Source organism: Mastigocoleus testarum BC008, assembly GCF_001456025.1.
Taxonomy (GTDB): domain Bacteria; phylum Cyanobacteriota; class Cyanobacteriia; order Cyanobacteriales; family Nostocaceae; genus Mastigocoleus; species Mastigocoleus testarum.
In genome coordinates this window covers 1-45,155 of record NZ_LMTZ01000169.1, presented here as the reverse complement: position 1 = coordinate 45,155, position 45,155 = coordinate 1, and the positions used below count along the sequence as shown (strand labels likewise).

Genomic DNA, 45,155 nt, shown 5'->3' with positions numbered 1-45,155 from the left:
TCTTCTTTGACAAGCTATGATTTTATCCTTGAAGCTCTATTTTATGAAGCATTATTATATGCATCTTCATAGAGAATTGGTATAAGTAGTTAGTAACAGATAAAGATTGCTCGTCAACCAATTATTGAAAAATGCATTGTCTATCTGTTTAATCCGTTATCAATACTTTTTTTCCCAACACTTTCTCAGTTTTCTCAGATAACTCTTAGAGAAGTCTCATTTACCAATCACTGACTCCTCAGTTTCATCCCCGATATTAGTAATTAAGCAAAGGGAAACCACACAAAACAAATTTAAAGGAAGTAACTGAGATGAAATTCAACAAAATCGCTGGTTTAGGAATCGCATCAATCGTATTATTCGGTAGCTTTGGACAATTAGCAGTTAACGCACAACCTGCTCAAGCCCTGAAAGCAAAACAAACTACTATAGTTGCAGCTAAATCTGAATCAGTAATTTCATCCGGTAATTTTGTTAAGTCCGAGAAAGCAACCACCGGTAAAGCCAAAATTGTCAATATGAACGGTAAGCGCTATCTCAAGTTTGACAAAGCATTTAGTACTGGTAATGGTCCCGACGTCAAAGTCATCTTACATAAAAGCAGCACCGTACCTGGAAATATCCAAGAAGGAAATTACATTACCCTTGCAAAAATTCAAAAATTCAAAGGCGCTCAAGCTTATGAAATTCCCGATAATGTAAATCTAGATGAGTTCAAATCTGTAGGAATCTGGTGCGAAGAATTCAACGCTACTTTTGGTTATGCTAGCCTGCAGAAAGCTTAGTTTAAAATTCTCTTCTATATCTTAAGACTTATCTTTATCTTTTTATTACCCTAATTCTCTAATTTCCTTACACCATATAGCAATTTATCATCAGTAGCCCCGGATATCGGATGCTGATGATTTTTCTTTGTTGCGGAAAGCCAAATTCTGAAACTCCAAATTTTGGAACACCAATTTTCTCTCATAAAACACCAAGTGGATGTGGGAACTATTGTCTATAGAAGTAATTGTGTAGGATTACACCAAAATACCACAGATATTTATCTTTGTTCGCACAAAATACAACGAATAAAATTTATTTAGATAACACCTGCAAATAGGCAAACTGTCAATGATATATCAACTTTGCTGTGAAGATAAAAAAGTTTTGATGAAAAAACGTAACTATAGATACCAAAAATTTATTCGCTGATAATTATACGGATAAATTAAAAAAATATACATCTGAGTAATACAATACAAATTTATTAATTCCACGATACAAACAGGAAAAACCAACCCTTGATAAATAAACCGATGTGTCTCCCGTCACTAGGTAGCAAAAGGCAACCCAAAATCATCAAAAATACTTCTATAAAAATTGGAAAAGGCATGGTAAGTTTCTATTCTTATTGTCACCTTTTCCGTTGTCCTCAATGCATCTGGATCATCTCAAGCCACAACACCTGGAAGAATTAGTCAACAGTAGTGGCATAGATTTACACATCGCAAAACTCAATTTTCAGTCCTTACAAGACACAACAGCCTATGATTATCTCCTGATTTCCGAGCAAGTTCCCCGTACAAATACGGGAATGCTCAAGAGTCAGTGGTTGCAACGTTACGCTCATATAACTGATGGTGGTTGGTGGTGTTCTGGGCTAGACCCTGTAAATAATTGGAAAGTAATGGAATGGGGCTGTTTTAAGCCAAATCAACCGCGACACAATGAAAAAGGTAAACCAATAAAATACGAACATCCTCCCTGTATGGGAACAAGGGTATTTTGTTTACGCGTACCTTTGTTGGTTTGGCAGCAGGTTCAAGAGCGTTACAATGTTCCTATGCCGGAAAATATTGCCATTGGCGAACATGGGGAAGCTATTGGTTTTTGGCAATGGGTTATGGAATGTAACATCCCTCTGATTATTTGTGAGGGAGTTAAGAAAGCTGCTACCCTATTAAGTCAAGGTTATGTTGCGATCGCAATTCCGGGAATTAATAGCGGTTATCGAGTTGTTAAGAATAATTTTGGTAAAGTTATTCGCCGTCAGTTGATTCCCGACCTGGCAGCTTTTACAATTGCAAAGCGTACAATTTACATTTGTTTTGATTTTGAAACGGAACCGAAGAAAGTTGCTGCTGTCAGTAATGCGATTTCCCAACTGGGATTTTTATTCCAAGAGAAAACTTGTCCGGTACGGGTAATTGAGCTTCCCGGTGAAGAAAAGGGTGTGGATGAGTTTATTGTTGGGAAGGGAGCAACTGCTTTTGAGAAAATTTATGCTCAAAGTATCGATTTAGAAGTTTATCTCGCTCAAGTTAAACCCCACAAAGCTTTAACTTTTACCCCTAATCTCACAATTAACCGACGCTATTTGGGAGAAATACCTTTTCCTCAATCGGGTTTAGTAGGAGTCAAGTCGGCTAAAGGTACGGGAAAAACTACCGCATTACAACCTGTTATCAAACGGGCAATTAGTACAAAAAAACCAGTTTTGTTGATTACCCACCGAATTCAGTTGGGACGGTTTTTATGCGAACAGGTTGGTTTAAATTGGGGATTGGGAACGAACGAATATAGAAACATTCAAGCTTATGCTCAAACTCAAACCCAAACTCAGACCCAAGCTGAAATATCTGATTCACCGTTTTCCATTCTCAATTTTTCAGCTTCCCTTTCCACAAATTTAGGAGCTAAAAATTTAGGATTATGTATAGATTCGATTTGGAAGCTAAATCCTGAAGATTGGCGAGGTGGGATTGTAATTTTAGATGAAGTAGAACAATCTTTATGGCATTTACTTAATAGTAGTACTTGTGTTTCCAAGCGAGTGAAAATTCTCACTGCATTTGGACAACTAATTTCCACTGTTTTGAGTACTGGGGGATTAGTGATTGCTCAGGATGCGGATTTATCGGATATTTCTTTAGAGTATTTACAGGGACTGTCAGGAATTAAAATTGCTCCTTGGATTTTGGAGAATCAATGGAAACCCACAGTTGGTTGGGATGTAACTTTTTACGATTCTCCCAATCCCACACCATTAATTCAACAACTAGAAGTAGATTTAATGGCTGGAAGGAAATGTTATGTTACTACAGATAGTCGTTCTGGACGTTATAGTTGTGAAACTATTGAAAGATATCTCAAAGAACGCTTAGAAAAATTACGATATCAATTTCCTCAAACTTTAGTGGTCAGCAGTCATACTACCAATACACCAGGTCACCCAGCGGTAGATATTGTCGAATCCATTAACGAAAAAATTATTGATTATCAAGCAGTTTTTGTAACTCCCAGTCTGGGAACGGGAATTAGTATTGATGTTCAACATTTCGACCGAGTTTATGGTATCTTTCAAGGTGTAATTCCTGATTCTGAAGCTCGACAAGCCTTAGCTAGAGTCCGCGATGATGTACCCAGAATCGTTTGGTGTGCGAAGCGAGGTATTGGTTTAATCGGTAGCGGTAGCACTAACTATCGTTTGTTATCCCATTGGTATCAAGAAAATCAAAAAGAAAATCTAGCTTTACTAAGTCCTTTATATAAAATTGATGTAGATTTACCTCTAGTTTACGATCCCATCCATTTGCGAACTTGGGCAAAATTATCCGCAAGAATCAATGCTTCGGTGAGTATTTACCGTCAAGCGATGAAGGATGGTTTAATCGCTGATGGAAATCAGCTTCAAGTTCGGAGTAATGACACTTACAAAAATATTATTCGCGATTTACGTCAAGCATTTTTAGCAACCGATCCTTCGGATGTCACAACCCGAAGGAGACTAATTTTAGAAATTGTCAAAACTCGTAAAGATTGGGAAAAGAGTCGGAATAGAAATACAAATATTAACCGCAATATCAAAAAAATAAAACGTCAAAAGCAATTGGAAACAGCAAATTCTGTCGCTAATGCGAGGGATATTGATTATATAGAATATGACAGACTAATTATTAAACCATCCTTAACTGAAAATGAGCGCTATCAAATTAATAAATATGTCCTCAGACATAGATATGGAATCGATGTCACCCCCCAACTCAAATTAAGAGATGATAAAGGGTATTATTATCAATTGTTAATCCATTACTATCTCACCCATGATTTAGAATACTTCCGTCTGCGAGATAAACAAGAATGGCTCCAACAATTGTCTTGGGGAGATGGAAAGGTCTTCTTACCTGACTTCAAAAACTACACTCTAAAAATAGAAGCTTTAAGAGCTTTAGGTCTAAACCAATTTCTAGACCCACAACGAATATTTACCGATCGCGACCCGGACTTGCTCTTAATGAAAAATACAGCTTTAGAATGCAGTAAGCATATCAAAAGAATTTTGGAAATTAATGTCGCAAGAGGTAAAGATTCAACCTCAGGGATTGTTATTTTGGGTCGATTACTGAATTTACTAGCTTTGAAATTAAAGAAAAGTACTCTTACTTATCAAATAGATTCTAAAATGCTCAATGATGGGAGAAAAGAAATATTTCAAATTTGGCAGCAAAGAGATGAATTGATGTTAGCAAAATTAAAGAGTGTTGGAGATGGTGGTATTATTTCTCCGAATGATTGGAATAATAAAGCAATCCAAAATCAACCCATTTATGTAAATTGAACTCATCTAGCCAGTTAAAAGTATAGTACTGGGTAATTAGCTCGAGACGCTGATTAATCTCAAAACCTATGATTACTAAACTTTTAATTCTTTACTCCCTACTTCTTACTCTTCTTGGTATCACAATTATCGGTAAATCTTAATTCGGGAGATAATTTAATTCGGGAAATATTGTTTTAAATAGAGAATCAACATTTTCTTTGTTTCAGCTAGAACCTGTTGCTGAAAATTACCCTCGCGGGTTAATGAAAAAATTTCTAGTGCACTTGCGGCTTCAACTGTAACTGCTGCTAATAAATCGGCTTGAGTTTTTGCTAGTGTAGGTTGACGTATAATAAAAAATGCTGACAATTGTCGAGCAATCTCTTGGTTAAATGCCGTATCCATTGCCATAACTTCCGTTGAGACTAAACGAGATTGTACAAATACGGTTTTATATGCCGGATTAGCTGTCACAAATTCATCAAATGCATCGATCGCATTACTGATATAAACTTCCAGAGGTAATTCAGTGGTTCCATCTGTGTGAAGGTTTGCAAATACCTCTCCAAGTTGCTTTAAATAGCGATCAACTAAAGCATGAAACACAGCCAACTTATCCGGGAAAAAACGGTATAAACCTCCGACGGATGTATCCGCACGCGCCGCAATTTCATCGGTTGTTACAGACTCATAGCCAACTTCAACAAATAATTCAGCTGCTGCATCCAAAATTCTATTAAATCTTTCCCGACTCCTTGCTTGTTTCGGTAAACGCCATCGCAATTGCTGTTGAGGTTCTTGTGTCATTACCTGCTGCTAACCCAAAAATTCTATTGACAAACACGAGGCATTCCTCGTATTTTAAAAGTGAGGTTAACCTCGTGTTTTTGTTTGTAGTTTTATTTATAGCATTTTAGGGTAGAAAACCATGCAAACTGCGAAATCAGGAATAAATACTGTAGGTCGCAACAAACAGATATCTTATGGATTCTTTTTGTTCATGAGTTTTATGATTTGGCTGGTTGCAACTTTAATTATTCGGTTTTGGGGAGAAATATTTTTTATCCCTGACAGTAATCTCAGTATGGTTGCGAGTTTTTTGTTCTCACTTCTTTTCCTCCCACCATTGGCTTATAGTCTGTTTGCTTGGCAAAATATAGAGCCTGTGCAAAGAAAGGATGCTGCTATTTGTTTGGCGATTCCAGGAATGCTACTCGATGCACTAACTACTTACTTCTTCCCATACTTTTTTCCAAATCTTCCTGATGGAGCAAATGGAGTATTTGGAGCTTGGTTATTGTGGGGATATGCAATCGTGCTGATTACAGGAATATTTACAAGTCAATGGAAAAAATAGGTAATTGGTAACTAAGAAGAGAGGAATTTACCCAATCCCCAATCCCCAATCCCTACTTTTACTATTAAAGGTTTATTTTTGCGATACTTTAGTATCTGTTAGGCTCTTGCGAAAGTGACTTGTAACCGCTTGTATTGCTTTGTCTACATAAGGTTCGCGATCGTAGAAATCAAATTGCTGTCCTTCCATCCAAATAACTTTCTTTTCTCCAGGCATAGTCTTGTAAAATTTACGTACTCCATCTGGTAATGCTGCATTTTCACTGTGAACAAAAAGGGTAGGAACATTAACTTTAGGTGCTGCAGAAATAGAATCAAACTGCAGCCATTCAGACCAAGACATTACTGCAAACCTATTCTTCCATTCTGGAATTGAACCGCGTTCGGGATTACCGTAATATAAAGGCTCACCAGACATAGCAGCGTTGGGATTATCTTGCTCGAAAGCAGCGACATAATCAACTTTCCCTGTTTTTTCATATTTTCTTCGTGCTGCTAATCCAGTTTCGATTTTCTTACGTACTGCTTGTTCCCCACCGTAAACAGTACGTACCGATTCCGCCTCTTGTAACCATGCAGCGACGGTTGCAAAGGACTTAATGCGAGAATCTTCAGCTACAGCATGCGCCATATAACCCGCACTTGCACATACGGCTAAACCACCGATGCGTTTAGAATCGACAATTGGTAAAGACTGCAAATAGGTTACAGCATTTTTGATATCTTGAATCTTTGCATTTGGCGATTCATACTGACGAGGTTCACCACCACTTTCGCCCCAGTAGCGAAAATCAAAAGCCAATGCAGCAAACCCTTGTTCGGCGATTTTTTTCGCATACAAACCTGCCATTTGTTCTTTTACCGAAGTCCAAGAACCGGTAACGATTACCACTGGGAGTTTTTTACCAGACTTGTAATTAGCCGGTAAATATAAGTCTCCCACCATTCTCACCCCTTCGCTAGTGAAATTAACTTTGTTTATACCAGGCTTGTAATTTGTAGCAGCCAAATATTCCGGGTTAGAAAATCTCGGAGTTTGGTTTTGTGTTGTTACCAAGTTCCTACCCTGTTTATTTTCAAGATTGATATTACTTGCAACAGCTAAATCGGCACCTAACATCAAAGGAATTGCAAAACAGAAAACTAGAGATTGTAAAGGTTTCATTTTCCTATTGACTTGATTCTTTAATTTTTTCTGGTCTTGTATCTTATTGAGATTTTGAGTTAAATATTTACTAGCAAATATTTGCTAGGTAAAACCGATTTTTAACCAAGTCCACCCCCATCAACACTAAACTGATTCCCAGAGACATAAGATGCTTCATCGGAAGCGAGCCACATGACTAGGTTTGCGACCTCTTCCGGTGTCCCAACTCTCTGCATTGGATACGATGCAACAAGTTCTTTTTCTGTGACTTTCCAGTCCCGTTTGACCCGATCCAACATAGGAGTATCAATCGCTCCTGGAGATATGGCATTAATACGAATGTTTTTACCATATTCTTGAGCCGCCATTTTAGTCATGTGAATCACAGCAGCCTTACTAGCTCCATAACCGATGATATTAGGAAAGGCGCGAGCGCCACCAATACTTGCAGTATTTATAATTACTCCACCTTTGGTTTTCAGCATGTGGGGAATTTCGTATTTCATACCCAGGAAAACACCACGAGCATTGGTATTCATCAAATCATCAAATTCTGCAATCGCAGTTTCAGCTATGGGTTTAGGTGGATAGTCAATTCCAGCATTATTAAAAGCAATATCTAAACGACCGTATTTAGCAACACAAGCATCGACAAAAGCTTTAACTTCTTCGGGTTTACGAATGTCAGCGCGCATATATGTTGCTTCTTTACCGAGGTCGCGGATTTCCCGCTCTACCTGCGCTCCCAAATTCTCACGTCGACCGCAGAAAAAAACTTTTGCACCTTCTCGAGCAAAAGCCTTAGCAGTAGTTTGACCAATTCCAGAAGTAGCTCCGGTAATTAAAACTGCTTTATTTGCAAATCTACTTTGAGAATTTGTAGTGTTTTGTGCTTGTGGTGAGTTTTTGGTATTGGCTTGTAACTCTTTACCAACAGCAAACGCACTTGCAACTCCTGTGGCTCCTACAACTCCTGTTGTTAGTATTTTACGACGCGTCACATTCGACATAACTCATGCTCGTATCGACTTTATTATATTAGTATTTTCTTTGTAGTTGATTTTCTTGTATAGTATGTTATTGCGCTTTTTTTCTACGTATTTGATTTGACACGTTGTATTTTGAGTGAAATATTCGCTAGCTAAATCTTGTACGAATTGCAGTTTAAGGCAGAGACTATATCATCTGACCGAAGTAACATCATGAGCGCCGCGCACCACATCAATTTTGAATCCAGTTCTCTCTAACCTCGGCTTATTCCCTCCTACAATATTCCAAAATTCTACTGCACCTGTTTTAGGGCTCTGTTCGGGGTAGTTGTAAATCACTACAGCCAAAGATTTACCATCAGCATCAAAGATTGCTTGTTCTGGTAATAAACCCTCAAAACCATACTCTTGTATAAAATCGAGTAATTCCAAAGGGTAAAAGTAAAGCTTTGAGTCTGAGAAAAACTTCATCTTTACGTAATCATGATTTGGATGAAAATTAAACCCAAGATAATAATTTCCGTGGTTTAATTAGTATTAAATGTAAATAATAATACCATTGATTGAGTGATTTATTGTACTTAAGTGTTAAGTAGTGATCCGGAAAAATTAGGCACTTCAATACGTAGTCACTGGGGAGTGGAAAATTCCTTGCACTGGGTGCTTGATGTTACTTTTCGAGAAGACGATTGTCGTTCCGCGCCTAGCGGCGAACGAAGAAAGATGAAAACCGAAAAAGTAACCACAATAATACTGTTAGACCGAAAATGCCCATAGATACGCAGGTTTGTGTTATCCCTATTGTATTTATTCCTAGCATTATTTCTAGTATTACTAGTCCTATCAAACTCAAAATACCTAACAGTCCCCCAGTCATGGGACCATTTTTATAAGCATCAGCATATGTATATATTAATGTTATGATAAAGGGTGGGATGCTTAAAAATAAGCCAATAGTTGGTATGAGTATTTCTCTAGGTTCGGCATTCCAGCCTATTGCAAAACTAAAACTACTCAATGAAAATGTTAAGACAGATGTTATACCAGCATACAAAAAAAAGACGAGTGCCGCCATACCGGCCGTCAATCTTTTAGCAATCGGGATATTAGAGAAGAGTAAAACAAGCAAAAATATCTCACAAATCCCACTAATACAAATTAATCCGTTCAAAAAATGTCGCATATATTTATTTTTATTTGGTAACTGCCTAGGTATTGGTCTTTAATTAGGGCTTGCTGAAAAAGTGATACCTTCTTTTGTTGTCGGTAAATTTCTTAGAATAATAGCAATAATTTATACTGGATTTTACTTAAACCCTCCAGATTTGCTCCTAACATGATTAGCTGCTCAATATGACATAGGTTTCTTTTAATGTATTGGGCATCACCTTTTTTTGTTTTTTCAGCAAGCCCTAATTAAACCAAGCTGCAAACTGGAAAAATTGTCCCCGAAAAACCTGCAATAATCTTCCCCAAACACTTGCATCTGTTTTGGAATGCAGATTTAAATTGATATAGGATAAACATCAGCCGGGAGCAAAAACTTATAACCTAAATATAAAGACCATACCTCTGCAGTAAAAATGACCCAATCGATCATGCCGTAACACTCTCGAAGGCTGAAGAAACAGATCGAAGGAAGTCGAAGAAAATCGAAGTTTTTGCGAAGAATTTGTTATGCTCGGTATCAAAGCAAGGTTATCTTCTTATTCTTATCCGTAGCCATCATGTCAGAATTATCTGCATTTAATTCTGAAAAGCTTGAGCAATGGCTCCCCACCTTACGGTGAACCGCCGACACCGCAGGCTCTAACTACGTTATATTACGCGCTCCAACGCGCCTTCCGGCGTTTGGACGCGGCTAGCCGTAGAGATGTGATATAGTCAGCTTGTGTTTGTGATTTAACCGTTAATTAACCCTTTGATTTACTCATAGCCTTTTGCATGTCAAGCTTCAGGTATCGATCCACTGCTTGGTATATCCAATAGAGTGGTAGTTTGGGGTCAGAACAAGTTTTCTGAAATCCTAATGCTTGACCGAGTTCCGCATAACTTGGGTGAATGATTAAGGTATACATATCCCATAGGTTGGGAAAATCTTGCTTCATCTTCTTGAGAGTTTGCTGCCCATCTTTTAAAAAAGGAACTTGAGCTTGCCTTTGGTAAGAACTATCAATCATCCAACTGCGAACAAAAACAGATCGGCACATTTCATCTCCTGGTAGAGCAATTTTAAACGGATCTACTTCAGTGACTTGACTTAAATGAAGTCCTTGACTGGGAGGAGCAAAAAACTTAACTTCTGATTCCTGCAGAGTAGGATTAAGATCGACCCCAAATGTTCGAGCAATAATTAGGGGATTAAAATATTCTCGTATCAAACTTAATTTATTACCTTTTGTTTGAAATACTGATATGTAAGTATTTCTGTAGGATCTACCATCTTCTGCTATGGTGAAATCGCCCTGACCTTCAATAATAACAACATTGGGATTTCTAGTTTGATAGAGGCGAATTCGTTCAAATCTAATTTCACTAAAAGGTTGGATGACTTCCTCTATATATCTCTGCGCGGCTTCTCTGTTGGGAAAACTTCTACCCTGGAGATCGTAGGGTACTTCAACCGCTGCATCTTGCGACCAAAGTAGAGCGATCGCGTTGGTATCTTTGGCTTCGAGAGATTGTAAAAATTCTTTGACTACTCGGGCTGCAGATGAACGGGGAACAATTTCATCAACTGAATTGAATGTAGGTATTTGACGTTGTGAATTAAAATTTTTCTTCTCGAAACCTTCGGCTAAAAGTGGATCGCGTTCAAGATTTCCACTTGCAATATATGTAGGAAAAACTGTTGCAATAGCAGTAAAGATAAAAGCGGTTAGAATGCGTTTCATGACCTATCCTCTGGAAACTTTTGAATATATACAAGATTTAGACTGTAAGACAATTAGTCCATTCAACTTAAATTGATAGATTAAAATTCAATACATTTGGCTTCTACAAAATAGGAACTCCAAATATGTATTGTAAAAATGAGACCTTTCACTAAATCTAAAGGTTATACTTGTAAAATTTACACATTTATTTAAATAGGCTATCTAGATAGGAAGTTTAGATTTTTTGCAATAATTTTATCTAGCATTCTTTTAGGAAGCATTCTAGGAATTATCCAGCCAGATAAATGATTTGGTACGACAGGATAACGAGCGCGAGGATTAGCTACTGTCAAAGCTTTCCAAATCACCTCACCTACACGTTCTGGGGGGTAACCTTTACGCCCTTGTTCAATAAAATAACTTTTGAAACTTTTCATTGCAGTTCCATAATCAGTATTCTCGTATTGAGAAATATCACTTGCTTGAGCTTTGTCCCAAATAGCTGTTGCTACAGCCCCTGGCGCAACAACGATAACATCAATGCCGTAGAGCATTAATTCGCGACGCAAAGACTCGGAAAAACCTTCTAAACCGAACTTGGAAGCATTGTAAGCACCAATAAAGGGAATAGCAATTTTGCCACCAACCGAGCTAATATTAATTATTCGTCCTGGTTTACCCTCTAAAGAACAATCTGTTCCTAATAAAGGCAAGAAAGCTTGTGTAACAATCAACGGAGCAATTAAATTTACTTCCATCTGAGTGCGGTAATCTGCAATATTCAGGTGCATCAGTGGTCCAAGTACTGCAATTCCAGAATTATTTACCAATCCACATAAGGTATGACCATTCATTTGCTCGCGTACTCTATTTGCAGCTTGATTTACAGCTTCTTCATCAGTAACATCAAATAATAATGGTGTAAATTTATTACCAAATTGAATAGATAATCGTTCCCCATCTTCCGGCTTGCGGACACTACCAAATACATGAAACCCTCGTTCAGTCAAAACTTTGATTGTACCCCAACCAATACCACTCGACGCCCCTGTAACAACAACGCTATTCATTTTTCCCTCTATCTTAAAATAGAAAATATTTTTTGACTTACCCAATCAAACTATAACAAAATTAATTCAACTTGTTGTACTCAACATGTTGAGTATAGTGACTAATGTATACTTAGGTAACAGTAATTGTCAATTACCTTATTAGAAATGAAAATGAAATGGCGCTGACGCAAGCAATATTGGCATTATTAATAAAGAAACCTGCAAGTGGTTATGAATTAGCAAAACAGTTTCATGCTGATTTCGTGCATTTGTGGAAGTCTTCTCAACAGCAGGTATATCGAGAATTAGCCAAGTTAGAGCAGCAAGGCTTCGTTAGTTGTGAAATAGTACCGCGAGATGCTTTTTTAGATAAAAAACTTTATTCGATTACAGATGCAGGCAAAAAATATCTGATTGAATGGATAAATAAACCTTCTCAACCAGCAATTTTACGCGAAGATTTGATATTAAAAATTTTGGCTGGAGAACTCGTTCAACCAAAAGTATTGCGTGAAGAATTAGAACGTCATCGTCAATTACACGTAGAAGCTTTAAAAAAATTCCAAGAAATGGAAACACATTATCTAGAAAATTGTAAAAACCTACCACCAGAAGCGAAATTAAGATATTTAGCCGTACGTCGCGGTATTTCCTACGAGCAAGATTGGTTAAATTGGTGCGATGAGGCTTTGGAAACAATTGAGGAATTAGAAAAATTATAGCGTTTGAAAAACTAAAGAACGAAGAATCCTCGCGCCTTTCAGGCTGAGGAGTGTCATGTCACAGCGAAGAGCCGTCCGAAGTTGATTTTATGTTTGGAAGAAGCTTGTACTGCTCCCTTAGCGGATCCGTAGGTAGCGCAGCTATAGCTAGAGGCTAACGCCGACGCCGCAGGCTCTAGCGTGACGTTAGTCATAACTTTAACCGTCGTAAACGACAGGGCTTTTATCCTACGAGAAGTTAGAAGATTTCTAACCGCTTGTTGAGTGTGGAAACCATAATTCTTTGCATTTCATCAACTTCTTTAATAACTCTAGAAAAAAGTTGAGATTCACTAGTGACTAAATACGAAATACCTACCGATGAGAGACCTCCAACCCCCCGATCGCAACATCAACTAATTCATTAGCAAAGGCTTCATTTAAAGGTGCATGTTTCAAAAGCAAGCGATAAAACAAGGGACTGTAAAGAGCATCTATCGCCACTTCCGGATCTACATCACTACGTAGTTCTCCCCGTTCTACACCACGTTTAAATACTCTTTTAGCATCGTCGCGTCGCGGTAATAACCAATTTTTTCGAAAAGCAGCTATCAATTCAGGATCCATCTGTCCGCTACCAATAACGGTTGCTAAAACTTCTCCTCTAGGACTATTCATCACCTTGACAATTTTCTGGGTTTGCTGGCGAAAGTCTTCTTTTACCGAACCCGTATCAGGAAAGGATATTTCCGGAGCCACCGCTGATAAAAAAGCATCCATAACCAATTTGGCTTTAGTACTCCAACGCCGATAAATAGTTGGTTTTCCCACTTCTGCTCGTGCTGCAACACCTTCAATTGTTAGCGCCATAAATCCTACTTCATTGAGTATTTCATAGGTCGCTTGCAAAATTCGTTGTTGAATCTCTTCCGAGCGAGGACGACCGCGTCCGCGAACGGTAGTTTGAGTTTTTTTAGTTTTGGCTATTGACACGATTTTTTATATGAATCAATAATATTAATGTTTACGCTACGAAGCGTTTTTATTATATACCATCACCGCAAAAGCAATTACTCTACCGTTAATGTGTAAACTTACGAGTCTGCAAAATGCGAACGTACACATTTTCTAATTGCTCGGACTTACACAAGATTTATCCAATTTCGCGATCGCGTTAGCCCTAAGTCCCAAGCTTAAACTAGGCTACGATCGCCATTGAAATGGCGCGTGCTGATCGCAATGACAAATTTCGCTTGCGTAAATGTTTATCCCAAAAAGTAACTCCCAGAAAAGATACTTTGGATAAATAGCAAGAATTTCAAACTTGACAAAGTATTTTCTTTATCTTAAATTAATTACGTTACGCAAAGTAAATTATGCGTTATGAATAGCAATGACTCCAAAGTATGGTTGATTACAGGTAGTTCTACAGGATTTGGACGCACCTTAGCTGAAACTGTCCTTAAGCAAGGTGATCGCCTTATTGCTACTGCACGTAAACCAGAATACCGCTCAATACCCTCAAGCAGCCATCGCATTGCGTCTCAACGTTACCGATAAAGACGAAATGAAAACTACCCTAGAAAAAGCGAACGCAAAATTTGGTCGAATCGACGTATTATTTGGTCGAATCGACGTATTAGTTAATAATGCTGGCTATGGTTTAATCGGTGCACTAGAGGAAGTTAGCAAGGTAGTAAATTCACCCAACCCACCTTTAAGATTGGTGTTAGGAAAGTACGCTTATTCCAAGTTTCGCAAAAAGATTCAATCTTTAACAGCAGAGTTGAATGCTTGGGAAGAAGTCGTAGCAAATACAGATTTTGAATAGAGGTAATTCACTGATGCAAGTAAAAAATAGACCAACTGTATTAGTTCTTGGTGCGACAGGAAAAGTTGGTTCTAAAGTAGCTAGGTTGTTAGTAGAGTCAGGAGATCTACAAGTTATTGCGGGGGTACGTTCTCCTGAAAAAGCTAAATCCCTACAAGAGCAGGGAATAGAAATTCGGCATCTTGACCTAGATAAACAAAATACTTTAGAACCAGTTCTAAAAGGAATAGATCGCGCTTTACTTTTAACAGGTTACACTGTCAATATGCTCAAACAGAGCAAAGCCTTTCTCGATATCGCAAAACAAACAGGAGTTAAACACATTGTTCACATCGGTGCATCTGGCGCACCCACTAACGAAGTTGCTCACTGGGGTTGGCATCAGTATATTGAAAAGTATATCGAGTCATTAGAATTTAGCTATACTCATCTGCGTCCTGAAGCTTTTATGAAAAACATAACCGATTTTGGTTGGTTAAATAAAGACGTTATAACTAACTATATCGGCGATGCTCGTTGGAGTTGGGTTGATAGCGATGATTTGGCTTTAGTTACTGCAGAAACTTTACGCCAGCCAGAAGTACATGCCGGTAAAATCTATCCTCTTGCTTACGATACCGCAACTATGTCAGAAGTGGCGGAAATTTTAACGGAAGTAATTGGAAAACCCTATCGAGTCGAAACGCGATCGCCCGAAGATTTTCTAGAAAATATGCTCAAATTAGGTGCAGAAGCAACTTACATTCACTGTGTCTACACTCAACTAAAACTCAATATCGCTAACGAAATCCCCAATGCTGATGCTACCTTTGACAACTTTGAAGCCATTACAGGATGCAAACCTACTAGCTGGTGGGAATTTGTAGAAAAGAACCGTGAAGAATTAATTTATTAGTTAGAGTTCAACAGAAGGTGGAAATTGAAAAACCAAAATGTCATAACAACAGATAAAAACAATGGAACTCAAACAAAGCAAAACAGCATTAGTCACAGGTGGTAATCGAGGAATTGGATTTGCGATCGCTCGAGGTTTAATGCAAAAAGGTTATGAGGTAATTATTACGTCACGTTCCCTGGATAAGGCGAAAGAAGCTGCTGAGAAACTACAAGAATTTGGTAAGGTAATACCGATAGAATTAGATGTGACAGATGATGATTCTATCGAACAAGCCCTAAACACCTTAAATCAAAATCACAAGATTCCTCGCTTAGATGTCTTGATTAATAATGCAGGTATTTATCCTGATGAAGGCGTAAATATTCTCACTATTTCTCGTGACTTGTTAGACTTAACCCTAAATGCTAATACCTTTGGTCCAGTTCAGATGGTACAGGTATTTTTACCACTTCTGGAAAAATCTGAAGATGCACGTATAATTAATGTTTCTAGTGGTTATGGGGAAATTAACGGACTCTCTGCGGATGTTCCCAGTTATTGTTTATCGAAACTAGCACTCAACGGCGCAACGATTATGCTGGCGCAAAGTTTACGATCAAAAGGGATAGTCGTGAATGCAATGTGTCCTGGTTGGGTGAAAACAGATATGGGTGGTGAATCTGCACCGCGATCGCCAGAACAGGGTGCAGATACTGCTATTTGGTTAGCAACTGAGGCTCCACGGAATGAGACCGGTAAATTTTGGCGGGATAGACAAGTAATCTCTTATTAGTTTGAATCTTATCAGTTTGAATCTTATCAGTTTGAAATTGTGTAATTAAATATTGTTCGGAAATAAGTCATGAATAACAGTTCTATATCAGTTACCACAAAATTTGCGATCGGCGATGACTTACTAGTAAATCGAATCGGTTACGGTGCAATGAGACTGACCGGACAACCCGGTAATTTTGGACCCTATGCAAACTGGGAGGAAGGAGAACAATTATTACGTCGTGCTGTTGAATTGGGTGTAAACTTCATCGATACTGCGGAAGCTTATGGTCCAGGTTTCAATGAAGAAATAATCGCTTCTGCTTTGCATCCATATCCAGAGGATTTAGTTATCGCTACCAAGGGTGGGATTAATAAACCCACACCCGATAATATTCAAGCTGATGGTCGACCTGAAAGTCTCAGACGCAGTGTAGAAGCTAGTTTAAAACGATTGAAATTGGAACAAATTGACTTATATCAACTACATCGTCCAGATCGCAAAGTTCCATTTGCTGAATCTATAGGAGCATTAGCAAAATTAAAACAAGAAGGCAAAATTCGTCACATTGGAATCTCTAATGTCACCTTAGAACAAATTGAAGAAGCAATAAGTATTGTGGAAATCGCTTCCGTGCAAAATCGTTTTAGCTTTAGCGAGCACACTAATCAAGATATCTTAGATTACTGTACCCAAAATAAGATTGCTTTTATTCCCTATGGTTCTTTAGGTGCACATCCCCTGAAACGTGGAGCACCTTTGGCTACATCTGAAGGAATACTCGCAGATATTGCAGTTCAAAAAGGTGTAAAACCTAATCAAATTGCTTTAGCATGGTTACTTCATTACGCACCAAATATTATCTTAATTCCTGGAACTACGACTATCTCTCACTTAGAAGAAAATATGGCTGCTGCTTCCATTGTTCTCACTTCTGAAGAACTGACCGCACTCAATCAGTTTTAAATTAGTAAAATTAAACTTGGTGAAATTAAAATGTCAATAAGTTCCTTTTTACCGGAAATAATGGGTCTAAAGCCCTGTCCTTTCAGGACAGCTTTATTTATGTTATGATATTTTGCGTAGAGTAGTCCCACGTAAATGATTATTCTCGAATTCAAAGCTAAAGGGAAGACAACTCAATATGCAGGTATTGATGAGGCAATCAGAACTGCTCAGTTTGTCCGCAATAAATGTATCCGCTATTGGATGGACAAACCCGGTGTTGGGCAGAAAGATTTGTATCGTCATAGTACCTCACTCAGGAAAGAGTTTGATTTCGTTAAAGCTTTGAATTCTAGTGCTTGTCAGGCTTCTGTGGAAAGAGCATATAGTTCAATCGCTAGATTCTACGATAACTGCAAGAAAAAGGTTTTGGGTAAAAAGGGCTATCCACGTTTTAAGAAAAACTGCCGTTCAGTAGAGTATAAAACTTCTGGGTGGTCGTTGTCAGAAAATAGAAAACAGATTAGCTTTACTGATAAAAAAGGTATTGGAACCTTAAAGCTAAAAGGTACTTGGGACTTATATTTCTATCAGTTAGAACAGATAAAGCGAGTAAGGTTAGTTAAAAGATCTGATGGTTATTACGTTCAGTTTTTGATTAGAACTGATACTAAAATAGAATCAAAACCCACAGGTAAGACCATAGGCTTAGATGTAGGATTAAAAGAATTCTACACTGATAGCAATGGGAATAGCGAATCTAACCCAAGATTTTATCGTACAGGAGAAAAGCGATTAAGATTTTATCAGCGTCGCGTTTCTCGCAAAAACAAAGGCAGTACCAACCGCAAGAAGGCAATTAATAAACTTGGTAGGGTACACCTCAATATAAGTAGGCAACGTCAAGAACATGCTAAGAGACTAGCGCGTTGCGTAATCCAATCTAACGATTTGGTCGCCTATGAAGATTTGAGGGTGAAGAATTTAGTAAAAAATCATTGTCTTGCCAAGTCTATTAATGATGCAGGTTGGTATCAGTTTCGGAAATTGTTGGAATATTTTGGAACTAAGTTTGGCAAGATAACAGTTGCTGTTAATCCTGCTTATACGTCCCAAAATTGTTCGACTTGTGGTGCAACGGTGAAGAAATCACTGTCCACTAGGACTCATATTTGCCAATGTGGATGTGAATTAGACCGCGATCACAATGCAGCCATTAATATTCTGAATATTGCTTTGAGTACCACAGGGCATGTGGGAACTTGGATCTCAGATCCGAACGCTTCGGGAGATTTAGCCCCTACTGTTTTAGGTGCAAACCTATCTCAGCAAGCCGAGTCTGTGAACGAAGAATCCTCAGCCTAAAGGCATGAGGAGTGTCAAATCTTTGACGTTAAATTCCTAGAAAGCTCAGTATTACCATAACCAAACAAGTTCATAAGAATATTTGAATATACTTTAACAAGTATAAACTTTGGTGTCTTCTCAGAATTTTCCATCGTTACAAGAGTGAAAATTTAGTCTGCAAGTATTCAAAAAAGAGACAAGGTATGATTCACGCTTATGCAGCCAAAACAGCTGGTGGAAAATTGGAACCTTTTGAATATGAACCAGATCCACTTAAAGATGAAGAGGTAGAAATTAATGTTGAGTATTGCGGTATTTGTCACAGCGACCTGAGTATGCTTAACAACGAGTGGGGTATTAGTCAATATCCACTCGTACCGGGTCATGAAGTTGTAGGAACTGTTGCAGCAATTGGTGATCGCGTCAAAACAGTTAAAGTTGGTCAGCGAGTTGGATTGGGTTGGTATTCCCATTCTTGTATGCATTGTGAATGGTGCATGTCCGGAAATCACAATTTATGTCTAAAGGCAGAGTCAACAATTGTCGCTCGTCATGGAGGTTTTGCTGATAAGGTTAGAGCCCATGAACAATGGGCTGTTCCTCTACCGCAGGATATAGATCCTGCAAAGGTTGGTCCGTTATTTTGTGGTGGTATTACCGTATTCAACCCTATTGTTCAGTTTGATATAAAACCAACTGATAGGGTTGGTGTAATCGGAATTGGTGGTCTTGGACATATTGCGCTACAATTTCTGCGAGCGTGGGGTTGTAACGTCACAGCATTTTCAACTAACCCTGATAAGGAAGCTGAAGCTCGTAAATTGGGAGCAAAGGATTTTGTTAATTCCCGCGATCCTCAAGCTTTAGAAAAACTTGCTAGCTCCTTCGATATGATTATCTCAACCGTTAATGCGGATTTAGATTGGGGTACCTACATTAATGCACTCCGTCCTAAAGGACGTTTGCACTTTGTTGGAGTGGTACCCAGTGCGATTCAAGCTCATGCTTTCTCCTTGATTGCTGGACAAAAAACCTTATCTGGTAGTCCTCTTGGAAGTCCTCAAACAATTGCGAGAATGCTCGATTTTGCAGTACGTCATAATATTGAACCTATCATTGAAACATTTCCTTTCAGTCAAGTTAATGAAGCAATCGCTCATTTAGAAGCAGGTAAAGCTCGATATCGGCTAGTATTGAAAAATTAGTTCAATATATAGTTATTAACTATGAAATGAATTTTTTTTCACCTCCCCATTGCGGAAGCAGTAGGGAGGAATTTTTTAAAATAAATGGGTAATCCCGAGCAAGACAGGGGAAACTGTCATAACGTCAATGTGGATTTATTACAACTATACCTGAAGTACACAGGTCTAAAGTCTTAAGCTAAATATACACCCAATTGAGTCAGGGAAATATGATTATTAATTACTGCACTTGTTGAAATCCTATTCTGCTAAAGTTTAAGATATATCCTTATGCCTTAAACAGTTCTTAATATTTCTCAATGCAAATAAAATTTTCAAATCGAAAAGTAATTTCGACAATAGTTTTTGTGGAAATTCTGGTAATAGGAAGTGCTCTACTACGAGCGATGTTATTGAACCTTAATCCCAGAAGATATTTTGCAGAACAAGGCTATGTAAGTTGGGTGTCTTTTCTTCAAATTCTAATTGTAGCTTATTTATCCTGGAAAACTTTCGAGTCTAGGAAATCTACTGCGACATCAATGAACTTGAAGGCTAGTTATAATTTATGGGCTATTTTAAGTTTGGGTTTTTTATTTCTAGGTTTAGATGAGATATTTGAGCTTCATGAAAGTCTAGACTATTTGATTCATGATTGGTTTCAAATTCAACAAACAGAAATAACTGACAGAATTGATAGTTTAATAGTTCTTATCTATGCCTTATTTGGTGTTGGAATTCTATATTGGGCAAAATCTGAGTTAAAAAAATTTAAGTCAGCTTTTACTTTATTTGGTATTGCTTTTGGCTTGATATTTATGATGATATTGTTTGATTTTTTAACAGACTCAAGAGATTTTTTTAGATTATTTTTTGTAAATAGCTCTACAGTTGATATGGCTTATCACTCTCTTATTATCATTGAGGAGTCCTGCAAAATTTTTGCCGGAGGAATGTTTATTGCTGCTTTTCATCATTGTTTGCAAATATCAAAAACTTTAAAAAAATCACTTTAGTGAATTCGTTAAATAATATGATTACCGCTTAATTAGTTATKAAAAAATATGTTTGTAGTAGCGCTTTAGCGCCAATATTTGTCTATTGCGCTAAAGCGCTACTACGAGCCTTATTACAAGTGTTTTACCGGACATGATATAAAACATAGATTTATCGGACTATTTAATTAGGCTCGCATATTCATGAATCCTCAAATCTATGATTTATAAATTTTTGAGGTTTGCAGAAAAGGGCAATGTTTTTGATATAAATTGATTATACAGCCCCTTCAATTTTCCAAGTTTGGTGGAGTTTGATAATTTTATATGATTCAGCTACTTTACTTACACTCCAGACTTTCACGGGTTGATATACCAGTAACTGGATTAACTCCATCAGCGTATTTGCACATTAACTTGACTTCATAACGGTCAATAATCGCATAGGAAAAGTCAGCACCAGTAATTATTGCATCCCGAAATTTACTTCCACTGAGCATTGCATCTGTAAAAATAGCGTTGCTTAGATCGGCTTCATTGTAGTTGACGCGATCGGAAAATGCTCCTGATAAGTTAGCATCTTTAAGATTTGCTCGCAAAAAAGAACCTTTGGTCAGAATTGTTCCACTGAGGTTCGCATCTTGAAAATTTGCTCCCAACATTTCCGCACCAGCAAAAGAGGTTCCTTCTAAATCCTGATGGGAAAAGTCCCGGTATTTTAGATCCGTAAGGGTATAGTTAACTTTACCTTCTTCTGCTAAGCTCGTTTGGGTATTTATCAAGCAAAAGCTGAGCATCAAAACAAATGAAAGAAAGATATTAAAAATACATTTTAATTTATTTTTTAATTTAAAGTCGATATAGTGTGTCATATAGTTTGCTCGCGGGGAATCTAAAACAGTTTTTTACTTTTTACATCCAAGTATTTTTATTGAACCTTAAATAAGATCGCTTTTGCAAGTAAGTGTTTTTCTAAGCGATGATACAAAATTTGATATTGCTGTCTTACTTTTAAACTGCTGCGAAAAATTTCTTCTCGCTCTGCAAGTAAGTCTAGATATTTAGGTGGAACTTGAAACTGACTAGCAGTGAAATCATAATTAACCCCATCTATCTGATTATAGAAGTGAGGTTGATTATCAATGAAAGTTTTGAGAATTTCCCCGCCGAAAAAATCATTGATAACTACTGCAGTAACGTCACTTCGCTAACGCTACGTGGTGCTACGCGGATCACATTGTCCCCGTGCTGGATTTTCTGGAGACCACAGACTGCTTGTCTCAGACGACCAGCATTCAAGAAGTAAGGTTTCTAGAATCTCTATAATTTTTTGATCCATTTTGTTTTAAGTCAGGACTTACGTAATTGTCACAATACACCAGTGGTGTGTGACACTAAAAGTCAAACCTTATTAATAGGTTCGAGTTAACTCTAAGTGTCACGCACCCTACAAGAAAAATCTGCTGGTTGCGTAAGTCATAAAATAATTAAGTAAAGTATTCACTTCATACTTATTGTTATTTTGTTGTGGTATATATTTATATTGTAAAAATAGTTTTACTTAGCTAAATTTTATCTAATTTTATTCAGTTTATGAGATGTTCTATTTAATATTTCACGGTAGATTACAAGATAAGTGAGGTATACCCAAAACTCTAGAAATTAGATGCAACCCTATGTTCTGTTAATTAACCCTTAATTACTTATCATAAAATGTACGATTGAATGGGAGTAGAGGGAGTGAAAGAAGTAGAGGAGCGGAGGTAGCGGAGAAAACACAGGAAGGATTATAATTGATCTGATATATAGTTACTGCTATAAATACCTGTGACAATGGTCTAAATAAAACTGAGAAACTTAATTCTCATCTAAATTTTTCCACTCTTTTGGAAGCATATTAGCAATCAGTTCAAAACTACCTTTACCATCGGGCTTAATAATGTAAGCCATACCCTGTGGATCTGGATAAATTCCTGTTGCTGCTTCAAATAAATCATCATGACCGACAATCGCAGTATTTTTACCTTGCTGGGGTACAGCAGTTAACATTGGGGCTAAGCGAGCTTTCATTTGAGCGACTTGTTCGGGAGTATAGTCTTCAGCTTTGGGGAAGTTAAGATCGCCATTTTTCTCGTATCTACCAAAAGCCAAATCTGCTGTTTGCCAAGCACGACAATATTGACTTGATATTACTTTATTAACAGGAATATCATACTTACGGAATGCTTCTCCAATGCTTTTGGCTTGTTTCCAGCCCACTTCGCTAAGTACGCGTTGAGTTGAACAATTACCCATAACAGCTTTTACTTGATCGGCATAATCTTTTTCTGTTTGGGTGTGGCGAATATAAATAACATAACCCCCTTTTTTCAAAGCATTAAGAAGTTCCTTACCAGTAAGTTTATCTTTGAAGTTCGCATTTGCTTGCTCTCCTTTAGTCATATCTTTCATATTTGCTATGGTCTGAGCATTGGCTACACCTATATCTGTTATGTTACTTACTTTTGCCCCAGAAGTGAAATTATGTCCGATCAAGGTGAGCATCGTAGTCAATGCGGCTGCACTTGCAAAGGAAACATATTTCTCTGGTAAAATTTCTATCATGATACTTTTGATGACTATTGATGATATGTATCATATTAGAATATGATACAAATTAAAAAAATTCTCAATATATGGCTTAGTAATTATGATTTAATAATTTTATAAGTGATGTCTGATTTGAATCAAATAATAGCAAACTAAACCTGAAAATAAAGATGTCTTAAATCGAATATAAATAAGCTAAATGGATGTTTTATTGTCGGACCCTCGCACTTTAGTAGTGTTGTTTCCCATATTTCTAGGATGGTTTTTTGTGTATCTTCTACTTGAAGAAATAGATCGAGGCATCTATTGATAATTTATCTCATTTGATGTTTTTAGTTTAATGATGTCAATATCTCGCAGAGATTATTGGAGGTGTTGAAAATACTGTAATTACATAGTAATTTTAGTTACTCTGTTCGCCAATACATCAAGTTCTTCCTTCCTTCTCCTTTCTCCATCTTCCTCTAATTTTTTTCCTGAAGTAGGATGAAAACGCTTAATATTATCCTCCAAAAATCCCGATGGGAGTTAACGATTGAGCATGCAGAAGAAGATTTTATTAGAACTATTATTCCGATAAATAAAAAAAATAGCCGTCATTCGACCTTAAATTAATAAGTTCGCCAAAATATCGCGTATTTGTCTGTAATATTCACAGTTTTCAGCAAGAGGTTCAAAATAACAACAAGAAAACCTGGTCAAAATTTATAGTTTAGTTTGTCTAGAACGATATTCCCTCGTTACTAAATTCAAACTTTGATAAACCAAGGTGACACAAAATGTGCCAAAAATCCTGCAAATATTGGTAATACAAAGGATACAGTTAATCGTAAACTTGTTAGTTGCCAACCACAAAAACCAAGTTCTAAGGGAATTCTCATAAGTGACATTGTGGTCATTGAAGTCATGTAGGTTACTAGTACGCTAGGACCTACACCTGCTTTATATAATGTTCCTACTAAAGGTAATCCAATTAAGCCTGCACCAGGAGTTAATACACCTGCTAAATAGCCTAAACCAATACCACGCCAACCCGAACCATCCGAAAGCCAACGCTCTACAAGTGCTTTTGGTAACAAGACATCGGTAAAGCCGGCGATTAACATTGCAACAACCATGACAGGTAAAAAGCGTATCAGTCGCAGCCAAGATATACGCAAACCTGAGTTAAAGGTATCCAAACCCTGGGACAAAGCAAGAATCATTAACCCAATAACAGCGCTGATTAGGATAATAAAAGTGGTTTTCATGGCTTATGTTTTGAGTCCGTCAAGAAATATCTGCACAATCAAATTACCAATCCGCTCTGGATCTTTAAGATTCATACCGTAATTAACTGGAGCAATGACGGTAAAAGAAAAAATCATACCCAGAAATATCAGGCTGAGTTCTTGTGGTTTTGCTAAGCTTCGCAACTTACCAGTCTTAACCTGGGTTTTAAAATAATTTGCTAAGCGGTCGAATACTCTATCTGAACCCTTGCGTAAGTACTCTATGTAGGCTTTTTCGGACTCATTGTTAGCAAGAATGAGACGCATAATATCTCGGTTTTCATAAAATGAGGGAATAACTGCGATCGCAAAATTTTTCAAGTCAGAGGTAATATCGTCGCTAGTTTCAAGTAATAGGTTGTGAGCGATCGCCCGTGGAGACATTTCATCGATAAAAGTCCATACAAGGTTATCTTTATCCCCAAAGTGACGGTAGACAGTTGCAACTCCAACCCCAGCTCCATTAGCAATTTGTTCCATGGTGCTACTAGAAAGACCATGCTTACCAAAGACTTCTCGTGCTGCTTGCAAAATGCGCGTTCGCACATCTGTCAGTTCCTCAAAAGCTATACCTCGGGTTTGAGCTAAGCGTTTTAAGAGCATTTCTTTATTACCTACACGTCGATAAATTGTTGCACGGGAAATGTTGGTTTTACTGGCTAATTCCTCCATGGTGAAGGCTTCACCAACTTCGTGCAACAAAGTTTCGGCTGCTTGGAGAACCTGATCGATGATTGAATCTATTTTTTGATATGACATGATAAATATATCAATCTATTGTCTCATCTCTTGACAAGTGGAAGGTAGTATTTCAATTTGTGGTGTTTAAATTTAGATATTTCATTAAACCTCCCCACGATAGCGATTAGTTAAAATCAATTTATTACTCTATATTTGTCATTAGGAAAAATTTCTGTATTAACAGAAAAATATAAATTTAAATTAGATCTTTAGCAACTAACTTTACATCATATTCCTACTCATTAACTTGACTGTGTCTTGTTACAGGTTAATAAAAATACTATTGATGCTCTAGATATTAAACTTGCTAGTTGGAATATTAATTCTCTTCGAGCAAAAGCGATGGGAATTAATTTTTTGCAACATCCTGAAGAAAACTCGATGAAAATTTCTATCAGTCATGATGGCATAACTGGGATATATCAAGACAGATAACTAATTCAATACGTGAATAAAACTGCTTTGGGTTCTACTGGTGCATTTGTCATTTGGGTTTTTGCTTTGGGATAACTGTTTTCTTCATTAAATTTTTACCGTCCAGTTTATAGTTCACTATTGTTGATTATTTATACTTTAATTATTACTTTAATTAATTTTTTTGAAGGAAAATAAGTTAGTAGGATATGAGTATAAATTTAAACGGAAATGAACTTAAACAAATACGAGAAGCGATTATGCACGCTTATCCAAGTGTAGAATATTTAGAGATCATGGTTTATGAGGAATTAAACGAGAATTTAAATGTGATTGGAGGAAAAGGAAATCTGAAAGGAGTTGTTTTTAGGTTAATTAAATGGGCTGATTCTAGTGGAAAGTTGAAGCCTTTAATTGAAGGCGCATATCAAGGTAATCTCCATAATCCAGAATTACAAAATATAAGGAAAAAATTATTTAATTACGAGAATAAAGAAAAAAATAAATATAGAGGGAATGAAACAACAACAATTAATTCCCAGCAACAACCAAACCAGAATTTTATAGAAAATATCAATGGTGTAGAAGTTGAGATGTTACATATCCCTGATGGTGCTTTTATGATGGGTGCATCAGAAATAGAGAGAGGTAGTAGAAATAGTGAACGTCCACAACACCGAGTCACAGTTCCAGCTTTCTTTATGGGTAAATATCCTGTAACCCAAACACAATGGCGAGCAATTACATCTCTTCCTGAAGTAAGCCGGGAACTCAAATCTGACCCATCTAGATTTAAAGGTAAAAACCGACCAGTTGAGGGTATTTCTTGGTTTGATGCTGTGGAATTTTGTCAACGTCTTTCGCTATACACGAATAAAAATTACCGTCTACCCAGCGAAGCCGAATGGGAATATGCTTGTCGTGCCGGAACCACTACTCCGTTTCACTTCGGCATGACCATGATAACCAGTACTGCAAATTATCGAAGTACAGATAGGCAAAAATTTAAATTGTCAGGTTTATCTTCTGATCGGGAACCCGAAAAAGCTTATCACAAAGGAACAACGAATGTAGGGAGTTTTGGTGTTGCCAATTCTTTTGGTTTGTATGATATGCATGGAAATGTGTGGGAATGGTGTGAAGATAGATGGCACGAAAATTATTATGGAGCGCCAACAGATGGAGGCGCGTGGAGCGATTATAAAAATAAGAAGAATCGCCGTCGGTTATTACGCGGTGGTTCGTGGCTCAACTACTCTGAGCACTGCCGTTGTGCCTACCGGAACTTTTACGACCCAGAGGTCAACTTTATCAATATTGGGTTACGTTTAGCGTGTAATCTGTAATCTGTTAATATACTTAGCTTCCCAAACAATCATCAAGTAGTAGTATTTCACACTAAATCTACTGGATTTCTATCTTATTATTTTTCAGTTTGAGAGTAGAGATATAATCTTTTCAGAAACCCTAAAAGCTAAAGTTTTTTCAACCCTGGGTTGATATGATTAATTCAACAATTAATATCTCTAAAGTTATTAATAATACAATTCAAAAAAATAACGTCTAACTTACTATTTAATATAGAAAAACATAGAAAGAAATTAGTGTTGCTGAATAGAGAATGCTAATCAAGAAATTTAATTATTGAAACATTGATTTTTCGTAGATACTTGCATTAAAAGCATTACGCACTCACCAACGTTACGAAATTTATACATAAAATTTCTAAAAATAATCTGAATTTAGGTGAAAAGTTTTATTTGTTTCTATCCCAACCCTAAATAATTCATGAGAATAAATCAAATATGACTACTATATTTAATTGAGCAAGCATCGAAAAGTCATCTATCCGACGCCTGCTCAACACTTGTTAAGCAAAAATAGTATCTACGGTAATAGCACCTGTTAAGTCTGCTCCAGTCAAGTCAGCACCAATAAAATTAGCCTTGGTCAAGTTAGAATCAACTAGAAAAGTATTAACAAAACTAGCATTAACGGCTATCCCATCGACAAACGTTACTTCGGTCAGATCGGCATTATTCAGGATCGCATTAGTCAAATTAGCTCCATTCAGGTTCGCATCAGAAAGATTTGGATCGAAGAAATCGGTGTTTGTAAAGTTAGTACCAATAAAACTTGCTACTTCCAGGTTAGCTCCGCTCAGATTTGCACCTGCAAAGTTCGTAAGGTTATCCCCAGTGGCTTCTTTGAGGTTAGTCCCTACAAGGCTAGCATTATCAAATTCAGCCCCAGTCAGAATTGCCCCGTTGAGGTTTGCTCCATCCAGATTAGCTCCACTGAGATCGGCTCCACTGAGATCGACTCCTGTGAGAATAGCACCACTGAGGTCAGCTCCAGTTAAATTGATTCCACTTAGGTCCGCACTGTTCAAGTTAGCTCCACTCAAATTAGCCTCTACCAAAGTGGCATTTGTCAGATCTATCTGCTCTAGAAAAGCATTAATTGCAGTGATTCCAGTTAGGTTAGCCCCGGTAAGATTAGAATCAGCAAAATTTGCATTTGTCAAATTAGTTTCAGTTGTAATACCGGTAGTAGAGTCAACAAATGCTGAGAAGTCAGCTCCGGATAGATTAAGGTCTTCTGCAATGAAGCCCGTCAAGTTAGCACCACGAAAGCTAGTATTACTCAAATTGAGAGGGTCTAATGGAGTTGTATCAGTGACTGTCACTCCGCTCAGATTCGCTAGGTCAAAAGTAGTGCCACTCAGAATAACATCTGTGAAGTTACTATTCCGGAAATCGGCACCGGTAGCGTCAACATCTACCATTACCGTACCTTCAAGATTTGCTGTTTGTAGATTAGCGTCTTTAAAAATAGCGTCAGTTAAGTTGGCAGCTTTCAAATTAGCCTGTGAAAGATTAGCACGAGTGAAATTGGCTCCAGCTAGATTGGGACGTTCAGATTGTTCCCCACTGAGGTTAGATGAAGTGAGAATCGCATCGGTAAAATTAGCATTTTGAGCACTGAATACATTACCAGGAGCAGATGAAGTGGAAATAGAAGAAAGATCCGCACGGGTGAAATTAGCCCCGTCAAAAATACCACCTTGAAATGTAGCCAGGTTTAGTCGAGCATCAGTTAGATCTGCACCAGATGCACTTGCATTAATTAAGATAGCTTCGCCAAAGTTAGTTCTTTGCAAAAGAGTATTTGTAAATAAAACATTCTCTAACCTTGTCTTAAAAAAACTAGAATCATTCAGGTCTTGAAAGCTGAAGTCGTTACCTACTAAATTTTGTGAATCAAAATTTTGGGCTGGCATAAGTTATAGTCTCTTCTAGTGTTTTGATATTTATGTTTGCAAGACACAAATTAAAACATCCACTTCGTTAGGTAGATGTCAAATGTGATGCAAAACTGTATATTAATGAATACTTTACATACATATTAACCTGATATTAAACCACACATGTTGTAAAAAGCGGTTTCCAGACCTCATAAGCATCGATCTTTCTTTACCAATAAACACCTTGCTTGTCAGGATATAGAAAACCCTCAAATCCCTGTATTACAAGAATTTACAGCACAGATACCCAAAAATAACACGTTTTAAAATAGAGTATAGAAACATACTGTTATTTACAAACTTGCACCAAAAAAAGTTGATAGATATTTGATGCTATGACCAGTAAATGACTGGCTTGTAGGTGAAGAAAATATCAAATAATTGTCAATGGATGATGGTGGATTAGTCGCTTCAGGGGAACGAGTAGAATTAGGTGGGTTAGTAAATAGGGGAACCGTTGGGCTAAATGTGGGTGGGGATACAGTTTAGATTTTTCCTCGGGAGTAGAAAGAAGTCATATCAGTTTGAGTAATGGTGCGGGTGTTAAAGTTTCTGCTGATAATGGTGGAAGGATTGCTGTTAATGCTCAGAACTTAGATACATCATGAAAAAGTTTCCTGTTTGCAGGGATAAGCGAAGCGTTTTTTGTTAATTCTTCTTCACACATCATTTTTCTTGCCAAAACTAGAAACAGCTTTATTGTTAGCTGATGAAAGTTCGAGAACTTTTTGTGCCTCTTCTCTAGAAGAATGTGGAGAAATCTTTAAGGCAATCGCTCCTGATAATGGGTGAACAAAGCGTTCAATAACGTAAAATTTTGTAGACATAAATTTAGAGATAAGATTTTAGATGCAGGCGTACAATATTATGTTAATTCCTAGCTAACTAAAATATTTAAGAGTTGTATTGATTGTTTAGGATATTTTGGGTTTGGAGCGAGATTTATAGCAGCAGAATTTGGGGCTGAAGCGCAGTAGAAGTAAAAGCCCCACATTCTGCTAATTCGAAATACGGCCACACATCAATTATCGGAACTTAAAAAATTAATGTTAGCACAATCGTTGCCAATAGATGATTTCACTGAAATTACAATAAATTTAGAAAAACCTAAAATTTAGAAAAACCTAGAAATTACTGGTGGATTAAGACAGCGTCGGGAAAATAACCAAATACCTATTTTGAGTAAACTGATTGTAAATTCAACAACAGAACTAGTTGAGTTATTCCAAGATGCTCGTTGTTTTAAGTCATTTTTGAATGATATGCATAAGTAAAAACCAACTGACTATATGAGCACAAGTGTGTCAAGGATTGTGTGACTGTAGTAATTGAGTTTAGATATTTTGGTCGCAATACAAACAGATCAATATCACAGTCGCAACTAAATGTTAGTAGTACCTTGGTAGAAGGTTGTTAAACTCACATTAAGGCCTTTAAGTAATATTCGTGTGAGTTAACGAGTACTCCTAATGACTTTGGCACTCAGAGCAACGTGCCTACGTGTGTGTTATATCAATAAATTATCTCCCCAAGATGCAAATCTTGGGTATTTTTATTTAAGGTTGTGTTGCAAAAATAAGATCGAAGTATTTAAAAGTGTAGATTTATACTCAACAAAAGTCTAAAATTCCTTATGATAATGATTACAATATCAAAGTTTTAGTTGTGAAATGGCGTAATGCAAAACTTCACTGGAATGTTTCAGTTGTTGTAACTCTGTTTCTATGAGAGTAAAATTCACCTTTCGACCAATACCATAACGGTTAATAATTGTTGGGAGACTCAAACAAACATCTTTAATGCCGTAAAAATCTTCCACTAAACTACTCACAGTTAATACGCGATTTTGGTCGCGCAAAATAGCTTTGACAATATCATTTACTCCCAAACCAATTGCATAGGACGTCGCACCTTTACGTTTGATGATTTCATGACCTGCATTTTTGACCTGTTTAAAGATTTGATGTAAAAACTCTTGTTCTGCAGTTGTACACTCTTCTAAACCTCCCTCACACAAATGCATCCCAGAAATATTAACTTTACTCCATACAGGAACTTCACTATCACCATGTTCGCCAATAATGTATGCATGTAAACTGCGGGGGTCTATTTGTAGTTTTTCTGCTAACAGGTAGCGAAAACGAGCAGTATCTAGGATTGTTCCCGAACCAATGACTGAAGTACTAGGTAAATTAGATAACTTTAATGAAATATAAGTCATTATATCTACTGGATTGGTAACAATTAGTAGAATTGCATCAGGACAATGTCGTACCACCTCTGGAATTAATTTTTTGAATAATTCTGTATTACGCTGCATGAGGTTGAGACGATTTTCGCCAGGAAGTCTTTTTGAACCAGCAGTAATAATTACAACGTCTGCATTATCTCCAATACCGTCTGCCAATGAACCTGCTTTGATTACAGTTGGTTCTATGAAGGGCGAACCATGCAATAAATCCATAACTTCCCCTTCCAGTTTTTCTTGGTTGATATCAACCAGTACTAATTCGTCTAAAGTATTTTGAATTAGTAGGGAATAGGAACAGGCTAATCCAACTTGACCAGCACCAATAATTACACCCTTGCGGGGAGGACGTTTTACTAGGGTATTTTTTTTGGCATTTGATGGAAGTGTAAAAATTCGTTGCAACATATAAAGGTATCCTGGAGGATGAATCTTTCAACAATCATATTGACATGAGGATGATGCTGTATTACCAAAAAGTATTAATAACAGATCCCCTATTCCCCGTTCGCGATAAAATAGAGAAAGATTATGATTAGAAAAATACGGCATATTAATTTCCTTTTTGAGATTTGAAACGCCTAAATTCGCGATGGTTACTCAAATTGGCAATCTCCAATATGGATATCAGCGATTTCAGAAAAGAATATACGCTAGCAGGTCTGAGACGCGAACACCTCGCTAGAGATCCTTTTGAACAATTTGAACTATGGTTTCAACAAGCTTGTAATGCCAATATACCAGAACCAAATACCATGTGTTTAGCAACAGCCTCTGCTACTGCTGAACCTTCACAACGCATAGTGCTTTTGAAATATTTTGATCGTCAGGGATTTGTTTTTTTTACTAGTTACGAAAGCAAAAAAGCCCGTCAGATTGAAGCCAATCCCCAAGTATCACTGTTATTTTTTTGGATCGCCTTAGAACGTCAGGTCCAAATATCCGGGAATGCTGCCAAAATTCCTACTGCTGAATCTCTAAAATATTTTGCCACTCGTCCCCGAGGTAGTCAAATCGGAGCATGGTGTTCGCAACAAAGTACGGCGATTTCTTCCCGTAAAATACTAGAACTGAAATTTGATGAGATGAAGCATAAGTTTCAAAGGCAAGAAATCCCTTTACCTTCAGTATGGGGTGGTTATCGAGTTTTGCCTCATAGTTTTGAATTTTGGCAAGGGAGACCTAATCGATTACACGATCGATTTTTATATTCTCGCTCAGATGGCGAATCTGGTTGGGATATTCAAAGGTTAGCTCCTTGAGCGATGGTGGGGAGTTCAATGCTTGAAATATAAACAGCAAGAATTAGGTGCAAATATTATTTTGCATGTTATTGAGTTAGTGCAGCAGTACTTTAAATATAGAAAATTAAATATAGTTTTTTGAAAATTTAACTCTGCGAAGAGGAAATACATGTTAAAACAACACCCAGGAAGCTGCAGACTTAGGAATCTCCTCTTTTTCATATTAAGACCTGGGATTACAATGAGTGATAAAAGTGACGGATAAGTCAAATTAAAAGTCAGTGCAATTGCCCTCAATTTACCAATATGAGGAAATATAAGTTTGCTTGTTTGGGTGTTGTTGTCAGTTGATAAGACAGACGATGAAACAGCGTTTTGACCTCTGAAACTAAATAACAGGAAACAATATTGGCTGTAATATCTGCCAAAAAAGCTATTTAAGCTATAGTATTTAATTTATCACTACAAGCGAATGAAGAATTGGTATTGCAACTAATCTTTACCTGATTGCATACACTTGCTCAAGAATGGAGTAGGAAGGATTGGTTCCAAAACGAGAAGTTTGAAAACTATCGTCCACAAGGTGTCGGTGCTTCCTGATTTGACACTCTGCCGTCCTATGACATCTTTCTCTATCTTCTTATCCTCACCACTATTGAAGGGATTTTGTTCTCATCGGTACAAAACGGACCGGAATGGTTTTTTCACTAAGCATACCATTGTGGGTTTTGGTCAAGACAAATATTTCTTGATCCCGCTTACCTACTGGAATCACCATCTTTCCATTAATTGCTAGTTGTTCGATTAAGGGTTTGGGTATACTTTCTGGGGCTGCAGTAACAATAATTGCATCGTAAGGAGCATTTTCTGCCCAACCTTGGTATCCGTCACCAGTTTTAACTTGGATATTCTGGTAACTTAGCCTAGTCAGGGTTCGACGCGCTTTAATCGCTAGCTGCGGAATAATCTCCATGGAATAGACTTCTTTAGCCATCTCACCTAGTACCGCTGCTTGATATCCACAACCAGTCCCAATTTCTAACACCTTATCACTGGGAGAAATTTCTCCAGCTTCAGTCATATAAGCAACAATATAAGGTTGAGAAATCGTCTGATTGTGACCGATAGGTAAAGGACTATCACTGTAGGCTAAATCCCTCAGAGATGAATCAACGAATTCATGGCGGGGCACTTTGGACATCGCTGCCAAGACTCGTTTATCCTTTATGCCGCGATTGCGAAGTTGATATTTCACCATTTGCTTGCGCTTCCAGTCAAATTTATCCATCGCAGCATAGAACCTATTTGTCTGAAGTTGGTGGGAATTGGAAGACAATTCTACTGTATAGTCAGACATGTAGGTCAGTAACAAACAAAAACACAATAAAAAACCAGCCATAAATTTCTTGGAACTGTAAATAAAAACAACAACCTACGCCACTAATATTACTTTTCCTAAAAAACTTAAATATTTTAAGAACTAAAAACGGAAAATCAAGCTTCTCAGGCAGGTTTTAGGAAAAACTTATAAGCTCTATCGCAGTTGCAGTATTAGCGCTCTTCTAATTTTTAGCAAAAGCAATCTCAAAAACCACCTGCATGGATTTTATAAAATCCGGCAGTTGCATCTTTATATGTTTTGTCGGAATATGTCAGATGACCTTAGATATCTAAACTATCATGCACAAAGAATATATGGAGATTGTAGAAGGATTAATTGATAAATTGACATTATCCGCAATCTTAGAAATGTTAGAGCGAATATGCCACAAAAAAGCAGAAAATATGAGAACTCATTGGCAAGATGAGGCTTCGGCAAAGCTTTGGGAGAAAGCCGCTAGACAGATAGAACAGATAAATGTTGATGTTTGAGCACTTTTGATACTTCTATACATTTGTTCAGACTAGTTCCATATCTTAATCTGCAGACTGAAACCGCTTAATAGAAAATGGTTCAATTGGCAGAGAACTCTTGCGATCCAAAATCAACTCCGACATAATTCGCCCAACTACAGGTGAAAGTTGGAAACCATGAGCAGAAAAACCGAAAGCGTGATAAACGTTAGATTTTTTAGCACTAGGACCAATAACTGGGATGCGATCGGGCATAAATGCCTCCAATCCAGCCCAAGTTCTGACGATGCGCACCTTAGCCATTATGGGGAATAAATCTAGGACAGTGCGGCTACTTTCACTGAGTTTTACAAAGTCAATCTCTGTAGTCTCCTTGACTATGTCATATTCAGCAAGATGAGCCCCACCAATCAGTACCGTGCCATTCTGCATCTGTTTAAAAGACAACTTGCGGGACTCAACACCTACAACCGGCTCGAGAAAATGGGGTAAACGCTCAGTTACCATCATCATTGGTGCACCTACTTTTAGGGGCACTGATTCATCTAAATAAGAACAGATTTTTCCTGCCCAAGCACCTGCACAATTAACTAGGATTAGTGCATCAAATTTAGCTTTTTCTGTTACTATCCGCCAATAATCTCCTAACTGTTCTAAGCCATTCACCCGGCAACCAGTCCGATACTCCACTCCCATAGACTCAGCTTTGCGACGAAAGGCAGTCAATGCATGATAGGGACGGGCAAAACCATCGCCTGCAGTATAAAGTCCACCAACACAATGAGGTGCAAGAGCCGGTAGCAGTTGGTAAAGGCGATCGCGATCGATGATCTGCTCGTGCTCAAAGCCAAGGGAACGAACTAGGGCAGCCCGTTTTTCTAACTTTTGTAAATCGGCTGCATTTTCTGCTACCCGCACCTGACCACTGAGTTTAACATCACAGTCACTGCCAACTAGGGAATGAATATCTTGCCACATTTGTGCAGCGACTACCGCTAGGGGAATCTCCACTGGATGGCGATTAAGCCGACGCAAACCACCAGCATTAACCCCAGAGGCATGACGACCTGGGCTATTTTTTTCTATGATAATTACCTTTTTCCCAGCCATGGCTAGATGGAGAGCCGTGGAAGATCCCATTAAACCACCACCAATTATGGCTATATCAAACTTCAATCTTCTGCCCTCCCCAAATTAGCTAATTGAGCAATACTCAGGGGTCGTATCGGTGGGCGCACCCGAAATGGAGTATACTTTGAGACTGGATATTTGTTTTCTGCAGCAACAATATGGGCAACTGCTAGAGCGCATTGCCGTCCTTGGCAAGGTCCCATACCACAACGGAGATAAAATTTAACTTGATTGGGGCCGGTGTGTCCTTCCTTTACTGCTTGGCGAATTTGCCCCGCCGAGATTTCTTCGCATCGGCATACCAAAGTATTGTTATCCTGGGGGACGAGTAGTGAATCCGGTAGGCGGTATAAGGCTTCTAAGAAGGGACGCACCTCCCGGTCTTTCTGCATCCAGTTAAGGTCATCCTTACATTGGCGATCGCGTTGTTGAGTGCTGATGATACCCAAACTCCGAACTGCTTCCAGGGCTGCTAAACGTCCGCTATGTTCGGCACTGCGAGCACCACCAATACCGGCATTATCACCGACAATTCCAATCCCAGGTACATTGGTGTTGCCCCAGATATCTACTTGAGGTCGCCAACACTGTTGACCCCGATCCCAGATATGATTGCAACCAGCGGCTTTGGTGAGATTTGTTCTGGGAATGACGCCAAAATGTACTAAAAGACTGTCTGCATTAATGGTCTCGGACCTACTGAATCCCAGAATATCCCAACCATATTCTACTGTTTCAATATGGTTTTTGCCCTGAGCCTGCAACTTGGAAATTCCATAATAGATTGGTACTCCACCTTTGTGTAAATCCAAGGTGTATTTCAAACCACGCCTAATGTAATCACCAGCTACTAACGCCCTTGGTAAGCGTGGAGCGGCACGCCATAAGTTGCTGCCGGGGGAAAGTTCCAGTACTGCTTTCACCGATACCCCAGCCCGGAGATATTGCCAAGCAACTAGTAACGGTAAAGGACCTGTTCCGGCAATTACTGTCCCATTAGCGGGGACAACCCCAGCTGTTTTTAGCAATATTTGGGCAGCTCCGACATTCATTACCCCTGGTAGTGTCCAACCGGGAAAAGGAACTGGACGCTCCATTGCCCCACTGGCAACTATCACTCGCTCAGCTTCAATTATAGATGCCTGACCATCACGCAGAATACCAATCTGACGATGGGAATTCAAAGACCAAACAGTTGTATGAGGTAAATACTTAGCTCCACTAGCACCAAATACTTCTACCAAATTCTTACCGCGCTGGTAATCTGCACCCAGCAACGCCGACCTGTGTGCTGGAGTATTAGCGATCGCCCGGTAAATTTGCCCACCAGGGGATGGCTGCTCATCCAGTACTACCACATCTATCCCCAAATTCGCAGCGGTGGTTGCTGCAGAAATTCCTGCAGGTCCAGCACCAATCACCACAAGTTGATATGACTGTCGATCTAACTTATTCATCCCCAGCTACTCCTTGCTGGCGACGAATTTTCATACCTTCTGCAACCTGTACCTGACAAGCTTGACGGTTGGGTAAGCCGTCAATTTCCATCAGGCACTCAAAACACACACCCATCATACATAGAGGTGCCCGAGTTGCCCCTGATATAGGAGTGGTGCGAGTATAGCCCAAATTATGGACTAAAACTGCGGCTGCTACTGTCTCACCTACAGCCACTTGAATGTCCTCGCCTTCAATATTTACTGTGACTGTATTGCCGTTTAATTTACTCAGGCGTTTAAACATTGTAGTTTTGCTCCCCCTTATATTGCCTCAGCATCAGAGCTTAACTTTCGATTTCAGACCAAGATGCTCGAATACCATACTCTGTTGTAGGTCTAATTGTGTACCTTTTTGCTTTTCCCTAGCTCGATTGAACATAGCCATGGCGATCGCTATATCAATATATGCTAAACCAACGGCATTAAAATAGATCCGTTCTGTTTGGGATTCACGACCTGCCTTTTTCCCAGAAACTAATTCGTGTAAATCAGCATGGATATTGTTAGCATTAATCAGCCCTTCTTGATACATTCTGCTTAAAGTTTGGGTGCGGTGAGTGACTGTTTCCCAATCGTCGCAGACTATTTTATCTGCTTGTAATGCTACCTCAAATTCATCCTCCCAGCCGCCGATGTGGCTATAGAAAGTACCTGGCTTCACCCACGTAGCCTTGAGTAGGGGAGCTTGGGCGCTGGTGGCGGTCACCAAAATATCGGCATCTTCTATTGCCTTTTGGAGATTAGTGTTAGTTGATACAAACTCCATTTCTGGATACAGGCGTGACAGTTCGGCAATGAACTGCTCTTCATGTTTTACAACATGTGCTGCCACCCGACATTGCTTAAGGCTAGGACAGACTGCTTTCATGGCTATTAGATGCATCTTTGCCTGTTCCCCTGCACCAATAAAACCAATGACTTCAGAGTCCTGGCGGGCTAAGTATTTGGCAGCAAGACCACCTATGGCTGCTACCCGCATATTCGATGCGAGAGTACCTTCCATGACGCAAATGGGGAAACCAGTCTCAATTTCCGACAGGATAAAAATAGCAGATAAATTTTGCTGATCGTGCTCAATGGGATTCATTGGAAATACCGAAACCCATTTCACTCCACACACCTTTTCATCTAAAAGGGTTGCAGGCAGACAGTTAATCCGCTCTTGGGTTGCCTGATTGAAAATCTGCACGATTTTCTCGGGAAAAATTACATGATGTCTCTCAAATTCGAGCATGGCTTTTTCTGCAATATCCATAACCATGCGAATATCAAAACAGCCTGCATCAAGCAGATCTTCCTGAGACAAATAAGTAAAGCTAAGATGATGCTTATTACTCATAGCTTGAATTTATTTATTTAAAATTTTTTGTCAAATAAATTTGATTATTATTATCAACATCAAATACAGAATAGAATCTGTTTAATTATTCGCTCCGCCGCTATTACTAGATTTTAGCAATATTACTAATTATTTGTTTAAATTATATTATACATGTTTCACAAAAGCAGATAAGGTTATTGTCAATATTTTTAAACAAAAATTATCATATCAAAACTGAAAATTTAGCTAACAAAATTTACTCAATAGATTTTGCATTTTAATTATTCACGCATTTAAATTATTTTATAAATCATAGATTTTTCACAATTCTTCTTCCAGCTTTAAGATTAAATTAGGAAGATAATCAGTGAACAATTATTATGTTTAAATAATTTTGGTATAGATTTCAGCTAGAACAATAACAAACAGAGCTAATATTTTCCCACCTAAATGGAAAGTTTATAGTTGAAATATTGATTATATTTTCTGTAAAAAAATTATATTAAATGATTTTTTAGTAGCTACAAATAATGTTTTAAGTATCTCATAATATATTTAGCTTTTATTCTGAATAGGTATATAAATAAAGAAATTTTCCGTATATTTTCAGATCTACGGTAGTTATGATACTGAGTATATTAGCATTGGGGAAATTAAGCACAAAATTAGATCCCTATATCAAAGGATATTTAGGAGAAAATCAATTGATGTTCTGTAAAGTTAGTCTATTTCAGCTTGCGCTTGCAGCTACTATTAGTAGTCCCGTAAGTCTTTTAGTCATTGCACCTGCACAGGCGCAAAATTACTACGGAGCAATTGCTTACTCGGAAGCTTCTGGTAGTCATGGTTTTTCGTATGACTACTCCAATCGCTCAGCAGCTGGAGTACGAGCAATGAGAGAATGTGAAAATGGTTCTGGTTACGGAGATTGTAAAGTCCTAATATGGTTTCGTAATGCTTGTGGAGCACTAGCAAAAGCCCCGAGTGGAGCATATGGTTCTGGTTGGGGTGCTGATAGATCTACTGCAGAACGTTATGCAATAGAAACATGTAATCAACATGGGCAAAAATGTCGGGTTGTTCGCTGGGTATGTACAACAAGATAGCTTTTGAAGTTAATCTTGTTTCTGTAATAACAGTAATGAGAAGTAGTTGTTTGGGATAATATTTTAATAATCCGATAGTGTCAGTTTTAGAAGTAAATATACTCTGGTATCCCCATGTACAACCTAATTAATCCCATTGGTACAAGAGCAACATCTACTTAGCAATGAAAAAGTTAAAAATTAAAATTATCCTAATAGCGAGGATAAAAAATTATGACTATAACTAAAGGAGTCTGTTTATTAGGTTCTAAAAACGCTATCTTAGAATTTGAGTTAGGAAAAGAACAAAAGCCGAACTTAAGTATAGTTGCAAAATGCAAAATAAATCCTGGACATGTTACTTTTCACGGCACACTCGAATATGCAACCGATGAAAATAATTACCTTTGCAAGAAAGACAGTGATGGTTTCTTGGAGTCGGTCGAGTTAGATTTAATAACTTGGATAGATACTTTAGGATTTACAAATGAGTTTTTGGCAGGTCATTATACCGGTTATAGAATACTCCTGAGTTCGGCTATCAGAGAAGATAATCAAGAAGCTTTTGAATTTATGGTTAGAGCTATCTTACCGGGTTTCTATGAATAGAAAATAGACATGATTTGAATTAGTAACGATTATTTTCTCCCTCGGGGTGCGTAACACTTCTCCCGCGTGCAGATTCCAAAGTCTCATTTTTGTCTTTAGTACCACTAACAAGAATTGCAAGGTTTTGTTGTGGGATGGGTACGCTTGTCCCTTTTTGAGGGAAAATAATTGAATACTTAACCTGTTCTCACAATTTCTTCATATTTATTTTTTAGCATAAAGTAAAAAGGGATATGTGCAATAACTTGTAATAGATATCTATCGTTCAAAATATTTGCAGGTCAAGCTTCATTTATCGCAAGGAGGTAGGTCATGTTTCAAACAGATGTAACTAATATATATGATATTGATGCGATAAAAGACGAAGCAAGAGAATTAGTTCAAAAAGGAAGAGTTAACCGCAATCAACCAATCTGCATGTTATGCAAGTTTATCCCACCAAGGGAATGGATCTGCTTTGAATGCGAATTAGAAAGAAATGATTATCTACCCAGAGATAAAATTATCGATCTTTTAGCAAATGAAACATGGGACGAAGATTAATATTTTTAACTCGAAAAAGTGTTATGTAATTAATTCTGTCAGCAACTAAAGTTAAATAGTGGTGGTATTTTTCTTTATTCAGCAAATGCATGCAAAATAGCTAGCATTAATTGTCACTATTTTATTAAGCTAGCTCGAATTATCTGGTCATTTAGATACTAAATCAATGCTTTGGCATTTCTACATGCTGCCAAATACTACCGTCAGGTAGAACAGTTCTGTGTAATCTTGCTTCCTTAATACTCTCTGGATTCAAGTTAGCTTCTCTGAGGTTGGCAAATCTCAAATCTGCTCCATTTAAACTGGTTCCATTCAAATTTGCTCCAGCTAGAATTGCTTCGTAAAAATTAGTTTTGGATAAGTTAGCTCCCGCCAAGTTAGCACCATTTAAATCAGCACCACTCAAGTTTGCCTCTACTAAACTAGCGCTACTCAAGTTTGCTCCCTGCAAAGATGCCTCTTTCAGAGTAGCAGTTAAGACTGCACCACTAAAATTAGTTCGCTGCAAAGATGCCTCATTCAAGTTAGCCCCATTCAGATTTGCTCCACTCAAGTTACCTCCAGTTAAAGTGATTTTGGTCAAGTTTGCGTTACCCAACTTAGCTCCGCCTAAGTTTGCTCCAATCAAATCAGCGCCACTGAAGTTGACACCAATCAAGTTCGCTGCGCTGAGGTTAGCACCAATCAAGTTCGCGCCACTCAAATCTGCTCCTGCTAAGTCTGCACCACTGAAGTTGGTACCAATTAAACTTCCACCTTTGAAGTTAATTTCCCGCAAGTCGGCACGATATAGACATACTCCATTCAGTTTGATTTTAGGAAAATTTCGCTTCCCTAACCCATATTGCTCCAGTACTTCATCTACACTCATCATTGCTTTTATCTCCCAACAAAATTTGAAATTTAAGCATGGAGGATATCAACGGGCATAATAGTTTTTTCGAGCTTAGCTCCCCGTAGATTCGCACGGTTTAAATTAGCACTGCTGAGGTTAGCTTTGCGCAAGTCAGCACCATAAAGATTAGCTCCGCGCAAATCCGCACCTTGTAAGTCGGCTTCGTTCAGATTTGCCCCTGCTAAAATAGCTCCCTGGAGGCAAGCTCCTGATAAATTAGCTTTTTGTAGCAAAGTACCTGTAAGAACAGCTTCACTGAGGTTAGCAATGCTGAGATTAGCATCTTTAAGATCTGCACCGCTAAGGTTGGCAATAATCAGAGTAGCTCCCTGTAAATCTACTCCATTCATTTTGGCGACAATGAGGAATGCGCCACTTAAGTTAGCTCCCCGAAGTATAGCTTGGGAGAGATTAGCACGGATTAGATTTATACCGCTTAGCTTTGCTCCCGTCAAGTTGACTTTACTTAGTTCTGCTCTGCTGAAATCCCTTTCTCCAGCAGTATATTGTTGCCACAGAGCATCCACATCCATACTTCCTTACCTTGTTTACATTAATTGTTTTAGTTGGAACCAGGTCAATACTGAATCTTAATCAAGCTTTCAGTATTCATCTCACTTGAAAGTAGAGTGTAAACAGCTAAATTCAGTAGGTATAGAGTAATTCATGTAGACCTAGGTTTTACCCTGGTAAACAGAAAATAATTCTAGTGTTACCCCTATTACTTTGCCTCTCCTGTGAAGAAAGGTAGCAAATCAGAAGTTTAACTACTAATTACTCCACACTACTTGTAAATGATTTAACCTTCCTCACAAGTTGCTCAACCTTTATCCTTACAATTGTGAACGTTGGGGGAAGATAAAGAACTCTAATATCACTATACTATCTATAATTAATGATGAATGTGATTAGATACAAAAAGTCAACCAAGCCACCATCTTCAGATCCTACTCCAGCTACTAAAAAATCAAAGCTTAGGCGAAAGTTTGTTCCTTGGGTCGTTGGCATCATTATTTTTGCTGCCATCGGTTTTGGTAGTGGGATCTATTTAGTACTTTCCCAAGCTAAATCACAACACTCTGCACCAAAACAGATTGCAAGCGTTACTGAAGCAAAAAAAGTCACTGCTTTGGGGCGATTAGAACCGGAGGGTGAAGTTATTAAGCTTTCAGTGTCTAATGCTCAGGATAGTCGCGTGAATAAATTACTGGTTAAAGAAGGCGATCGCGTGAAAGCAGAACAAGTGATTGCTATTTTGCAAGGTTTGGATAAAAAAAAGGCAGAGTTAGCAGAAGCAAAACAAAATGTGGTTGTTTATCAGGCGAAACTGATACAAATCCAAGCTGGAGAAGCGAAAAATGCTGAGATTACTGCACAAAAAGCCAATATTGCCCGCTTAGAAGCTCAACTACGTACACAAAAACTTGAACGAGAAGCAGAAATATTTGATGCTAAAGCAGAGTTAAGAAATGCTGAAATTAACTATCAGCGCTATCAAACTTTACATCAACAAGGAGCAGAAACTGCGCAAAAGCGGGATAACGCACAAGAAGCATTTGAAAGGGCTCAAGCCAAGCTCAATCAGACACAAGCTCACCTGCAAAATACTGTTTCTACTTTGCAAGAACAGATTGCTCAAGAAAGGGCTATGTTAGAGAAACTCAAAGAGGTGCGTCCGGTAGATCTGAAAGTTGCTCAAGCCGAACTCCAACAAGCTAATACTCAAGTGAAGCGAATAAAAGCTGAACTAGAAGACCTTTATGTACGTGTCCCTGTTGCTGGTCGGATTCTGAAAATTAACACCCGTGTGGGCGAGCAAGTCAATACCAGTCAAGGTATTGTGGAATTGGGACGGATTCACCAGATGTATGCGATCGCAGAGGTCTATGAAACTGATGTCGGTCTTGTAAAGCCAGGACAACGGGCAAGTATTATCAGCGAACATGGCGGCTTTGATAGAAAAATTCACGGTACCGTTGACCACATTGGGATGCAAATTAAGAAGCAAGATGTTCTAAGTGCCGACCCCGCCGCTGATAAAGATGCTCGGGTGGTCGAAGTTAAAATCCGGATTGACCCGAAAGATAATAATCGAGTCGCTGGTCTAACCAATCTGCAAGTCCGCATCACGATTGATTTAGAACGTAGAGTATAAGTCATGAAACTCTTTTCTTTACAGGCTTTGTTCAAGCGGTTTTGCCAAGAGCCTCCTTTAGGATGGGCACAGTTGAGTCATCAAAAAGTGCGATTGCTCGTAGCCTTAACAGGTGTTGCCTTTGCCGACATTTTAATCTTCACGATGCTAGGTTTCAAGGAAATGTTTTTTGAGGGATCTACCTTTACCCACAAGCATCTGCAAGCCGATCTGGTGTTAATTAGCCAGCGAACGGAGGCATTGTATTACGGACGACCTTTTTCTCGGAGACATTTATATCAGGCTAATGCAGTTGAAGGGGTTATCTCTGCTGACCCACTCTATGTTTCAGAAGCTGGTTGGGTCAATCCCTGGGATCGGAAAATCACTAGTGTTATTGTTCTAGCCTTCGATCCCGCCCGACCTATTCTGGATTTACCCGAAGTCAACGAACAACTCGACCAGATTAAACTGCCTAATGTTGTTTTGCTAGATCGTAAATCTCAGCCAAAGCTTGGTCCTGTAGCCAAGACCCTTGAACGGGGAGAAACGGTTACCACTGAGATTTCAGGACGTCGCATTAAAGTCGGAGGATTATTTACTTTGGGGAGTAGTATTTTTACTGACGGTCATATGATTACCAGCGATTGGAACTATTTGCGTTTATACGGTAAAGATAGTCTTGATAACGTCGATCTAGGAGCACTAACTCTGGAACCTAATGCTGATATCGAAACCGTTCGCCAGACCCTTCAAAATCGCCTTCCTAAGGATGTTAAGGTGCTCACTCCTAAAGAGTTTATTCAAACTGAGATTGTTTTCTGGACAAAAAGACCAGCCGGAGTAATTTTTAACTTTGGTGCCATCATGGGTGCAGTGGTCGGTATAGTAATTGTCAATCAAGTGTTATATTCCGATGTCAACGATCATCTCCCTGAATATGCGACCCTCAAAGCCATGGGGTATTCAGATCGAAAACTGCTAAGTGTAGTATTTCAAGAAGCTATCATCCTAGCTCTGTTGGGGTTTTTGCCAGGCTATGGTATCTCACTAGGAATGTATGATTTGCTGGCATTTTTGACTAAAATTCCTCTTGGGATGCGGCTTGGGGTGACATTACAAGTATTTATCGCAACAGTTACGATGTGTATGATTTCAGCAGCTATTTCGATGCGAAAACTGAACTCTGCCGATCCGGCAGATGTGTTTTAGATTTCAATCTATTCTAATTCGATCTATTTTAGGTTTTAATGATGTCTCAAACACCTGTTGTTACTGTTCGTCATCTGAACCACGCCTTTGGTAGGGGCGAGTTACGTAAGCCGGTTTTGTTTGATGTTGATTTAGATATCAGTACAGGGGAAATTGTTCTGTTAACAGGACCTTCTGGTAGTGGGAAAACCACCCTACTAACTCTGATCGCAGGATTGCGATCGGTGCAGGATGGTAGTGTAAAAATTCTGGGACAAGAACTCTTCGGGGCAAATAAGCAGCAACTGGTACAGGTTCGCAACCAGATTGGCTTTATAGCAACCGCCAGGTTAGCTAGGACGCTAAAGTCAAGACATGCTCCATGGCTTCTCGCAGTGTTCCAAAATTCTCGAGTTGTT

At 38.2% G+C, this 45,155-nt stretch carries 44 protein-coding genes and 1 pseudogene; 23 read left to right on the top strand and 22 right to left on the bottom strand.

The annotated features are described in order from the left end of the window. Positions 1 to 311: 311 nt before the first annotated feature. Positions 312 to 785: a DM13 domain-containing protein gene (locus BC008_RS45200; RefSeq protein ID WP_027842460.1), complete on the top strand. Its 474-nt coding sequence runs from the start codon at positions 312 to 314 to the stop codon at positions 783 to 785. A 635-nt stretch (positions 786 to 1,420) separates the two neighbouring features. Next, entirely contained in the window at positions 1,421 to 4,603 is a 3,183-nt protein-coding gene (locus BC008_RS45195) for a plasmid replication protein, CyRepA1 family (RefSeq protein WP_027842459.1), read from the top strand. 156 nt (positions 4,604 to 4,759) lie between these two features. Here BC008_RS45195 and BC008_RS45190 read toward each other — a convergent pair whose 3' ends face one another. Beyond that, entirely contained in the window at positions 4,760 to 5,392 is a 633-nt protein-coding gene (locus BC008_RS45190) for a TetR/AcrR family transcriptional regulator (protein WP_027842458.1), read from the bottom strand. 121 nt (positions 5,393 to 5,513) lie between these two features. On the opposite strand from BC008_RS45190, the gene BC008_RS45185 reads away from it, so the two are divergent. Next, on the top strand, positions 5,514 to 5,942 hold the full coding sequence (locus BC008_RS45185) for a DUF5367 domain-containing protein (RefSeq protein WP_058184882.1): 429 nt from the start codon (positions 5,514 to 5,516) through the stop codon (positions 5,940 to 5,942). Between the two features lie 72 nt (positions 5,943 to 6,014). Here BC008_RS45185 and BC008_RS45180 read toward each other — a convergent pair whose 3' ends face one another. From BC008_RS45180 to BC008_RS45170, 3 genes are all read right to left on the bottom strand, one after another. Then, positions 6,015 to 7,106: an alpha/beta hydrolase gene (locus BC008_RS45180; protein ID WP_027842456.1), complete on the bottom strand. Its 1,092-nt coding sequence runs from the start codon at positions 7,104 to 7,106 to the stop codon at positions 6,015 to 6,017. 101 nt (positions 7,107 to 7,207) lie between these two features. Next, positions 7,208 to 8,098, bottom strand: a complete 891-nt coding sequence (locus tag BC008_RS45175; RefSeq protein WP_027842455.1) for an SDR family NAD(P)-dependent oxidoreductase — start codon at positions 8,096 to 8,098, stop codon at positions 7,208 to 7,210. Positions 8,099 to 8,269: 171 nt separating this feature from the next. After that, a complete protein-coding gene (locus BC008_RS45170; RefSeq protein ID WP_027842454.1) occupies positions 8,270 to 8,548 on the bottom strand; it encodes a hypothetical protein in 279 nt (92 codons plus the stop codon). A gap of 449 nt (positions 8,549 to 8,997) precedes the next feature. Here BC008_RS45170 and BC008_RS45165 point away from each other — a divergent pair, with 449 nt between their 5' ends. After that, positions 8,998 to 9,303, top strand: a complete 306-nt coding sequence (locus BC008_RS45165) for a hypothetical protein (protein ID WP_027842453.1) — start codon at positions 8,998 to 9,000, stop codon at positions 9,301 to 9,303. Positions 9,304 to 9,990: 687 nt separating this feature from the next. On the opposite strand, the gene BC008_RS47295 is transcribed toward BC008_RS45165, so the two are convergent. Continuing rightward, on the bottom strand, positions 9,991 to 10,971 hold the full coding sequence (locus BC008_RS47295; protein WP_082650759.1) for a nuclear transport factor 2 family protein: 981 nt from the start codon (positions 10,969 to 10,971) through the stop codon (positions 9,991 to 9,993). Between the two features lie 200 nt (positions 10,972 to 11,171). Beyond that, positions 11,172 to 12,023, bottom strand: coding sequence for an SDR family oxidoreductase (locus tag BC008_RS45155; RefSeq protein WP_027842452.1), 852 nt, complete (start codon positions 12,021 to 12,023; stop codon positions 11,172 to 11,174). Between the two features lie 158 nt (positions 12,024 to 12,181). Between BC008_RS45155 and BC008_RS45150 the strand changes: the two genes are divergently transcribed. After that, positions 12,182 to 12,727, top strand: a complete 546-nt coding sequence (locus BC008_RS45150) for a PadR family transcriptional regulator (protein ID WP_027842451.1) — start codon at positions 12,182 to 12,184, stop codon at positions 12,725 to 12,727. A gap of 354 nt (positions 12,728 to 13,081) precedes the next feature. Here BC008_RS45150 and BC008_RS45145 read toward each other — a convergent pair whose 3' ends face one another. Beyond that, positions 13,082 to 13,699 (bottom strand): TetR/AcrR family transcriptional regulator C-terminal ligand-binding domain-containing protein, encoded by a 618-nt coding sequence (locus tag BC008_RS45145; protein WP_027842450.1) that lies wholly within the window; start codon positions 13,697 to 13,699, stop codon positions 13,082 to 13,084. A 390-nt stretch (positions 13,700 to 14,089) separates the two neighbouring features. On the opposite strand from BC008_RS45145, the gene BC008_RS51990 reads away from it, so the two are divergent. From BC008_RS51990 to BC008_RS45110, 8 genes are all read left to right on the top strand, one after another. Beyond that, a complete protein-coding gene (locus BC008_RS51990) occupies positions 14,090 to 14,266 on the top strand; it encodes a hypothetical protein (RefSeq protein WP_235596037.1) in 177 nt (58 codons plus the stop codon). Beyond that, entirely contained in the window at positions 14,190 to 14,537 is a 348-nt protein-coding gene (locus BC008_RS45140; protein WP_036265060.1) for an SDR family NAD(P)-dependent oxidoreductase, read from the top strand. The genes BC008_RS51990 and BC008_RS45140 overlap by 77 nt, the downstream gene beginning before the upstream one ends. Positions 14,538 to 14,550: 13 nt before the next feature. Beyond that, positions 14,551 to 15,432 carry an SDR family oxidoreductase gene (locus tag BC008_RS45135; protein ID WP_027842448.1) on the top strand — a complete coding sequence of 294 codons (882 nt, stop codon included), beginning with the start codon at positions 14,551 to 14,553 and terminating at the stop codon, positions 15,430 to 15,432. A 61-nt stretch (positions 15,433 to 15,493) separates the two neighbouring features. Beyond that, complete coding sequence (locus BC008_RS45130) at positions 15,494 to 16,207, top strand: SDR family oxidoreductase (protein ID WP_027842447.1); 714 nt, start codon at positions 15,494 to 15,496, stop codon at positions 16,205 to 16,207. Between the two features lie 69 nt (positions 16,208 to 16,276). Beyond that, positions 16,277 to 17,155 (top strand): aldo/keto reductase, encoded by an 879-nt coding sequence (locus BC008_RS45125; protein ID WP_027842446.1) that lies wholly within the window; start codon positions 16,277 to 16,279, stop codon positions 17,153 to 17,155. A 135-nt stretch (positions 17,156 to 17,290) separates the two neighbouring features. After that, positions 17,291 to 18,499 carry an RNA-guided endonuclease InsQ/TnpB family protein gene (locus tag BC008_RS45120; RefSeq protein ID WP_027842445.1) on the top strand — a complete coding sequence of 403 codons (1,209 nt, stop codon included), beginning with the start codon at positions 17,291 to 17,293 and terminating at the stop codon, positions 18,497 to 18,499. Positions 18,500 to 18,684: 185 nt separating this feature from the next. Next, positions 18,685 to 19,686 (top strand): NADPH-dependent aldehyde reductase Ahr, encoded by a 1,002-nt coding sequence (gene ahr, locus BC008_RS45115; RefSeq protein ID WP_027842444.1) that lies wholly within the window; start codon positions 18,685 to 18,687, stop codon positions 19,684 to 19,686. A gap of 347 nt (positions 19,687 to 20,033) precedes the next feature. Then, the gene (locus BC008_RS45110; protein WP_153009768.1) at positions 20,034 to 20,681 is read left to right on the top strand and encodes a hypothetical protein; all 648 of its coding nucleotides are present in this window, start codon (positions 20,034 to 20,036) and stop codon (positions 20,679 to 20,681) included. Between the two features lie 320 nt (positions 20,682 to 21,001). Here the strand turns inward: BC008_RS45110 and BC008_RS45105 are convergent, their stop codons facing one another. The 5 genes and pseudogenes from BC008_RS45105 to BC008_RS45090 all read right to left on the bottom strand — a co-directional run bounded on the left by BC008_RS45105 (position 21,002) and on the right by BC008_RS45090 (position 25,279). Beyond that, a complete protein-coding gene (locus tag BC008_RS45105) occupies positions 21,002 to 21,457 on the bottom strand; it encodes a pentapeptide repeat-containing protein (protein WP_235596036.1) in 456 nt (151 codons plus the stop codon). A 131-nt stretch (positions 21,458 to 21,588) separates the two neighbouring features. After that, positions 21,589 to 21,999, bottom strand: a pseudogene (locus tag BC008_RS52965) (YunG family protein). Positions 22,000 to 22,517: 518 nt separating this feature from the next. Then, the gene (locus tag BC008_RS45100; RefSeq protein ID WP_201026246.1) at positions 22,518 to 23,264 is read right to left on the bottom strand and encodes a histidine phosphatase family protein; all 747 of its coding nucleotides are present in this window, start codon (positions 23,262 to 23,264) and stop codon (positions 22,518 to 22,520) included. A 734-nt stretch (positions 23,265 to 23,998) separates the two neighbouring features. Further along, a complete protein-coding gene (locus BC008_RS45095; protein WP_027842440.1) occupies positions 23,999 to 24,499 on the bottom strand; it encodes a permease in 501 nt (166 codons plus the stop codon). 3 nt (positions 24,500 to 24,502) lie between these two features. Further along, positions 24,503 to 25,279 (bottom strand): TetR/AcrR family transcriptional regulator, encoded by a 777-nt coding sequence (locus BC008_RS45090; protein ID WP_027842439.1) that lies wholly within the window; start codon positions 25,277 to 25,279, stop codon positions 24,503 to 24,505. Between the two features lie 240 nt (positions 25,280 to 25,519). On the opposite strand from BC008_RS45090, the gene BC008_RS50180 reads away from it, so the two are divergent. Further along, positions 25,520 to 25,696, top strand: a complete 177-nt coding sequence (locus BC008_RS50180) for a hypothetical protein (protein ID WP_161938235.1) — start codon at positions 25,520 to 25,522, stop codon at positions 25,694 to 25,696. A 188-nt stretch (positions 25,697 to 25,884) separates the two neighbouring features. Then, positions 25,885 to 27,021 (top strand): SUMF1/EgtB/PvdO family nonheme iron enzyme, encoded by a 1,137-nt coding sequence (locus tag BC008_RS45085; protein WP_235596035.1) that lies wholly within the window; start codon positions 25,885 to 25,887, stop codon positions 27,019 to 27,021. 524 nt (positions 27,022 to 27,545) lie between these two features. Here the strand turns inward: BC008_RS45085 and BC008_RS45080 are convergent. From BC008_RS45080 to BC008_RS45075, 3 genes are all read right to left on the bottom strand, one after another. After that, positions 27,546 to 28,958, bottom strand: a complete 1,413-nt coding sequence (locus BC008_RS45080) for a pentapeptide repeat-containing protein (RefSeq protein WP_058184877.1) — start codon at positions 28,956 to 28,958, stop codon at positions 27,546 to 27,548. Between the two features lie 683 nt (positions 28,959 to 29,641). Continuing rightward, positions 29,642 to 29,809 carry a hypothetical protein gene (locus BC008_RS50175; protein ID WP_161938234.1) on the bottom strand — a complete coding sequence of 56 codons (168 nt, stop codon included), beginning with the start codon at positions 29,807 to 29,809 and terminating at the stop codon, positions 29,642 to 29,644. An 824-nt stretch (positions 29,810 to 30,633) separates the two neighbouring features. Further along, positions 30,634 to 31,638, bottom strand: a complete 1,005-nt coding sequence (locus BC008_RS45075; RefSeq protein WP_027842437.1) for an L-lactate dehydrogenase — start codon at positions 31,636 to 31,638, stop codon at positions 30,634 to 30,636. Positions 31,639 to 31,850: 212 nt separating this feature from the next. Here BC008_RS45075 and pdxH point away from each other — a divergent pair, with 212 nt between their 5' ends. Beyond that, complete coding sequence (gene pdxH, locus BC008_RS45070) at positions 31,851 to 32,492, top strand: pyridoxamine 5'-phosphate oxidase (protein WP_027842436.1); 642 nt, start codon at positions 31,851 to 31,853, stop codon at positions 32,490 to 32,492. Between the two features lie 634 nt (positions 32,493 to 33,126). On the opposite strand, the gene BC008_RS45065 is transcribed toward pdxH, so the two are convergent. Next, complete coding sequence (locus BC008_RS45065; RefSeq protein ID WP_201026245.1) at positions 33,127 to 33,831, bottom strand: protein-L-isoaspartate(D-aspartate) O-methyltransferase; 705 nt, start codon at positions 33,829 to 33,831, stop codon at positions 33,127 to 33,129. A gap of 323 nt (positions 33,832 to 34,154) precedes the next feature. Between BC008_RS45065 and BC008_RS45060 the strand changes: the two genes are divergently transcribed. After that, positions 34,155 to 34,346, top strand: coding sequence for a hypothetical protein (locus tag BC008_RS45060; protein ID WP_027845094.1), 192 nt, complete (start codon positions 34,155 to 34,157; stop codon positions 34,344 to 34,346). Positions 34,347 to 34,391: 45 nt separating this feature from the next. Here the strand turns inward: BC008_RS45060 and BC008_RS45055 are convergent, their stop codons facing one another. The 4 genes from BC008_RS45055 to BC008_RS45040 are packed head-to-tail and all read right to left on the bottom strand — an operon-like array spanning position 34,392 to position 38,297. After that, on the bottom strand, positions 34,392 to 35,504 hold the full coding sequence (locus tag BC008_RS45055; RefSeq protein ID WP_027845095.1) for an NAD(P)/FAD-dependent oxidoreductase: 1,113 nt from the start codon (positions 35,502 to 35,504) through the stop codon (positions 34,392 to 34,394). Beyond that, the gene (locus BC008_RS45050) at positions 35,501 to 36,916 is read right to left on the bottom strand and encodes an NAD(P)/FAD-dependent oxidoreductase (RefSeq protein ID WP_027845096.1); all 1,416 of its coding nucleotides are present in this window, start codon (positions 36,914 to 36,916) and stop codon (positions 35,501 to 35,503) included. The genes BC008_RS45055 and BC008_RS45050 overlap by 4 nt, the downstream gene beginning before the upstream one ends. Beyond that, a complete protein-coding gene (locus tag BC008_RS45045) occupies positions 36,909 to 37,202 on the bottom strand; it encodes a (2Fe-2S)-binding protein (RefSeq protein ID WP_027845097.1) in 294 nt (97 codons plus the stop codon). Before BC008_RS45045 ends, BC008_RS45050 begins: the two co-directional genes overlap by 8 nt. 33 nt (positions 37,203 to 37,235) lie before the next feature. Further along, a complete protein-coding gene (locus BC008_RS45040; RefSeq protein ID WP_027845098.1) occupies positions 37,236 to 38,297 on the bottom strand; it encodes an ornithine cyclodeaminase family protein in 1,062 nt (353 codons plus the stop codon). 605 nt (positions 38,298 to 38,902) lie between these two features. Between BC008_RS45040 and BC008_RS45035 the strand changes: the two genes are divergently transcribed. The 3 genes from BC008_RS45035 (at position 38,903) to BC008_RS45025 (ending at position 40,516) form a co-directional block, all read left to right on the top strand. Continuing rightward, positions 38,903 to 39,385: a DUF4189 domain-containing protein gene (locus BC008_RS45035; protein WP_201026244.1), complete on the top strand. Its 483-nt coding sequence runs from the start codon at positions 38,903 to 38,905 to the stop codon at positions 39,383 to 39,385. A 213-nt stretch (positions 39,386 to 39,598) separates the two neighbouring features. Next, positions 39,599 to 39,973: a hypothetical protein gene (locus tag BC008_RS45030; protein WP_027845099.1), complete on the top strand. Its 375-nt coding sequence runs from the start codon at positions 39,599 to 39,601 to the stop codon at positions 39,971 to 39,973. A gap of 312 nt (positions 39,974 to 40,285) precedes the next feature. Next, entirely contained in the window at positions 40,286 to 40,516 is a 231-nt protein-coding gene (locus BC008_RS45025) for a DUF4327 family protein (protein ID WP_027845100.1), read from the top strand. 163 nt (positions 40,517 to 40,679) lie between these two features. On the opposite strand, the gene BC008_RS45020 is transcribed toward BC008_RS45025, so the two are convergent. Further along, positions 40,680 to 41,390: a pentapeptide repeat-containing protein gene (locus BC008_RS45020; RefSeq protein WP_235596034.1), complete on the bottom strand. Its 711-nt coding sequence runs from the start codon at positions 41,388 to 41,390 to the stop codon at positions 40,680 to 40,682. A gap of 29 nt (positions 41,391 to 41,419) precedes the next feature. Next, positions 41,420 to 41,944: a pentapeptide repeat-containing protein gene (locus BC008_RS45015; RefSeq protein ID WP_027845102.1), complete on the bottom strand. Its 525-nt coding sequence runs from the start codon at positions 41,942 to 41,944 to the stop codon at positions 41,420 to 41,422. A gap of 362 nt (positions 41,945 to 42,306) precedes the next feature. Here BC008_RS45015 and BC008_RS45010 point away from each other — a divergent pair, with 362 nt between their 5' ends. From BC008_RS45010 to BC008_RS45000, 3 genes are all read left to right on the top strand, one after another. After that, positions 42,307 to 43,566, top strand: coding sequence for an HlyD family efflux transporter periplasmic adaptor subunit (locus BC008_RS45010; RefSeq protein WP_235596033.1), 1,260 nt, complete (start codon positions 42,307 to 42,309; stop codon positions 43,564 to 43,566). A 3-nt stretch (positions 43,567 to 43,569) separates the two neighbouring features. Beyond that, positions 43,570 to 44,757 carry an ABC transporter permease DevC gene (gene devC, locus BC008_RS45005; protein WP_027845104.1) on the top strand — a complete coding sequence of 396 codons (1,188 nt, stop codon included), beginning with the start codon at positions 43,570 to 43,572 and terminating at the stop codon, positions 44,755 to 44,757. 41 nt (positions 44,758 to 44,798) lie between these two features. Then, the coding region (locus BC008_RS45000; protein ID WP_201026247.1) for an ATP-binding cassette domain-containing protein at positions 44,799 to 45,155 on the top strand (357 nt) is incomplete at its 3' end.

What these genes read in the sequence shown, in the direction of transcription:
- BC008_RS45200 (WP_027842460.1), top strand. Translation starts at nt 312, where the DNA reads ATGAAATTCAACAAAATCGCTGGTTTAGGAATCGCATCAATCGTATTA.
- BC008_RS45195 (WP_027842459.1), top strand. Translation starts at nt 1,421, where the DNA reads ATGCATCTGGATCATCTCAAGCCACAACACCTGGAAGAATTAGTCAAC.
- BC008_RS45190 (WP_027842458.1), bottom strand. Translation starts at nt 5,392, where the DNA reads ATGACACAAGAACCTCAACAGCAATTGCGATGGCGTTTACCGAAACAA.
- BC008_RS45185 (WP_058184882.1), top strand. Translation starts at nt 5,514, where the DNA reads ATGCAAACTGCGAAATCAGGAATAAATACTGTAGGTCGCAACAAACAG.
- BC008_RS45180 (WP_027842456.1), bottom strand. Translation starts at nt 7,106, where the DNA reads ATGAAACCTTTACAATCTCTAGTTTTCTGTTTTGCAATTCCTTTGATG.
- BC008_RS45175 (WP_027842455.1), bottom strand. Translation starts at nt 8,098, where the DNA reads ATGTCGAATGTGACGCGTCGTAAAATACTAACAACAGGAGTTGTAGGA.
- BC008_RS45170 (WP_027842454.1), bottom strand. Translation starts at nt 8,548, where the DNA reads ATGAAGTTTTTCTCAGACTCAAAGCTTTACTTTTACCCTTTGGAATTA.
- BC008_RS45165 (WP_027842453.1), top strand. Translation starts at nt 8,998, where the DNA reads ATGATAAAGGGTGGGATGCTTAAAAATAAGCCAATAGTTGGTATGAGT.
- BC008_RS47295 (WP_082650759.1), bottom strand. Translation starts at nt 10,971, where the DNA reads ATGAAACGCATTCTAACCGCTTTTATCTTTACTGCTATTGCAACAGTT.
- BC008_RS45155 (WP_027842452.1), bottom strand. Translation starts at nt 12,023, where the DNA reads ATGAATAGCGTTGTTGTTACAGGGGCGTCGAGTGGTATTGGTTGGGGT.
- BC008_RS45150 (WP_027842451.1), top strand. Translation starts at nt 12,182, where the DNA reads ATGGCGCTGACGCAAGCAATATTGGCATTATTAATAAAGAAACCTGCA.
- BC008_RS51990 (WP_235596037.1), top strand. Translation starts at nt 14,090, where the DNA reads ATGAATAGCAATGACTCCAAAGTATGGTTGATTACAGGTAGTTCTACA.
- BC008_RS45135 (WP_027842448.1), top strand. Translation starts at nt 14,551, where the DNA reads ATGCAAGTAAAAAATAGACCAACTGTATTAGTTCTTGGTGCGACAGGA.
- BC008_RS45130 (WP_027842447.1), top strand. Translation starts at nt 15,494, where the DNA reads ATGGAACTCAAACAAAGCAAAACAGCATTAGTCACAGGTGGTAATCGA.
- BC008_RS45125 (WP_027842446.1), top strand. Translation starts at nt 16,277, where the DNA reads ATGAATAACAGTTCTATATCAGTTACCACAAAATTTGCGATCGGCGAT.
- BC008_RS45120 (WP_027842445.1), top strand. Translation starts at nt 17,291, where the DNA reads ATGATTATTCTCGAATTCAAAGCTAAAGGGAAGACAACTCAATATGCA.
- ahr (WP_027842444.1), top strand. Translation starts at nt 18,685, where the DNA reads ATGATTCACGCTTATGCAGCCAAAACAGCTGGTGGAAAATTGGAACCT.
- BC008_RS45105 (WP_235596036.1), bottom strand. Translation starts at nt 21,457, where the DNA reads ATGCTCAGCTTTTGCTTGATAAATACCCAAACGAGCTTAGCAGAAGAA.
- BC008_RS45100 (WP_201026246.1), bottom strand. Translation starts at nt 23,264, where the DNA reads ATGATAGAAATTTTACCAGAGAAATATGTTTCCTTTGCAAGTGCAGCC.
- BC008_RS45095 (WP_027842440.1), bottom strand. Translation starts at nt 24,499, where the DNA reads ATGAAAACCACTTTTATTATCCTAATCAGCGCTGTTATTGGGTTAATG.
- BC008_RS45090 (WP_027842439.1), bottom strand. Translation starts at nt 25,279, where the DNA reads ATGTCATATCAAAAAATAGATTCAATCATCGATCAGGTTCTCCAAGCA.
- BC008_RS45085 (WP_235596035.1), top strand. Translation starts at nt 25,885, where the DNA reads ATGAGTATAAATTTAAACGGAAATGAACTTAAACAAATACGAGAAGCG.
- BC008_RS45080 (WP_058184877.1), bottom strand. Translation starts at nt 28,958, where the DNA reads ATGCCAGCCCAAAATTTTGATTCACAAAATTTAGTAGGTAACGACTTC.
- BC008_RS50175 (WP_161938234.1), bottom strand. Translation starts at nt 29,809, where the DNA reads ATGTCTACAAAATTTTACGTTATTGAACGCTTTGTTCACCCATTATCA.
- BC008_RS45075 (WP_027842437.1), bottom strand. Translation starts at nt 31,638, where the DNA reads ATGTTGCAACGAATTTTTACACTTCCATCAAATGCCAAAAAAAATACC.
- pdxH (WP_027842436.1), top strand. Translation starts at nt 31,851, where the DNA reads ATGGATATCAGCGATTTCAGAAAAGAATATACGCTAGCAGGTCTGAGA.
- BC008_RS45065 (WP_201026245.1), bottom strand. Translation starts at nt 33,831, where the DNA reads ATGTCTGACTATACAGTAGAATTGTCTTCCAATTCCCACCAACTTCAG.
- BC008_RS45060 (WP_027845094.1), top strand. Translation starts at nt 34,155, where the DNA reads ATGCACAAAGAATATATGGAGATTGTAGAAGGATTAATTGATAAATTG.
- BC008_RS45050 (WP_027845096.1), bottom strand. Translation starts at nt 36,916, where the DNA reads ATGAATAAGTTAGATCGACAGTCATATCAACTTGTGGTGATTGGTGCT.
- BC008_RS45045 (WP_027845097.1), bottom strand. Translation starts at nt 37,202, where the DNA reads ATGTTTAAACGCCTGAGTAAATTAAACGGCAATACAGTCACAGTAAAT.
- BC008_RS45040 (WP_027845098.1), bottom strand. Translation starts at nt 38,297, where the DNA reads ATGAGTAATAAGCATCATCTTAGCTTTACTTATTTGTCTCAGGAAGAT.
- BC008_RS45035 (WP_201026244.1), top strand. Translation starts at nt 38,903, where the DNA reads ATGATACTGAGTATATTAGCATTGGGGAAATTAAGCACAAAATTAGAT.
- BC008_RS45030 (WP_027845099.1), top strand. Translation starts at nt 39,599, where the DNA reads ATGACTATAACTAAAGGAGTCTGTTTATTAGGTTCTAAAAACGCTATC.
- BC008_RS45025 (WP_027845100.1), top strand. Translation starts at nt 40,286, where the DNA reads ATGTTTCAAACAGATGTAACTAATATATATGATATTGATGCGATAAAA.
- BC008_RS45020 (WP_235596034.1), bottom strand. Translation starts at nt 41,390, where the DNA reads ATGATGAGTGTAGATGAAGTACTGGAGCAATATGGGTTAGGGAAGCGA.
- BC008_RS45015 (WP_027845102.1), bottom strand. Translation starts at nt 41,944, where the DNA reads ATGGATGTGGATGCTCTGTGGCAACAATATACTGCTGGAGAAAGGGAT.
- BC008_RS45010 (WP_235596033.1), top strand. Translation starts at nt 42,307, where the DNA reads ATGATGAATGTGATTAGATACAAAAAGTCAACCAAGCCACCATCTTCA.
- devC (WP_027845104.1), top strand. Translation starts at nt 43,570, where the DNA reads ATGAAACTCTTTTCTTTACAGGCTTTGTTCAAGCGGTTTTGCCAAGAG.